At 37.9% G+C, this 51,497-nt stretch carries 52 protein-coding genes and 1 riboswitch; of the genes, 33 read left to right on the forward strand and 19 right to left on the reverse strand.

From position 1 onward, the window contains the following. Positions 1-85: 85 nt before the first annotated feature. Positions 86-724 (reverse strand): AAA family ATPase, encoded by a 639-nt coding sequence (locus Q0Y84_RS05105; protein WP_297951460.1) that lies wholly within the window; start codon positions 722-724, stop codon positions 86-88. Here Q0Y84_RS05105 and Q0Y84_RS05110 point away from each other — a divergent pair. The 3 genes from Q0Y84_RS05110 to Q0Y84_RS05120 all read left to right on the forward strand — a co-directional run bounded on the left by Q0Y84_RS05110 (position 702) and on the right by Q0Y84_RS05120 (position 2,936). Beyond that, positions 702-1,340: an IS30 family transposase gene (locus tag Q0Y84_RS05110; protein WP_297951461.1), complete on the forward strand. Its 639-nt coding sequence runs from the start codon at positions 702-704 to the stop codon at positions 1,338-1,340. The genes Q0Y84_RS05105 and Q0Y84_RS05110 overlap by 23 nt on opposite strands. A gap of 101 nt (positions 1,341-1,441) precedes the next feature. After that, positions 1,442-1,777 (forward strand): hypothetical protein, encoded by a 336-nt coding sequence (locus Q0Y84_RS05115; RefSeq protein ID WP_297951462.1) that lies wholly within the window; start codon positions 1,442-1,444, stop codon positions 1,775-1,777. Then, on the forward strand, positions 1,749-2,936 hold the full coding sequence (locus Q0Y84_RS05120; RefSeq protein WP_297951463.1) for a CPBP family intramembrane glutamic endopeptidase: 1,188 nt from the start codon (positions 1,749-1,751) through the stop codon (positions 2,934-2,936). Before Q0Y84_RS05115 ends, Q0Y84_RS05120 begins: the two co-directional genes overlap by 29 nt. Before the next feature lie 27 nt (positions 2,937-2,963). Here Q0Y84_RS05120 and Q0Y84_RS05125 read toward each other — a convergent pair whose 3' ends face one another. After that, entirely contained in the window at positions 2,964-3,689 is a 726-nt protein-coding gene (locus Q0Y84_RS05125) for a MerR family transcriptional regulator (protein ID WP_297951464.1), read from the reverse strand. Between the two features lie 184 nt (positions 3,690-3,873). Between Q0Y84_RS05125 and Q0Y84_RS05130 the strand changes: the two genes are divergently transcribed. After that, positions 3,874-5,184 (forward strand): NCS2 family permease, encoded by a 1,311-nt coding sequence (locus Q0Y84_RS05130; RefSeq protein WP_297951465.1) that lies wholly within the window; start codon positions 3,874-3,876, stop codon positions 5,182-5,184. Positions 5,185-5,322: 138 nt separating this feature from the next. On the opposite strand, the gene Q0Y84_RS05135 is transcribed toward Q0Y84_RS05130, so the two are convergent. Beyond that, entirely contained in the window at positions 5,323-6,096 is a 774-nt protein-coding gene (locus tag Q0Y84_RS05135; protein ID WP_297951466.1) for an HAD family hydrolase, read from the reverse strand. 116 nt (positions 6,097-6,212) lie between these two features. Then, positions 6,213-6,310: riboswitch (purine riboswitch) on the forward strand. A 94-nt stretch (positions 6,311-6,404) separates the two neighbouring features. Between Q0Y84_RS05135 and Q0Y84_RS05140 the strand changes: the two genes are divergently transcribed. The 8 genes from Q0Y84_RS05140 to Q0Y84_RS05175 all read left to right on the forward strand — a co-directional run bounded on the left by Q0Y84_RS05140 (position 6,405) and on the right by Q0Y84_RS05175 (position 12,454). Continuing rightward, on the forward strand, positions 6,405-7,709 hold the full coding sequence (locus tag Q0Y84_RS05140; protein ID WP_297951467.1) for an NCS2 family permease: 1,305 nt from the start codon (positions 6,405-6,407) through the stop codon (positions 7,707-7,709). A gap of 99 nt (positions 7,710-7,808) precedes the next feature. Continuing rightward, a complete protein-coding gene (locus Q0Y84_RS05145; RefSeq protein WP_297951468.1) occupies positions 7,809-8,063 on the forward strand; it encodes a hypothetical protein in 255 nt (84 codons plus the stop codon). Between the two features lie 142 nt (positions 8,064-8,205). Beyond that, a complete protein-coding gene (locus Q0Y84_RS05150) occupies positions 8,206-8,562 on the forward strand; it encodes a helix-turn-helix transcriptional regulator (RefSeq protein ID WP_297951469.1) in 357 nt (118 codons plus the stop codon). Positions 8,563-8,572: 10 nt separating this feature from the next. Continuing rightward, on the forward strand, positions 8,573-9,301 hold the full coding sequence (locus Q0Y84_RS05155) for a DUF4097 family beta strand repeat-containing protein (protein WP_297951471.1): 729 nt from the start codon (positions 8,573-8,575) through the stop codon (positions 9,299-9,301). Positions 9,302-9,409: 108 nt separating this feature from the next. After that, positions 9,410-9,850, forward strand: a complete 441-nt coding sequence (locus Q0Y84_RS05160) for a CopY/TcrY family copper transport repressor (protein ID WP_297951472.1) — start codon at positions 9,410-9,412, stop codon at positions 9,848-9,850. 11 nt (positions 9,851-9,861) lie between these two features. Next, a complete protein-coding gene (locus Q0Y84_RS05165) occupies positions 9,862-10,239 on the forward strand; it encodes a cupredoxin domain-containing protein (protein WP_297951473.1) in 378 nt (125 codons plus the stop codon). After that, positions 10,239-10,526 carry a cupredoxin domain-containing protein gene (locus Q0Y84_RS05170; RefSeq protein ID WP_297951474.1) on the forward strand — a complete coding sequence of 96 codons (288 nt, stop codon included), beginning with the start codon at positions 10,239-10,241 and terminating at the stop codon, positions 10,524-10,526. Before Q0Y84_RS05165 ends, Q0Y84_RS05170 begins: the two co-directional genes overlap by 1 nt. Continuing rightward, positions 10,526-12,454: a copper-translocating P-type ATPase gene (locus Q0Y84_RS05175; RefSeq protein WP_297951511.1), complete on the forward strand. Its 1,929-nt coding sequence runs from the start codon at positions 10,526-10,528 to the stop codon at positions 12,452-12,454. Before Q0Y84_RS05170 ends, Q0Y84_RS05175 begins: the two co-directional genes overlap by 1 nt. Positions 12,455-12,457: 3 nt before the next feature. Here the strand turns inward: Q0Y84_RS05175 and Q0Y84_RS05180 are convergent, their stop codons facing one another. Continuing rightward, a complete protein-coding gene (locus tag Q0Y84_RS05180) occupies positions 12,458-13,102 on the reverse strand; it encodes a Crp/Fnr family transcriptional regulator (RefSeq protein WP_297951475.1) in 645 nt (214 codons plus the stop codon). Positions 13,103-13,203: 101 nt separating this feature from the next. On the opposite strand from Q0Y84_RS05180, the gene Q0Y84_RS05185 reads away from it, so the two are divergent. Both Q0Y84_RS05185 and Q0Y84_RS05190 read left to right on the forward strand, forming a co-directional pair. Next, entirely contained in the window at positions 13,204-13,758 is a 555-nt protein-coding gene (locus Q0Y84_RS05185; protein WP_297951476.1) for a hypothetical protein, read from the forward strand. 141 nt (positions 13,759-13,899) lie between these two features. Next, the gene (locus tag Q0Y84_RS05190) at positions 13,900-15,276 is read left to right on the forward strand and encodes an MFS transporter (protein ID WP_297951478.1); all 1,377 of its coding nucleotides are present in this window, start codon (positions 13,900-13,902) and stop codon (positions 15,274-15,276) included. Positions 15,277-15,320: 44 nt separating this feature from the next. Here Q0Y84_RS05190 and Q0Y84_RS05195 read toward each other — a convergent pair whose 3' ends face one another. The 5 genes from Q0Y84_RS05195 to Q0Y84_RS05215 all read right to left on the reverse strand — a co-directional run bounded on the left by Q0Y84_RS05195 (position 15,321) and on the right by Q0Y84_RS05215 (position 19,326). Then, positions 15,321-15,470 (reverse strand): SPJ_0845 family protein, encoded by a 150-nt coding sequence (locus Q0Y84_RS05195; protein WP_003549428.1) that lies wholly within the window; start codon positions 15,468-15,470, stop codon positions 15,321-15,323. Between the two features lie 60 nt (positions 15,471-15,530). Continuing rightward, a complete protein-coding gene (locus Q0Y84_RS05200; RefSeq protein ID WP_297951479.1) occupies positions 15,531-16,640 on the reverse strand; it encodes a hypothetical protein in 1,110 nt (369 codons plus the stop codon). A gap of 133 nt (positions 16,641-16,773) precedes the next feature. Then, entirely contained in the window at positions 16,774-17,925 is a 1,152-nt protein-coding gene (locus Q0Y84_RS05205) for an SLAP domain-containing protein (RefSeq protein WP_297951480.1), read from the reverse strand. 118 nt (positions 17,926-18,043) lie between these two features. Beyond that, positions 18,044-18,979: a helveticin J family class III bacteriocin gene (locus Q0Y84_RS05210; protein ID WP_005720754.1), complete on the reverse strand. Its 936-nt coding sequence runs from the start codon at positions 18,977-18,979 to the stop codon at positions 18,044-18,046. Between the two features lie 29 nt (positions 18,980-19,008). After that, positions 19,009-19,326, reverse strand: coding sequence for a hypothetical protein (locus tag Q0Y84_RS05215; protein ID WP_005723626.1), 318 nt, complete (start codon positions 19,324-19,326; stop codon positions 19,009-19,011). 313 nt (positions 19,327-19,639) lie between these two features. Here Q0Y84_RS05215 and Q0Y84_RS05220 point away from each other — a divergent pair, with 313 nt between their 5' ends. Both Q0Y84_RS05220 and Q0Y84_RS05225 read left to right on the forward strand, forming a co-directional pair. Beyond that, on the forward strand, positions 19,640-20,011 hold the full coding sequence (locus Q0Y84_RS05220) for a helix-turn-helix transcriptional regulator (protein ID WP_005721887.1): 372 nt from the start codon (positions 19,640-19,642) through the stop codon (positions 20,009-20,011). After that, positions 19,989-20,414, forward strand: coding sequence for an ImmA/IrrE family metallo-endopeptidase (locus tag Q0Y84_RS05225; RefSeq protein WP_005720757.1), 426 nt, complete (start codon positions 19,989-19,991; stop codon positions 20,412-20,414). The genes Q0Y84_RS05220 and Q0Y84_RS05225 overlap by 23 nt, the downstream gene beginning before the upstream one ends. Positions 20,415-20,523: 109 nt before the next feature. Here Q0Y84_RS05225 and Q0Y84_RS05230 read toward each other — a convergent pair whose 3' ends face one another. The 9 genes from Q0Y84_RS05230 to rpmH all read right to left on the reverse strand — a co-directional run bounded on the left by Q0Y84_RS05230 (position 20,524) and on the right by rpmH (position 31,701). Then, positions 20,524-22,083, reverse strand: coding sequence for a ClC family H(+)/Cl(-) exchange transporter (locus tag Q0Y84_RS05230; RefSeq protein WP_297951484.1), 1,560 nt, complete (start codon positions 22,081-22,083; stop codon positions 20,524-20,526). 100 nt (positions 22,084-22,183) lie between these two features. Beyond that, positions 22,184-23,587, reverse strand: a complete 1,404-nt coding sequence (gene gndA / locus Q0Y84_RS05235) for an NADP-dependent phosphogluconate dehydrogenase (RefSeq protein WP_297951485.1) — start codon at positions 23,585-23,587, stop codon at positions 22,184-22,186. A gap of 171 nt (positions 23,588-23,758) precedes the next feature. Continuing rightward, positions 23,759-24,472 (reverse strand): hypothetical protein, encoded by a 714-nt coding sequence (locus Q0Y84_RS05240; RefSeq protein ID WP_297951486.1) that lies wholly within the window; start codon positions 24,470-24,472, stop codon positions 23,759-23,761. A 213-nt stretch (positions 24,473-24,685) separates the two neighbouring features. After that, entirely contained in the window at positions 24,686-26,494 is a 1,809-nt protein-coding gene (spxB, locus tag Q0Y84_RS05245) for a pyruvate oxidase (RefSeq protein ID WP_297951488.1), read from the reverse strand. Positions 26,495-26,860: 366 nt separating this feature from the next. Next, positions 26,861-28,759, reverse strand: coding sequence for a tRNA uridine-5-carboxymethylaminomethyl(34) synthesis enzyme MnmG (mnmG, locus tag Q0Y84_RS05250; protein ID WP_297951489.1), 1,899 nt, complete (start codon positions 28,757-28,759; stop codon positions 26,861-26,863). Positions 28,760-28,767: 8 nt separating this feature from the next. Further along, positions 28,768-30,153, reverse strand: a complete 1,386-nt coding sequence (gene mnmE, locus Q0Y84_RS05255) for a tRNA uridine-5-carboxymethylaminomethyl(34) synthesis GTPase MnmE (protein WP_297951490.1) — start codon at positions 30,151-30,153, stop codon at positions 28,768-28,770. Positions 30,154-30,263: 110 nt separating this feature from the next. After that, complete coding sequence (locus Q0Y84_RS05260) at positions 30,264-31,160, reverse strand: membrane protein insertase YidC (protein ID WP_297951491.1); 897 nt, start codon at positions 31,158-31,160, stop codon at positions 30,264-30,266. Further along, positions 31,141-31,509 carry a ribonuclease P protein component gene (gene rnpA, locus Q0Y84_RS05265; RefSeq protein WP_297951492.1) on the reverse strand — a complete coding sequence of 123 codons (369 nt, stop codon included), beginning with the start codon at positions 31,507-31,509 and terminating at the stop codon, positions 31,141-31,143. The genes Q0Y84_RS05260 and rnpA overlap by 20 nt, the downstream gene beginning before the upstream one ends. Positions 31,510-31,560: 51 nt before the next feature. After that, positions 31,561-31,701 carry a 50S ribosomal protein L34 gene (gene rpmH, locus Q0Y84_RS05270; RefSeq protein ID WP_003549412.1) on the reverse strand — a complete coding sequence of 47 codons (141 nt, stop codon included), beginning with the start codon at positions 31,699-31,701 and terminating at the stop codon, positions 31,561-31,563. Between the two features lie 478 nt (positions 31,702-32,179). Between rpmH and dnaA the strand changes: the two genes are divergently transcribed. The 17 genes from dnaA to Q0Y84_RS05355 all read left to right on the forward strand — a co-directional run bounded on the left by dnaA (position 32,180) and on the right by Q0Y84_RS05355 (position 50,079). Next, entirely contained in the window at positions 32,180-33,547 is a 1,368-nt protein-coding gene (gene dnaA / locus Q0Y84_RS05275) for a chromosomal replication initiator protein DnaA (protein ID WP_297951493.1), read from the forward strand. Between the two features lie 174 nt (positions 33,548-33,721). Continuing rightward, positions 33,722-34,852, forward strand: coding sequence for a DNA polymerase III subunit beta (gene dnaN / locus Q0Y84_RS05280; RefSeq protein WP_297951495.1), 1,131 nt, complete (start codon positions 33,722-33,724; stop codon positions 34,850-34,852). Positions 34,853-35,074: 222 nt separating this feature from the next. Further along, on the forward strand, positions 35,075-35,290 hold the full coding sequence (yaaA, locus tag Q0Y84_RS05285; RefSeq protein WP_297951496.1) for a S4 domain-containing protein YaaA: 216 nt from the start codon (positions 35,075-35,077) through the stop codon (positions 35,288-35,290). An 8-nt stretch (positions 35,291-35,298) separates the two neighbouring features. After that, the gene (gene recF / locus Q0Y84_RS05290; RefSeq protein ID WP_297951498.1) at positions 35,299-36,426 is read left to right on the forward strand and encodes a DNA replication/repair protein RecF; all 1,128 of its coding nucleotides are present in this window, start codon (positions 35,299-35,301) and stop codon (positions 36,424-36,426) included. Then, positions 36,427-38,391 carry a DNA topoisomerase (ATP-hydrolyzing) subunit B gene (gene gyrB, locus Q0Y84_RS05295; RefSeq protein WP_297951499.1) on the forward strand — a complete coding sequence of 655 codons (1,965 nt, stop codon included), beginning with the start codon at positions 36,427-36,429 and terminating at the stop codon, positions 38,389-38,391. It begins immediately after the preceding gene. Between the two features lie 10 nt (positions 38,392-38,401). After that, positions 38,402-40,882 (forward strand): DNA gyrase subunit A, encoded by a 2,481-nt coding sequence (gyrA, locus tag Q0Y84_RS05300; RefSeq protein ID WP_297951500.1) that lies wholly within the window; start codon positions 38,402-38,404, stop codon positions 40,880-40,882. A 216-nt stretch (positions 40,883-41,098) separates the two neighbouring features. Next, entirely contained in the window at positions 41,099-41,395 is a 297-nt protein-coding gene (gene rpsF, locus Q0Y84_RS05305; protein WP_297951501.1) for a 30S ribosomal protein S6, read from the forward strand. 47 nt (positions 41,396-41,442) lie between these two features. Continuing rightward, positions 41,443-41,961 (forward strand): single-stranded DNA-binding protein, encoded by a 519-nt coding sequence (ssb, locus tag Q0Y84_RS05310; RefSeq protein ID WP_297951502.1) that lies wholly within the window; start codon positions 41,443-41,445, stop codon positions 41,959-41,961. 27 nt (positions 41,962-41,988) lie between these two features. Next, positions 41,989-42,225: a 30S ribosomal protein S18 gene (rpsR, locus tag Q0Y84_RS05315; RefSeq protein WP_003549366.1), complete on the forward strand. Its 237-nt coding sequence runs from the start codon at positions 41,989-41,991 to the stop codon at positions 42,223-42,225. Positions 42,226-42,387: 162 nt separating this feature from the next. Beyond that, on the forward strand, positions 42,388-44,409 hold the full coding sequence (locus Q0Y84_RS05320) for a DHH family phosphoesterase (RefSeq protein ID WP_297951503.1): 2,022 nt from the start codon (positions 42,388-42,390) through the stop codon (positions 44,407-44,409). Positions 44,410-44,420: 11 nt separating this feature from the next. Further along, positions 44,421-44,876 carry a 50S ribosomal protein L9 gene (rplI, locus tag Q0Y84_RS05325; RefSeq protein WP_151495353.1) on the forward strand — a complete coding sequence of 152 codons (456 nt, stop codon included), beginning with the start codon at positions 44,421-44,423 and terminating at the stop codon, positions 44,874-44,876. Positions 44,877-44,895: 19 nt separating this feature from the next. After that, the gene (dnaB, locus tag Q0Y84_RS05330) at positions 44,896-46,287 is read left to right on the forward strand and encodes a replicative DNA helicase (RefSeq protein ID WP_297951504.1); all 1,392 of its coding nucleotides are present in this window, start codon (positions 44,896-44,898) and stop codon (positions 46,285-46,287) included. A gap of 179 nt (positions 46,288-46,466) precedes the next feature. Beyond that, positions 46,467-47,402: a phosphate/phosphite/phosphonate ABC transporter substrate-binding protein gene (locus tag Q0Y84_RS05335; RefSeq protein WP_297951505.1), complete on the forward strand. Its 936-nt coding sequence runs from the start codon at positions 46,467-46,469 to the stop codon at positions 47,400-47,402. A 102-nt stretch (positions 47,403-47,504) separates the two neighbouring features. After that, the gene (locus Q0Y84_RS05340; RefSeq protein WP_297951506.1) at positions 47,505-48,434 is read left to right on the forward strand and encodes a DegV family protein; all 930 of its coding nucleotides are present in this window, start codon (positions 47,505-47,507) and stop codon (positions 48,432-48,434) included. 119 nt (positions 48,435-48,553) lie between these two features. Next, on the forward strand, positions 48,554-49,432 hold the full coding sequence (locus Q0Y84_RS05345; RefSeq protein WP_297951507.1) for an ROK family protein: 879 nt from the start codon (positions 48,554-48,556) through the stop codon (positions 49,430-49,432). A 147-nt stretch (positions 49,433-49,579) separates the two neighbouring features. After that, on the forward strand, positions 49,580-49,771 hold the full coding sequence (locus Q0Y84_RS05350; RefSeq protein ID WP_297951508.1) for a CsbD family protein: 192 nt from the start codon (positions 49,580-49,582) through the stop codon (positions 49,769-49,771). A 50-nt stretch (positions 49,772-49,821) separates the two neighbouring features. Continuing rightward, positions 49,822-50,079: a GlsB/YeaQ/YmgE family stress response membrane protein gene (locus Q0Y84_RS05355; protein WP_297951509.1), complete on the forward strand. Its 258-nt coding sequence runs from the start codon at positions 49,822-49,824 to the stop codon at positions 50,077-50,079. Between the two features lie 51 nt (positions 50,080-50,130). On the opposite strand, the gene Q0Y84_RS05360 is transcribed toward Q0Y84_RS05355, so the two are convergent. Further along, positions 50,131-51,360: a DUF2974 domain-containing protein gene (locus Q0Y84_RS05360; protein WP_297951510.1), complete on the reverse strand. Its 1,230-nt coding sequence runs from the start codon at positions 51,358-51,360 to the stop codon at positions 50,131-50,133. Positions 51,361-51,497 lie beyond the last annotated feature (137 nt).

A 51,497-nucleotide genomic window follows, 5' to 3' on the forward strand; every position in this document is an offset into this window, starting at 1 on the left:
ACGATCAAAACTCACTTAAGAATTTTGATCGTCCTATTATTATGGTCTAGGAGCTAGTTTTTTCCCAGACACTTTTTCGTATGCTTTATTTTTGCAATAAAAAATCAATAATATTCTGATGAATAATTCCATTCCGACTCATGTCAAATTTATCCATTGAAAGGACATACTTGGGATAATTATCTGCAATGCCATCATATGCAACAAATTCGCGGTCTATTGTTGCTTGACTACCAAGAATATAAGTTACTTGATAATAACGCTTGTCACTGCCCTTTTGTGCAACAAAATCAATTTCTTTCTTATCATTTAAACCAACAGAAACCTTAATTTCACCATAACGACCAGCAATTTCAGTAGCTAGTTCACCAGACAACAGTTGAGAATTTGACCCAGTTAAATAAGTATCGCAATCATAACTAGCACGTAAGGAATTTATCGTCTTCTCCCAAAAAGCTACCTTTTGAATCTCATCAAGAAAAAGATAAGCTTTGCCCTCAATTTGCTCGATTCGTTTTACAAGCTCTTGATTTAGCTTCCTATAATCTACCAACGTTTCATATTGCAAATTTTCAAAATTTATATAAATAAAATTGGCCGCCGATTGTAAAATTAACTTGAACACTTTGTAGAAAATAAAAGTCCATTTGGACCTGTTTGATAGAATGTTAATAACCACAAAAACATCTATGGAGGTCAAAATGGACTCACTACATTTTATCATGGACAAACGCAAAAAAGGAACTCATTTATCGCTCGAAGAATGGGTCATTATTCAAACTCGTTTAAAAGATCATTGCTCTTTACGCTCCATTGCACGAGAAATTGGCCGCTCTCCTAGTACAATTCACTATGAGATTAAGCGAGGAACCGTTAAGCTGTATCACGGCAATATCAAACGTTATAAAGCCCAGCAAGGTCAAAGCGTTTATCAAAACCAGCGTCAGCACTGTGGTCGCAAATCTGACTTTCTCAAAAAGCACAAATTTATTGATTACGTTCAACGGCACTTCTTTGAAGATGACTGGTCACTTGATGTCTGCAGTAATCGCTGCACTGCTGTGGGTGAATTTGCAGATCTATCTCAGCTGGAAGATATTTCCAAAACCTTGGTTTATTATGCTCATCCATATACTTCTTGTGATAAAGGAACTGTAGAGAGACATAATGGGCTTATTCGCAGATTCATTCCTAAAGGCGACTATATCCATAACTATTCTCTCCAACAAATCATTAACATTGAAACTTGGTGTAATTCCTTGCCAAGAAAGATATTGGCTTATCATACACCAGATGAAATCTTTGAAAGAGAACTGGATCAAATCTATCAAACAGCTTAACCAAAAGTGTTCAATTTATTATTGCAATTTGCGATTTACTTATTGACTTTAAATGCAAAGGTTACTAAAATTATAAAAAAATAAGAAAGAGATGAAACATTATGAAGTGCAAAAAAATCTTAGGTTTAGCTATTGTAGCAACATTAGGACTAGAACTACTAGCTACAGCTTCTGAAACTACTTTAGCAGATACTACATCAATTAATAGTCAACAATTCTCTGGTATTCAATATAATGTGATGACAGCAGTATCCTCCGTGCTTCCTACAGATCCTATTGTAGGTGCCCCAGGTTCACCCCAAACCAGTTTGACCATTTCTATTCACCGGGATACATTAGTAATGGTTCTCCTTCTCACCATTTTCATCACTCTAAAAGAAAGCCAAGAAAGGGGCATAGACATTAAAAATGCCATCAAAAATGAAGATAATATTTAATCTACAATTAATATTAAATATTATCTTTTTTATTTATCTAATATTAGGAAAATCCTATACTACAATTAATTACATTATATTTACTATTGCTCTATTAATTTTAATTGCTTCGCTATTTAATCCTAAAATAAAAATAGTCAAATTAAGTTATAATTTCTTAGAAATTGCTACCTTGCCTTTTATTTTTAGATACTTAGCAATTAAGTTTATTCAATATTTGGGTTCGCTAAATATAATTTCATTGTCTTTAATAGGCTGCCTTAGTTGTCTTGTTAGCTTCTTTATCAATTTTCCTTTGGCAATGCTAAATTACAAAAAGATTGATAATTGGTTCTTAAGATTAATTTCTGTTCAGGCTTTAATGATTAGTTATGAACTACTAGCTTTCCCATTAGTAGGAAACAACATAATTGATGCTTTATTGAGTTATAGGATAGTAGATATAATTTCATTCTTTATTTTAGCCATTTTGATATTAAAAGAATGGAAAATAAATTTCAAGTGGAATTTGACTATAGCTCATATGAATATAGCTCAAGCGTTGCTTGTACTACTTTTACTTATCTTTTCAATTTGGCTCATAGGCTTTAATCAGTTTGGCAACATGGGATCGACCTTAAGTGAGGCTTTTTTTAATTGGAAAGATATTATTCAAACTAGTTTAAATATTAATACTACTACAGTTTTAAAAGCAATTACTCCCAGCTTCATGGAAGAAATAGAGCGTTTTTTCAATATCTCAATACTGCTCTTGGCTACTTACAAGATGAAGTATAAAAGATGGATAGCAACGTTAGGCAGTGCATTTATTTTTAGTGTCGGACATTGGCCTAATTTATTAAATCACATATCTCTTAATGATTTGAGCACGCAAATAATCACCACTTTTAGTATGGGCTGTCTATTCGCTGTTATTTATTTATGTACTGGTAAATTATGGCTAATAATTGCAATTCACTTTTTAAATGACCTCATTGGTTTTTCCATTACTAATACTTCTGCTTACTCATTAAGAATGGGTATACTATCTAACTATTGTAACGGTATGCTTACAAATATACTGATTTTTGTTTTACCACTCCTAGCAAGTATTTTACTTCTTTCATTTAAGGAAACCAGGCAATTGATTAATAATAATATACAAAAAGCAATTGATTAAGCTAATACTTTCATTCCCCAGGAAATATTACCGCCCTACTTCCAAACAATAGGATTTTTCATGACAATTAGGGCAACGCAGTCTTCTCATCTTTGGCGTATGTGCCGCAAACATGAACGTTCTAAACGATGGAACAAAAGTATGACCACAATGCGGACAGACATACGCTACCGCCTTGTAATAGCTTTGACTTAGCTTAAATGCACCAAATACAACAACGAGTAACATTATTCCAGCTGAAGCAATTACACCAATATCATTTCCCCGCTTGCCAAAATAGAAAGCTAAAATAATTCCTATAATCTCAATTGCATCTAACAATAAACCATAAGCCAGCATTCTTTTTCTGAGCTTCTTTAAAATAGTCTCATTAGTCATCATCTTCGTAAGGTCAGTTAATTCTAAATTACTTTGTTTGGTTAGTATTTTTTGCAAATCATGAAGTTGCTTTTGTTGCACCTGAAACTTTTCTATTTCTTCATTATTACTCTGCAATTGCGCATTCACCAATAAAGCCAACGATTCTTGCGCATGGTCAGCCTGCAATAATGTTTTTATCTTAGCTAGAGAAAAGCCTAATTCTTTTAGATAAATAATTACCTGTAATTGCTGCACTTGATTCTCGTTATAAAAGCGATAACCATTTTCCGCCTTAATTGGTTTAAGTAATCCTTTTTGATCATAAAAACGTAATGTGCGCGTACTTACTTGCAACTTTTTAGCAACTTCACCGATTCCATTTTTTTCTGACATTACTTTTCACCTACTTTCTAATTTAAATATACGGGTTTACGCAAGGTAAAGGTCAAGATTTTTGATAAATAAAACGGATTCAGCACAAAATTCGAATAAATTTGTTAATTTTTTATTGAAATAATTAACTATTTAGCTATAATTTTAAGTGAATGTTCATATTATACGAGTTCTGGAGGACTAAATGAATTCTATCAGCAAGTTTTTTCATCTAAAAGAGAACAATACCTCTTTTAAAACAGAATTATTGGCTGGTCTCACTACTTTTGTAAGTATGTCATACATTCTGTTCGTTAACCCCAACGTCTTAGGTGCCAGCGGTATGGATAAAGGTGCTCTATTCACCGTTACTGCATTGTCGGCTGCCTTCACCTGTATCGTGATGGGGCTTATCGCTAACTACCCAATTGCTTCCGCACCAACTTTGGGCTTAAACGCCTTCTTTACCTACACTGTTTGTCTTGGTATGAAGGTTAAGTGGCAAACTGCTTTAGCAGCTGTTTTCGTTGCATCAATTCTATTCATTTTGTTAACTGTCTTTAAGGTACGTGAAATGATCATTGATGCCATCCCTGCCGATATTAAATATGCTATTTCCGCAGGTATCGGCTTATTCATCGCCTTTATCGGTTTGCAAGGTGGTAAGTTGATTCAAAATAGTGATTCTACCTTAGTTACTATTGGTAGTCTCAACAACCCTACTGTTTGGATCACTATCTTTGGCTTAATCATTACTATTTTCTTAATGATTGCCAGAGTTCCAGGTGCCATCTTCATCGGAATGATCGCCGCTGCTGTTTTTGGCATAGTGATTGGTCAAATTCCCATGCCTAAAGGCGTTATCTCTTCAGTTCCAAGCATTGCTCCAACTTTTGGACAAGCAGTATTCCATATTGGCGATATTAATACCGTTCAAATGTGGATCGTTGTCTTTACATTCTTGCTAGTTACTTTCTTCGATACTACTGGAACTTTAATTGGTTTGGTTCAACAAGCAGGTCTGATGAAGGACAACAAGATGCCACGTGCTGGTGAAGCTCTAGCAGCTGATTCCAGTGGTATGTTGGTCGGTTCTGTTCTTGGTACCTCACCTGTCGGTGCCTTTGTTGAATCAAGTGCCGGGATCGCTGTTGGTGGGCGTACCGGTTTAACCGCCGTCTGGGTAGGAATTTTCTTCCTGATCTCCACTATCTTCAGTCCCATCTTGAGCGTCTTTACTACCCAAGTTACCGCTCCAGCCCTAATCATTGTTGGGGTATTGATGGCTGAAAACTTAGCCCATGTTCACTGGACTGATCTTGAAATTGCTATTCCTTGTTTCCTCATTGCATTGGGGATGCCCCTTACTTATTCAATTTCAGATGGCCTTGGCTGGGGTTTGATTGTCTACCCTGTATCAATGATCGCAGCCAAGCGTTTAAAGGAAATAACGCCAATGATGTGGATCTTGTTCATTGTCTTTGTCGTTTACTTCGTTGTTTTAAATGTAAAATAATTCTATCTTATAAACCCTATCTTACTTTTACATTAATAGATACCCCCCATCTAACCAAGTAGCATAGTCTACTTGGTTTTTTCATTATGATGAAAATAGTGATTACTAAAAAAAGGACCGGCATTAATCAATCCTTCTTTAGATTAAATTGTGTTCCTTGCAATAAGTATAAATGCCATCCTCTTGCACACTGCCGCAAATATCATCAGCGATTTTCTTCACATTGTCCGTAGCGTTACCCATCGCAATGCCGCAGCCAACCGTTTTTAGCATTTCAATATCATTACCGCCATCACCAAAGGCGATTGCCTTGCTAGCAGGAATTTGGTAATAATCTAGCATTCTTTTAATCGCTACACCTTTACTGCCACTTGCTGGAATAATATCTACCGCCCTGTCCCACCAAGCAGTAATCTTAGCGTCATCAACATTTTGCATAAGTGCATCATAATCGCTCTTACGACAGCTGACCATCATTTGATAAACAGTTTGCTTCTCCACGATCTGATCAAAGTCTTCAGCAATAGCTGGAATGGTACCACCAAAAGCAAAGTATTCCTTTAGGTCTTCATCCATTCCATTAGCAGCTATCCGATCTTTGGTGGCAACAGCTACTGGCCGATTAATTTTCTTAGCATTTTTAACAACTAATTCCATATCCTGCTTTTTTAATGGGGTGTTCAAAATCGTTTCTTTTTCATTGAAACAATATGAGCCGTTGAAAGTTATCAATGCATCAAATTTTACATCTAACTTGGATATTTGCTTGGGTGAGCGACCAGATGAAATACAAATCATTGTGCCATTCTCTTTCAGTCTCTTTAGCGTTTCGATAATTTTAGAAGAAATTGGCTTACCTTTTTCAACTAAAGTTCCATCTACATCAAAAAAAGCTATTTTTATTTTATTCATCAGTTTTTCCTCTTATATAACTTTCTACCTACAACTATTATAATTCAGTTTCACATTTCCTAGGAAATGTATCTCTTTTACCTTCACCTCATTGCGTTAAAAATCAAACTCTGCTAGAATACGACTAAAGTTATATCTATATATCGTCGAAATAAGGTCGACAGTTTCTACCCTGAACCAGAAATTCAGGACTATAGGTAATTGAGGTCATAAATTTGTAAGGCAGCTTTTACCATACTATAGTTGTGGTAGGAGTTGTCTTTTTGTTTTCTCAAAACATTATTTCTACATGAGGAGGAAAAAAGAGTTTGTTGAATAAAGTCTTTCATTTACAGGATGCTCATACCACTGTGAAGCGCGAGTTAATCGCTGCATTAACCACGTTTGTCAGTCTCTCCTACATCCTATTTGTTAACCCGAATATTTTAAACGCAGCTGGCATCCCTAAAGGTGCTGCCTTTACCGTAACTGCTCTAGCTACGGCAATTGGTTGTTTCTTGATGGGATTCATCGCTAACTATCCCATTGCCCTAGCACCAACCTTAGGTAGTGGTGCCTTTTTCGCTTATAACGTATGTGTCGGAATGCATATTTCTTGGGAAACCGCTCTGGCTGCAGTATTAGTTGCTTCTATTTTATTCATCTTAATTACTGTATTTAAGCTACGTGAATTAGTAGTCAACGCGATTCCTCAAGACATGAAATATGCAATTTCTGCCGGAATTGGTTTGTTCATTGCGTTTATCGGGTTAAAAAATGGGCAATTGATCGTCAACAGTGATTCAACCTTAGTTACCTTAGGTAAATTCAGCAATCCTGCAGTTTGGATTACTTTGTTTGGCTTAATTTTAACTGTTGTTTTAATGGCGATGAATGTCCCTGGCTCTATCTTTATTGGGATGATCGTTACTGCTATCTTTGGTATGCTGATTGGACAAATTCCATTGCCTCATGGCATCATTTCTGGTGCGCCAAGTATTGCACCAACTTTTGGCCAAGCTGTTTTCCACATTAAAGACATCAACACTGCTCAACTTTGGATGGTTGTTTTAACCTTCCTCTTGGTTACTTTCTTCGATACTGCTGGTACTTTAATCGGAATGACAGAACAAGCCGGCATGGTTGATAAAGATGGTAAAATTCCGCGGATTGGTCGTGCCTTTTTGGCCGATTCTACCGCGATGGTTGAAGGTGCAGTCTTTGGTACTGCTCCACTCGGTACTTCTGTTGAGTCAAGTGCTGGGATTGCCATGGGCGGTCGGACTGGTTTAACTGCAATTTTTGTGGGGATTTTCTTCATTATCAGTATGATTTTCAGTCCACTTTTGCAAGTTATCCCAACTACCGTTACTGCTCCTACTTTGATTATTGTTGGTGTTTTGATGGCCAGCAACTTGAAGAAAATCGATTGGGAGAAGTTTGAAATTGCTTTTCCAGCCTTTCTTACTGTAGTAGGAATGCCATTGACTTACTCAATTTCAGACGGCTTAGCATTAGGCTTGATCGCTTACCCAATTACGATGATTGCTTCTAAGCGCTACAAAGAAGTAACGCCAATGATGTACATCTTATTTGTGGTATTTGTTATATTCTTCTTGGTAACGAATTTATAAAGAATAAAATGTCGGCTAACATTTATTGCTTAGCCGACATTTTTCGTTATCATGACCATATCAAGTTTCACATGAAACGATATTATTGGAGTGAGTAAAATGAACTTAAACAAGAAAGCACTTTGGATTATCGGCACCCTACTTACCTCTGCTGTTGCAGGAAGTTTCTTTTATTTGAATATTCACAATAATTCTGCAACTACTTTTGCAGTAATTCTAGCTGGGATAGCTCTATATTTTCTTTTTGAAACTGGCCAGCTTTATCAAAAGATCTGGATTAAAGTTTTAGTATATCTAATTGATGCCATCTGGATCATGATTATATTGCTAACAATTAGTCTGTTAATTCACTAAATTCGATAATTTTTTACATAAAATAATTCAAGTTGACAAAAAGCAAACACCATTTGACAAGATTCTGCTAATATTTGCTCGACATTTTTAGCGAAAAAAGCCAATATTAAGTTATGAATTTTCAAATGAGGAGTAAAAATGAATGATAGATATTCAAGCAATTGGTCAACGCATCAAAAACTATCGCGAAAATGCTAAATTAACTCAAGATAATCTTGCACAAAAGTTAAATGTTTCTCGCCAATCAGTTTCTAAATGGGAAAAAGGCGGTTCTTTACCAGATATTGATCGTTTAGTAACCATGAGTGAATTATTTGATATCTCTCTAGATAATTTGATCTTAGGTAAAGATAAAAATGTTCAAAAAGTCGTTCTAGAAAAATCGCCCTCTACCCATCTTAATTTTTGGGATTTTTTAGCAAAATATTGGTGGATTATCCTTATTCTTTTACCATTAATCGGTGATGCTATTTCTGAAATTATTGAAGCTTTTTCATAGGAGTAAAAAAATGAAAAGACAAATCTTTTTAATTACCTTATTATTCACAATATTAGTTAGTTTATCTGGCTGTCAATTTATCCCACACCATTACACTAATATTGGACCTACAATCAAGAAAAACATGACTCAACAAAACTTCGATGAAATTGATGCCGATGTAAGTTTATTAAATTTCAATTTACAGGCAAGCAATCATCCTAAAGTCATTTATCATGGTGGTACAAAAATAAAGCCCCTAGTTAAAGTTAAAAATGGCAAATTAATTATTCGTGATCATCATCATGTTTTAATTAATATTAACAACAACGAAAATAACTATTTGACTATCTATCTACCTAAAAAGCAATTGACTAAAATCAAAATCAACACTGATGATGGTGATATTAGTTGTTATGGTCAAGTAAAGGCCAAAAATTTGATCCTTAATAGTGATGATGGTGATATCAATGCTGATTCCTTTAATGTAACAAACGGCTCAATCGATTCTGACGATGGAGATATTCAAATCCAGAAATTGCATTCAATTTCTGGATTCAAAGCCATATCTGATGATGGCGATATTTCAATCAAAAATTGTAATGCTCCAGGCGTAAATTTGAGCTCCGGCGATGGGGATGTTACCTATCGTCATCACAATTATAACGATGATGATGGTGGCTCTTACCAACAAAATTTACATAGTAAGAATGTCTTAATTGCAAATAGCGATGATGGCGACATTAAAGTAAATAATTAAATCTTAAAATTGAGAAACATGCGCAAAAGCATGCTTTTTTATCGCATCAAAGTTTACAAATGTAGATTTTAAGTGTATAGTTACATTTGTAAACAAAAGGAGGAAAAGATGGTTACTCTTCAAGAAAAAGAAAGTACAATTTCCGATAGTGAGTGGGAAGTTATGCGGATTATTTGGACCCTTGAACCTGTTAGTTCAACTAAAATAATTCAAGAACTGCAAGCTAAAAAAGAATGGTCAGGATCTACCATTAAGACGCTGTTACGCCGCTTAGTTAACAAAAATTTACTTGCTACTTCTAAAGAGGGTCGACGTTTTATTTATTCTGCTAAAATCAATCAGACTCAAGTAATGACAGAGGCAGCACAAGAATTATTGAATCGCATGTGCGATATGCATAAAGGTGAAGTTTTACTACAATTGCTTGCTAACTCGCCTATTTCCAAAAGTGATTTAGCTAAAATAAAACAAAAAATTAACGAGAAAGAAAAAAGTGCTCCTGAACATGTTCCTTGCAATTGTCTGTCAGGGAAAAAGCACTTTTGCTAGGAGAATTAAAAATGAGTATTTCAAAAATTATCATTCTTATTGTTGCCATTGCCTTAATCGGCTTCATTCTTTGGTGGTTTTTCGGCAAACACGAAGAAGCCGTTGGTACTGCCAATGTTGATCAAGGCGTTCAAGAGGTAAATATTGTGGTTAACGGAGGCTATTCCCCAGCTACGGTTGTCCTTAAGCAAGGTGTTCCTGCTAAAGTCAACTTTGACATGCAAGATTCAACTGCCTGTTTATCACACGTTGTCTTTGAACAACTTGGCGTAAATAAAGATTTAACTAAACAAAAAATTACTACAATTGAAATTCCAACTGACAAAAAAGGCACTTATAACTTCGCTTGCGGGATGGATATGTTTCATGGGAAGATTGAGGTCAAATAATGAGTATTTTTTCAAAAAATCAAACTAAAAAAGTTGTCGTTAACGCAGAAAATCATGGTTACAAGCCAGAAGTAGTTACCTTCAAGCAAGGTAAGCCGGCTCAACTTAAATTTATTCCATCAGATAATATGGGCTGTATGAATGAAGTTGTTTCTAAAGATTTAGATTTTGACCAAAAACTTGATGGTCAAAAAGAAGTAACGATTAATATTCCAACTGATAGGCCTGGTACTTACAATTATGCCTGCGGGATGGATATGTTTCATGGAAAGATCGTGGTTAAATGATGAAACTTTCTAATATTCAACGCTTCTGGATTTCCTTTATACTCTCAATCCCAATGCTCATTCAGATGATTGCCATGCCATTTCACTGGATGATGCCTGGATATAATTGGATTGCTTTTGTTACAACAACAATTATCATGGCGATCTCAGCTGCACCATACTGGAAGAGTGCCTGGGGAGCCTTTAAGCATCATAACGCCAACATGAACACTCTAGTTGCAGTTGGTACGTCTGTGGCCTACTTCTACAGCATTTATGCCATGTTCACCAGCCGCGAAGTTTACTTTGAAAGTGCCGCTTATGTAACGATCTTCGTTTTACTTGGCGACGCAATGGAAGAAAAAATGCATAATAACGCTTCTAACGCCTTAGCTAAGCTAGTTGACTTACAAGCCAAAGCCGCCGAAGTATTGCGTAACGGTGAATTCGTTAAGGTTCCCCTTGACCAAGTTAAACCTGGTGATACGATTCGCGTAAAACCTGGTGAAAAGATTCCAGTTGATGGCGTTATTCTCGACGGTTCAACCACCATTGATGAATCAATGGTTACTGGTGAAAGTATGCCAGTCACTAAGAAAAAAGGCGATAATGTAGTTGGCTCAACTATTAATACTAATGGTACTTTTACTTTTAAGGCTACCAAGGTTGGTAGTGATACAATGCTCGCCCAAATTGTTGATTTGGTTAAAAAAGCACAGACTAGTCACGCTCCAATTCAAAATTTAACTGATAAGATCTCTAATATCTTTGTCCCAGCTGTTTTAATCATTGCGATTATTACTTTCATTGTTTGGTATGTCTTCTTAGGAGCCAGCCTAGTTAGTGCAATCCTGTTTGCAGTATCTGTCGTTGTAATTGCTTGTCCATGTGCATTAGGTCTAGCTACCCCTACTGCATTAATGGTTGGTACAGCACGTAGTGCCAAGATGGGTGTTTTGATTAAAAATGGTGAAGTACTTCAAGAAGTCAGTGACATTAATACCGTTGTTTTCGACAAAACTGGTACGATTACTGTTGGTAAACCGCAAGTTACTAATGTTGTAGGTGATAAAAACAAAGTTTTAGCTATTGCAGCTAGCTTAGAAGAAAACTCTGAACACCCCTTAGCAACTGCTGTAGTTAAAGCAGCAAAAGAAGCCAATATTACAATTGAACCGATTAAAAATTTTGCGGCTATTGAGGGCCGCGGTGTTAAGGCTAACTATAATGATCAAGAAGCTTTTGTTGGTAGTGATAAGTTGCTTACTGATATAAATATTTCCCAGGAAATGAAGAGTCAGGCAGTTCAACTACAAAAAGAAGCTAAAACTGTAGTTTATGTTGGCCTAGGTAGTGACATCATTGGATTGATTGCAATTCAAGATGTACCTAAAGCAAGTTCTAAGCAAGCAATTGCAGAACTGAAAGAGCATGGCTTAAAGACCGTCATGCTTACAGGTGATAACCAAAATGTTGCCGAAGCAATTGGGCGCGAAGTTGGTATTGATCAAGTTATAGCAGGCGTTTTGCCAACCGAAAAAGCTGCTGAGATTAAGAAATTGCAGGATGAAGGCAATAAAGTAGCATTTGTTGGTGACGGGATTAATGACGCACCTGCATTGTCTACAGCTGATGTCGGAATCGCTATGGGATCAGGTACTGATATTGCAATTGAATCTGGCGGTATCGTCCTTGTTCAAAACGACTTAATGGGTGTTGTCAGAGCACTAGAAATATCTAAGAAGACGTTCAATCGAATCAAATTAAACCTCTTCTGGGCTTTGATTTACAACACGGTTGGCATTCCAATTGCTGCGGGTTTATTCATGGCTTTTGGCGTGCAGCTTAGTCCTGAACTTGCAGGCTTAGCTATGGCGTTTTCTTCTGTTTCAGTTGTCACTAGTTCACTTTTGTTAAACAAAACAAAAATAGCTGGTACAGCAGCTTAAGCTTTAAAGTAAGATAATTCTTCGACCGGATATTTTGATCCGGTTTTCTTTTTGCAATTTTTTTAATTTTCGGCTTAATGTTTCAGGAGTAATCCCTAAATACGAAGCCAAGTCTTTCTTTTTTAACTTTAATTCAATTACATTGCTTCCTTGTTTCTTAGATAAGTCTTTCAAATAAGCCACTATTCGCTCTTGTGCATTCATTGAATTACGTCGAATAGAATTAGTCTCAATTATGACCAACTGCTCACCAAAGCTGTTAAGCAAATTTAAGGCCAAATCTGGTGTTCTTTTTAATAATTTTTGAAAATCCTGTCGCTCAATGGAACATACATAGGTATCTTGCAATGCTTCAATAAAATTTTCTTGGATATTATCTCGAAATAGATTCTGTTGGCCGTCAGCATCTCCTTTGTTTAAAATACCCAATACAGTCTCCTTGCCATCTTCATTGATGCTATAAATCTTAGCACTGCCTTGATCTAAGAAAATCATCCCATCCTTGCCATCGCCTGGTTGGCGAATAATACTGCCTTTAGGGAAATATTCTTGATGCGTTGAAATTGGCACCAATTTTTCAATCATTTTTACTGGAAGATTATTAAAAATTGTTGCCTTACTAATACATGCTACTGGTGAATGTGTCATTAAAAAGTCTCCCATTTCTTGACTTAAATCAAGTAATTTTTCTAACATCCTACTATAATGAAGATGACAATACAAGTAGAGTAGAAAGGAAGGTTTTATTTATGACTAAGTATATTGCACATATTACACCTTTAAATGCTGACAAGATCGGTACCAAAGCTCACGGTACCGCTACTTTTGAAGAAAATGGTGACAACTTACATATTCACGTTGAGATGTTTGACACTCCAGCCAATATTGAACACTGGGAACATTTTCATGGCTTCGCTGACGGTAAAAAAGCTCATGTACCAACTTCAGCTCAAGACGTTAACCATGATGGTTTCATCGACCTACCAGAAACCGAACCAGTCTCCGGCACAACAATGGTGCCGTTAGACGACGCACCACAAGATATGAACATTCCACACGACGGCTATCCTGTTGCAGATGCTAATGGCCATTATGAATACGATATCGATGTCCCACTTGACAAACTTCAAACTAAGTTTGCAGATGCCTTTGGTAGCCGTGATTTACGATTAGACAAGCGCGTAGTTTACGTTCACGGTGTGCCTGCAAGTCTTGAATTGCCTGCAAGTGTTGCTGGTGATGTAATGAGTTACGATGCTCATACAACTCTACCAATTGCTGCTGGTGAGATTGAAAAAGCCTAAAATAAGCAATTGTACGAAAAGAGGGTCTGTAATTACGGACTCTTTTTTGCATATTTGCTTATTTTTTGATAGCATGGGTATGGATTATGTAAAGTATTTATCAAAGGAGATGTATTTTAAGCAAGCTTTGATCTTGCTCTTATGGAAAATAACCAGCAAACTATTCAAGAAGAAAAACGTAAAAGATTTATTAAAACTAAAAAGAATTATAAGCGTGCACCACTGATGTCCGTTCACTTAAGAGTGATGGTAGCCGTTGTCTTAGGCCAAATCGCCTGCGGTTACTCTTTAGGAATTAGTGGTACCGCCCTTTCTAACGCAGCTAAATATATTCAAATTAGCGATCTTTGGACTGGATTAATCGGAGCTGGTGCCCTCATTGGCCTAGCTGGCAGTCTCTTGATCGGCCGCCTCTCTGATAAAATCGGCCGCCGCAAGTTACTAATGTGGAATATGTATATTTTAGCTGCTTTTTCATTACTTCACTTAGTGACAGCTAGCCTTGTTTTAACCTTCCTGATCCGCATCGGGATTGGACTAATGATCGCTGTTGACTACACCGTCGGAAACGCCCTATTAACTGAATGGCTGCCTAAGGGTGAAGACAGCAAGCGCCAGAGTCATTTATTGATCTATTGGACAATCGGATTTATTCTATCCTACTTGACTGGTAGTTTTATTACTAGCTTTGGTAATTATACTTGGCAAATAATCTTGGCAACTGGCGCAATTCCTGCATTAATTGCGGCTATTTTTAGAAGCCTTTTCCCACTACCTGCTTCACCAAGCTGGCTAGCAAGCAAAGGAAAAGTTAAGAGTGCCAATAAGATTATTCGCAAGCATATGGGACACAAATGGTGCTTACCAGCACATTTCATGAAGCGCGATAAAAAGAAAACGCCTAAAAATATTTCCTGGGCAATATTATTTTCCAAACAATATTTGCGGCATACCTTAGTCGGTGGGATTTTCTATGCTTGCCAAGCTTTCTCATTCTTTGGCATCAGTATTTTCTTGCCACTCTTGCTGCAAAGCATGAATATCATCAGTGGAAATGTCTCTGGAATTATCTATAACGGCGGAATGTTTATCGGTGTATTAATTGGGACCTGGATTTTTAATAAAGTTAGCCGTCGCTTTTACCTGATCAGCAACTTCTTAGTTTCTGGCGTATTAATCGGGATTTTGGCAATTGTACCTAATTTGAATTCCATGCTTAAGTTGGGAATCTTTACTTTATTTGCCATCATTTTATCCGCCGGTTTAATTTTAGATTATCCTTACCCAACTGAATTGTTTGATCTCAAGGTGCGAGCAACCGGCGTAGGTACTTGTATCACAATTAGCCGGATTGGGGCTGCAGCAGGGACCTTCTTATTGCCGGTTTTAACAAATGTTGGTGGTGCTAGCTTGGCAATGCTAGTCTGTGCCATTGTCTTGCTCTTTGCCTTTGTGGTCTGCCTCATCTGGGCACCTGAGACCTCACCCCAATTTATAAAAAATAAAGAAAATAACTAAATTATCATATTAAAAAGACAGATTGCGCATGCAACCTGTCTTTTTTACTTATCTTTTTTCTTTTTATCTTTAGAATCCTTGTTCAACAATTCTTCTGGATCCTTATGCTTAGGTGTCTTCTTTGGATCTGGTACAGTCGCAAAGCGATCAAGCATCTTCTGTAAGTTATTAGGGTTGTCAAAAGTTAATCCCATAAAACATCTTCCTTTCGTTTCTTTAATTATATTAGAAATTTCTGGTTACTGACAATAAATTTACTCTTCATTATCAAAAAATTGTTGCATCTTTCTCATTTCTGAACCAGCTAAATCAACGCTAATTAAATCATTATACTCATGATCACTAACGTCACCTAGACCATATTCAGTTAAAATTTTTAATTGAAAACCGTCTTCTGAACGATCTTCAATTAAGCCTAAACGATCGGGATAATGATAAATTGCATCACTGATTTTTATAACGCGATTTTCTGGCCAATTCTCGATTATTTCTGCTGGTGATTTAATCTCATCTCGCAATTTAACTGAACGTTCTAGCTTGTCTGGATCAAAAATACCATTGTGCTTTTGCCATTGAACCAAAAAATTAAAGAAGGCCAAACGTTCTGAATCTTCAGTAATATGCGTTATATGACTCCTAGCAATCACTGCAATTGATTCAACCTGCCCTAACTCATTGATGCTCTCCAATACCAGATTATCATCGTCATACTTGAGTACTTTACCAATAGCAAAACTACCATATTGATCATCAAAGGTATAATCAAAATAAATTTCAACCAGATCCAAGTCGTTAGTGAATTCTTGCTTCTGTGATTGCCGCAGATACTGAGTAAACAAGCGATTATCAATGGCATTTGTATCAACACAAACAATATCATCGAGTGGTATAACGGTAGCGTAATGTTCAAGCGTTAATTCATTGCGTTCCAAAATACGTACTTCATGTTGATCAAGTTGAGTAATTAAGCCAGTGTAAGTAGCACCTGTATTCACCTCAAAAGTTGTAAAGGGTTGCGCGTCAGCTACGTTAATCAGTAAATCATGCAGATTAGTAAAATCCCAGGCTAACACTGTCTTATTTAATTGCTCTAAGTTAAATGAATCCTTAACTTGGGTAATCATATAATAGCGTAGATTAGGCGTATCGTCTTCAATCTTAGCTACTTGATCTTCTTTAATAAAGACTATTCCACCTAAATTACCGCCTTGATCGACTGATTCAAAGGTAATCCAGCCATGATGTTGCGTGATAATGCGGCCAATATAGTAAGAATTTGCATCAACTACCGTAATACTTGCATCCCCATCTAAGTTATATTTTTCTTGATCAGCCTTAAGCGTGATTTGTACAAGTTTATTCAATTTTTCGCCCCCTCTTTTTTCTTCCGTGAATTTAATTGTCGCCTAATCATTATTTTTCTGCAAGAAAAAAGAAGATGGTTTAGCCATCTTCTAATATTGAGTTAATTCTGTAGAATTTTGGAGCTAACGAATATTACTTCTTTTTTGCAGCTGCCTCAGCTTCTGCTGCTGTGTTTGAAGGGGTTAATGTCAAACCTATATTAACAAATTTAACATCACTAGCTTTAACATAGGCATCATTACCGACTTCAATTTGATCAACGTTACCTGTAGCATAGAACTTAGTACCAACTAAATGGTAGAATAATTCTGCCTTGTTTTCACTTGGTACCCAAATGTATATGAGTTTATCTACTTTCAGATTTCCACCTTGTTTTACAATTTTTGCGCCATTGTGGTTTTGCATAGTACCGTCAGCATTATACACATCAGTATCCTTGACAAATTTGATATAGCCATAATGTTCGTGATCATAATCATGCTTTACTAATTTTTTATCGGCAGTTACATCAATAGCTAAAAGCCAATTGTCTGTACCTTTTATTCTATACATTCCAGCTTGTGCTGCAGTTGATGGAAAATGATCAGCAAACGGAGTAACTTCTAGTTTATCTACAATAAACTTCGTACCAGCTTTGAGATTCTTTTTGATTGCTTTACCTTGATTATCATAAATATTTACACCGTAAGCATTTTTTACGGTAACAGTTGCTTCCTCGGCATTAGTATTAGTAGCGTTGTTTGATTCATTGCTGGTTAAATTTGATGCAGTATTAGTACTAATAACTGGGCCTAAATTATATGATCTAATATATTGCTTACGTGGCCCACCTACTCTAAAGTAACGTTTACCGTTTTTAAATTTATATGATCCACCATATGTAGTTACGGTTTCACCTTTATAAAATTTCCATTTCTTACTGTTGGCAGTCATACCATAAGGTGTCCTTTGAGTAGAAGTCCGGTATATATAAGCATTATGAGTAATCTTTCGGGTTACACCATCAATATTAGTTACTTTGATATATTCATCTTTATCTGTAACTTTGTAATATTGATCTCCATTTATAGTTACTGGTTTTGGATCTACATGAACACTACCATAAACGTAATATTTATGACCGGTACTATTTCCATCTTTATCATAAGCTAATGCGTTGTGCATAATAGTCTTGGTTATTGAAGAATCTGCTTGTACTGTATGAGCGCTAGTTGTAGTACTCAGGATAGGTGCCGTTCCCATTAAAGCTACTACAGAAATTAACATGATTTTATTTTTTCTCATTATTAACCACCCTTTGAAAATCTCTATACTTCAATTATCTTACTTTGTATAAACTTAGACAACAAAAATAGCATCAAATCATATTGATTTGATGCTATTAAGGCTAAAATTTACAAATTTAGTCCCAAGCTAATTCATAAACCTTATTTGAAACAGTTTTATTTTTACCGTTAACATTAGCATGGTATGCAACAGTTAAGTAACCGTGATTTTCATCAATAATTTGGATACTTTCAACTTCACTATGTTCACCTGAAATATCTAATCCACCAAATGCACTTAAGTTTACATTTTCCCATTGAGATTGATCATTACGTGCATAAAACGGAATTTTTACAATTTCCTTGTGATAGTATGACCATGAACCATTACTTAAACTTGGTGATTTTTGACTAGTAATATAAATATTACCAGAATTATCAAGATCATAACCTTGTACAGAGTTTAAAACAGATCCATACAAACCATATACTGTAAAACTAGTTTCACATTGATAATTTCCCATATTTACGAAACCATTATTTCCAGCCTCATCTAATGCATTATTAATGACATTTAGGTCATAAATTGAAAAGTGGCCTGTTCCATTATTCTCAATAGTAGCAATTAAAAGCATACTATAATCTGGTGAAACTGCTACTTCAGCGCGTTCCATTTCATCACCAGAGCATTGATCTTCAGGATTACCTGCGCGGTTCAAGTATGCTAAACGTGGGAATTCAGTATTTGATGAAGCATATGATTTGTATCTAATATCTGCTCGAGCAATTTGAGAAGCCCATTTATTCTTGTTTTTAGTACCAACGAACCATTTACCAGATCTACCTGAATATTCCCAAGTTTGGGTGTGTCCAGCTGCTGCACCTACTAAAGTAAGCACAGGGGTTGTCACGTTGCCACGGAAGCCACGCAATACATGTGTTTCTGTCTGGTTATTTCTTAACTGTAAACCATAAACATACTTTGATCCTACATTACCTTTTTGAACTACAGCTCTGTAACCTGTATTCATATCGAATCTATCTAAAATTCTAATATTTGTTGCATCTAACATAATAAAACCTCCGAAAAATTAAAAAACTACTACTTATCCTGAGTTTGCTCATTCATCTGTTTAGCCACTTCCGCAAAGATGTCCTGCACTTCTTGCCTGTTCAGCTTGAAGCCTTTTGCTTCAAGGCTGTTCACTACTGCGTTGCCAACACGGTTAATCTTCTGTTCGTCAGAAAGATTTTCTTTGTCGTATAAGCGTACATAGCTTTTCATTAAGCTATCTGCAGTATTGCGGAATTGCTCTAAGCGTTTATTCTTGAAATGAACTCTGCTCAAGATGCCAATACCTACTACGCTAATTACCCATAACGCCAGAGTAATCAGCTCAACGTAATCATGAATATCCATAATTGAATGAATCACCTCTCTTTTGATCAAACGATCCAAGGGGGCTAACGAATGTCCATTGGACTTCACCTCTGTTTGATAATGTTCAACAAGACACTAATACACTTGATTTATATTAGTTTTTAGACTAATATAAATGTATAAGAAATAACCGAAAGCTGGTAAATGTTCCGCCAAGAATTTTATTAACTTAGGTTGTTTTCTTTTTCATATCTCGTTGACAATATTTACTATAAGTTAATTAACTAATTATGTCAATAAAAAAAGCTAAAAAACTATTATTTTTCGAACAAGTATTCCTGAAAGGCTTGGTATGATTGAGTTAGAGCGCACAAAAGAATTAGCAAAAAAATACAAAATGAATCTCCGTGAAGTAAATGACAAGGCAGGTTTAGGTAGAAATTCCATCTATAATTGGAAGAATCAAAGACCAGGAATTGATGCACTTAATGCAGTCGCAGATGTACTACATACGTCAGCCGATTATTTAAGTGGTAAGACAAACAATCCTAGCCCGTCACCTAAAGGTGATGAAACTGGTGGTATTTCTATTGATGGTGAAGTACCATATTTCTATCATGGCTACACTATTCCAGAAGACTACCTGAACATAGTTCGTCAACTTATGGAACGTGATATCAAAAAAGGACTTATTAAACGACATGACAACAGCAGATCAGAATAAACAAGAACTCATAGACTGGTTATTAGCCTATGCTAAAAAACGTGATATTATGGTTGAATTAGTTGAAGTAAATCCAACTTACCCATCCATTTCTTTAAAGAACTATAGATTCGCTGTCATTAATACTAATTGGCATCATCAAGAAGAAGTACCATTTTCAATAGGTCATGAGATTGGTCACATTATGCTGACTAATGGTGAAGTAGATTCTCGTCAATATATCACTTTTACAGAACAGAATTCCGAAGAAAGTCCAGCAGACATCTTTTCAATAAAGCTAATCTATAATTACTCCTGCAAAATGGGTGATTGCTTCGAAGATCCAGGTTTATTTATGCAAGCATACGGGATACCAAATCGAGTAGCTGATGCAACTAAAGAGATATTTAAGCGAGCAGCTTAACCATCAACTTCTATATTGATTTGATTACTAAAAGTTTTAGCATTAGTTTTTACACTACTTAAAATCCAATTAAACAAAAAATCGCTACTCAATTGAGTAACGATTTTTTCTATCCATCCAGTTCAACGCCTTGCAAGTCCTTCATCTTGCTATAAACCGCGCCACGTTGACTTGAATCAAACTCCAGAATAAGCATATCTCCGCCGCGAATTACCGTTTGACCATTTGGTATGATCTCATCCCCATCACGGTGAATTGTTCTTACCCTAGTATCAACTGGCCATTGAACCTCAGAAATGGTTTTATCAACCAGTCTACTGCTCTCATAGACCGGCAGAGCCATTGTATCAGCCTGACCAGTATAGTTAGCCTTGTGGTCACTACTCTTGTCCATAGCGGCTGCGAGCAAGCCATAAATTGGTTTCCCGCCAAGCAGTTCATCAACTAACAAAGCAATAAAAGCAACTACAGCTAGCGGCATTAAGTGAAGTAAGGATCCGACCATTTCGGTAATCAAGATAATTGCCGTAAACGGGGCCCGAATAATTGCCGCAAAATAACCAGCCATTGAGAAAATAACCAAGTTAACCACCAAGCGTTGCGGCATTAATCCCAGTTGCACCATTAACAAGCCATAAGTAGCACCAATTAAGGCACCCATCGTTAAAATTGGCAAAAAGATCCCACTAGGCAGACCAGAGTCATAGGCTACAATTGAAAAGACAATTCTCATCACATAATAGAAAGCAAGTAACCCAACAATGCCCCAGCCTGTTTTAGTAATCATCTTTGGCAAAGACAGGATCAAGCGATTACCTGGACCAGTAATTAAAGGCCAGAAATAAGCAATTGGAATTAAGATTGCCAGAGGAATAAGTCCATACAACCATCGAGGCAAAAAGGTGATTTTAGCATAGACCTTCTTTAAACTGAATAAACCAACTTTATATAAATGACCTAATAAGCCTAATAGAATTCCCAAGACAAGCAAATGCCAGTATAACGGGAGTGGAAATGAATAGTTATATTGAATTGCTAAGGCGTGATGAATACCAAATAAGTTTGAAACGACAAAGTTTGAGGCGATTGCGCCAGCTAAGGCATTCATCCAAACTAATGGTGAAAAGTTATGAAATACTTCTTCAAGAACAAATAAAGCACCACTTAAAGGAGCGCCAAAAGCGGCAGACAAACCGCTGGAAGCACCAGTAGCCAGAAGTACTCTAGTCTTCAATTTGTTTTGCTTGCAGCCTTGGGCTACACCTTGCCCAATTGTTGAGCCTAATTGCAATGATGGTCCTTCTGGTCCTAAAAAAAGTCCGGTACCAATTACCAAAATACCACCGATTAATTTCCGCCACAGAATCGGAAACCATTGCAAAGATAATTTCCCCTGCAATTGCAGTTTTACTTCTGGAATACCAGAACCACCCACATGTGGGTATTGCTTAACAAAGTATCCAGCAATTACTGCTACTGCAATAAAGCCAATGATAATTGCAATAAACCATAATGGATTTTGATGCGCTAATTGAAATAAATACAGCCAAAATCCTGATGTCTTCTCAATTCCAAATCTGAATATGCCAACTACCACTCCGGTACAGATACCTACTAGTAAAGCTTGTAACAAGAGTTTAATGTTGGTTTTATTTGCCTCGTCTTTCATTTTTTCTCCCTTACAAAAAAACGTGTCAAAGACCATTTTACACTAAAAAAGCCAGCTAGATTGTTCTAACTGACTTTTTTTTCGTTTCACATGAAACTATTTATTTTTCTTCATACCATTCAGTGTGGAAGACGCCTTCACGATCATTTCTCAAGTAAGTATGAGCACCGAAGTAGTCACGTTGACCTTGAATCATGTTAGCTGGCAAGTTTGGATTAAAAATTGATTCCAACCAGTTAAGAGCTGCACTCAAAGTTGGGGTTGGAACACCGCACTTAGTAGCAAATTCAACTGACTTGCGTAATGCTGGCAAGTTTTCTTCCATCAACTTACGGAAGTAATCATCTTGGAACAAGTTCATGAGCTTATCGTTCTTGTCGTAGGCATTTTCAATATCCTTTAACATTGCGGAACGAATGATACAACCTGCTTCCCAATCTTGAGCGATTGACTTGTATCTAAGGTCCCAATCATAAGCTTCTGCAGCCATAGTTAATTGTTGGAAACCTTGAGCATATGCGACAGCTTGGGCTAATTGCAATGATTTTTCAAACACGTCAACCATATCATCAGGAATTTCACCCTTGTATTCAAACTTGGTTGGCTTAATGCCTTTTTCGATAGCAAGATGCGCTTGCTTACTCATGAAACGAGCCATAACTGCTTCAGCGATTACCGTTACAGGTGCACCAAGGGCAACACCATCTTCAAGCATCCAGTTACCAGTACCCTTGTAAGAAGCAACATTCAAAATGTGGTCAATCACGTGATCTGGAGTTAAATCATCTTTTTGAGCCAAAACCTTTGAAGTAATTTCACTAAGATATGCTTCTACCTTGCCATGGTTCCACTTATCAAAGATTTCTGACATTTCGTCATCGCTCTTGTGGGCAACATCACGGAGCAAGTTGTAAACTTCTGAGAATTCTTGCATAATTCCGTATTCGATACCGTTATGTACCATCTTGACATAGTGACCAGCACCTTCAGGCCCCATGTAGTAGACACATGGCTTGCCTTCAGTATTCTTAGCGGCGATTGCTTCAAGAATTGGAGCAACTTCCTTATAAGCTGGTTCATCACCACCGGGCATCAAAGCAGGACCATTCAAGGCACCCTCTTCACCACCGGAAACACCCATTCCGATGAAGTGAATGCCATGCTTTTCCATTTCGTGGAAACGGCGGTTAGTGTCGTGGTAATTTGAATTACCACCATCAATTAAAATATCGCCTTTATCCAAAAGTGGCAGCAATTTTTGTAAAGTTTGATCCACTGGATCGCCCGCCATAATTTGAATCAAAATCTTGCGTGGCTTTTCAAGTGAATTTACAAATTCTTCCCAAGTGTAGCAAGGCTTTAATTTATCATCTTCGTATTTTGCGAAAGCATCAACTTCTGGCTTATCAATTGAGAAACCCGAAACGGAAAAGCCGTGGTTTCTAACATTCAAAGCAAGGTTTTTGCCCATAACAGACAAACCAATAACGCCGAATTGTTGCATGTTTAATAATTCCTCCATTAATCAAAATTCATCAAGTATTATTATACGTTCATGCACGCAAAAAAGCGAAGCCAAAAGGCTCCGCTTTTCAATTTCGCTTAATAATCTTTTTGTTATTGGGTAAAAATGTTTCACACTAGCTTTAGACTTATTTCCTAGGAAATATTGTTTCTATTGATCAATTCCCCAGAGCAAGATATTAAAGGCTAATGGTAATGTTAGCTTGGTAATATACCCTTCCTTTTTGGCTTGCTTTAAAGATGCTAGAACAAATTTACGTTGTTGACTCTTTAGCTTTTCGGCTGCTTTAACAGCTAAATTAAAGTCATGCTTATTTTTTCTAATTCTAGTAGCTCTAGCTTTTTTAGAAATCTTTTGCCATTTATAAATTGGCACCTGAGCAGCAGCTCTCTTGCTTATTCTATTAAGTGGTTTAACAACTCCTTGAAGTGCTTTACTCTTAAAAGCATAATATTGCATACCAGGATTAGTAGTCCAGGTGCTATATTGGTTGTCTTTAGAAGTAATTAAATACATCAACGCACCGTTATGATGTTTAGCATATGCAATTTTTACCACTTTGAATTTAACATTCTTCACCTTTTTAGGACTGATAGTATTTCCACTTCTAAATTCAGAGTCATTTAGCATTTTTTGATAACTATCTTTGCCCACAGAAATAGGTTGGGAATCGGAATTTACAGTGACAATGTAGCCCCACTTACTCAGCTGGGGAGCATTTTTGATTGTTATAGCTTTATCAAACTTAGCTACTGCAGTTAAATTGCTGTTGTCTGCAGCGTTGGCAGTGACAGATGATGCTGAAAATAATGCTGCAAGTGATGCAGTAGCAAGTAAACTAATTAGAACGTTTTTAGATTTCATAATTTAGCCTCTTTTTACACATAGTGCTTATTGGCTAATAAGCATTAATTCATATCCAACACTGTCTATTATAAGCATCTGTATTTTATTTACTAGCTAACAGACTATTCTATATTTAAAATCATATACAAAATGAGGCTATTCCCCAGAAAATATCAATCCCAACAAAAAAAGCGGGACAAGCGTCTCGCTTCTTCATATTACTCAACCAAATTAGTGTTGTGAAGCACCCGAAACTGTATCAGGAGCAGTATCTTCTTCAGGTTTTGATTCTTCATGTTGAGATGCACCGGTTGCAGCATCAGCTTCAACGCCGTACTTTTCTGCAAAGTAACTGAATGGCTTCAAAGCTTCAGCTTGATACTTCTTAACGAAGGCTGGATCGTCAAGAGTATTCAATTCAGTTGAGTAAGGCATTTCATGGGTGTACTTAATGTCGATTAACATTGGGCCATCCATCTTCTTGAATTCGTCAACGGCTTCTTCGAATTCCTTCTTGGTGCGGACAACAACACCCTTAACGTTCATACCTTCGGCAACCTTTGACCAGTCGTTGTCAGGAATGATAACACCTGATAATGGTTGGTGAGATTCATCTTCTTGTTCTGCTTCAATGTAACCTAATGTTTCGTTAGTGAATACAATGTTCAAAACATGCATGTTGTAACGAGCCATTGTGAGGAGTTCTTGGTTCATCATGGCAAAGCCACCATCACCAGATAATTGCCATACTTCACGGTCTGGGTAAACAGTTGCGGCAGCAAGAGCTGCTGGAGCACCATAGCCCATAGTTGCGAGAAGGCCTGAAGTAGTCCACTTTTGATCATCGTGCAAGTTCAAAAGACGGCATGAGTCAACGTTAACGTTACCTACATCAATAGCAAAGATTGCATTGTCGTCAGCCTTCTTGTTAATAACATCCCAGATTGGTTCAGGACGAACTGGCATTTCATCTGAGTCCTTAAAGCTTGCATGCCATGCATCCCAGTTTTCACGGTCTGCAATAGCTGCCTTGTAAAGCGGTGATTCATTACGTTCCTCACCAGCATCAATGATTGCTTTCAAAGCCTTCTTAGCATCTGCAAGCATTGAAACATCAGTTGAGTGACGCTTACCAAACTTAGATGAGTCAATATCAATTTGAATAACCTTAGCATTCTTAGGGAACCATAAGATTGAGAATGGTGAGTTGTTACCTACCCAAACAACTAAGTCAGTTGCAGTTTGAACTTCTTGAGCTGCCTTAGGCCCGATACGACCAATTGTACCAATATATGCTGGGAATTTATCGTCAACTACACCCTTGCCTAAGTATGATGACATAATTGGAGTCTTGAACTTTTCAGCAAATTCCTTAACTTCTTCGCCAGCATCCCTAGCACCTAAACCAACGTACATGGTTGGGTTCTTAGCTTCCTTCAAAAGCTTAACAGCTTCTTCAACTGAAGCCTTAGTTGGTGCTGGGTAGTTTGCTGCTGGATGAGCATCCTTGTTTACACGGAAGTTGTCATCAATCTTTTGCCAACCGTAGTCCTTAGGAATAATGATGATTGCAGGACCTTTTCTTTCGTAGGCTTGACGAATAGCTTCATCAGTTAAAATTGGAATTTGTTCAGCAGTCTTAGCTTGACGGCACCAAACACTAGCGTTCAAAAACCACTTGTCTTCGTCAAATGCTTGGAAGAAGTCGATATCTTGACGACTAGTTGGAACGTTAGCAACAATTGCTACCATTGGAGTCTTGTCAAACTTAGCATCATACAAACCGTTGAATAAGTGAGCGGAACCAGGACCAGCTGAGCCGAAACATACACCCACCTTACCAGTTAATTTGTATTCAGCTGAAGCTGCTAAAGCGCCAGCTTCTTCGTGACGTACTTCGATAAATTTCATCTTATCTCTAAAGTCATAGATAGCGTTCATACTTGAGTCGAATGAACCACCTGGGAAACCGTAAATATGATCAATTCCCCAATCATAAATAACTTTAAGCATTGCATCAGAACCATTAATTTTTGTCATATAAGTGCATCTCCTTAACTTTCGTTCTTTCATAATGTATTAAAACACTTTTTTTCACATTTTCAAGCCTTAAGCTTTGCCGTTATTATGCGCATGCAAACGCTTTTGTAATAAGAATCATTTCACAAAGTATAATAAGATTCGGCTTATGCAAAGTTGAATGATAGCGCTTTATATTGTGATTTTATGAACATTATTATACTAAATCCAGTTCATTTTATATATATTTGATAACACTTATAGTAAAAAATTAAGAAAATTTTTTGCATTTTATTTATATTCTATATTATTTAGGTATATGTTATTTTATATTTTTGCATATGAAAATAGCGCAAGATCCTATTCCTACGCCATTTTCAAACTATTCTACTTTTTCACTCTAGAGTAACGTCCATTTTGAATATAAACACTCAAAATTGCCAAATCAGCTGGGTTAACACCTGAAATTCGCTCTGCTTGAGCCAAAGTTTCCGGACGAATCTTTTCGAATTTTTGTCTTGCTTCTGTAGCTAGACCCTCAATCTGATCATAATCAATATCAGCTGGAATCTTCTTAGCTTCTTGTCGCTTTAGGCGAGCAATGCGAGTTTCTTCTTTTTTAATGTAACCAGCATACTTGATGCCAATTTCAACCTGCTCTTTAACGTAGCGGTCACCAGGAATGACTTCACCAGTTAGGCGCTCAATATCTTCAATCGTAACATTAGGACGACGCAAAAAGACATCAGCCTTAACGCCTGCTTTCATCGGCTCTTGACCAATGCTTTGCAAGAATCCTTGCACCTCTTCAGTTAAATGAACTGTAATTTCATGCAAACGCGTCTTTGCATCCCCAATCGCCTGCTTCTTTTCCTCAAATTTTGCATAACGATCATCAGAAATTAAGCCCAAATCATGACCATATTCAGTCAAACGCAAATCTGCGTTATCGTTACGTAAAATTAAGCGATATTCTGCCCGACTCGTTAATAAACGATATGGTTCATTCGTCCCTTTAGTTACCAAGTCATCAATTAAAACGCCGATATAAGCATCATTACGTCCTAAGGTAAAGCCTGGCTTATTTTGCGCCGACAAGGCCGCATTAATCCCGGCAATCAATCCTTGACCAGCTGCTTCTTCATAGCCTGATGTTCCATTCATCTGACCAGCAGTAAATAAATGCTTAACGTTCTTCGTTTCCAAGGTATGCTTCAATTGCCATGGTTCAACCACATCATATTCAATTGCGTAACCCGGACGCATCATTTCTGCATTTTCCAGTCCAGCAACAGAGTGAATCATCTTCAATTGAATTTCTTCTGGCATTGAAGTTGAAAAATCACCTACATAAACTTCCTTAGTGGTTTGACCTTCTGGTTCAAGAAAAATCTGGTGACGATCTTTATCTGCAAAACGAACAACCTTATCCTCAATTGAAGGACAATAACGTGGGCCTACACCCTTGATAATCCCTGAAAACATTGGCGCACGATCAAGATTATTTCTAATTATCGTATGCGTTGTCGGATTAGTGTAAGTCATCCAGCAAGAAATTTGCTTCTGGAGATAATCATCATCCTTGCTTTCATATGAAAAATGACGTGGTGTTTTGTCGCCAGGTTCTTCCTCAGTCTTAGAATAGTCAATTGTATTACCGTTAACACGTGGAGGTGTACCAGTCTTAAAACGGCGAAGCTTAAAGCCTAGCTTTTCCAAATTTTCTGACAATTTAATTGAAGGCGTAGTGTTATTAGGACCTGATGAATAAGTCAATTCACCGATAATAATCTTGCCACGAGCCGCAGTACCTGTGGTCAAAACCACGCTTTTAGCATGATATTTGGCACCAGTATTAGTGATTACGCCCTTGCAGACGCCATCTTCAACTACCAATTCATCCACAATCGCCTGGCGTAAAGTTAAGTTAGGCGTATTTTCAATTGTATCCTTCATGTGCTCATGATATTGCCACTTATCAGCTTGAGCACGCAAGGCACGCACAGCAGGACCTTTACCCGTATTTAACATCCGCATCTGAATATAGGTAGCGTCAATATTTTTCCCCATTTGACCACCCAAAGCATCAATTTCGCGGACAACTGTCCCCTTAGCAGGGCCACCAACAGATGGATTACATGGCATAAAAGCTACCATATCTAGACCAATTGTAACTAGCAAGGTCTTTTGTCCCATATGAGCACTAGCCAAAGCAGCTTCACAGCCAGCATGACCAGCACCAACGACAATTACATCATACTCATTTGAATCATACGTTTTAACCATTTTCTATCCTACTTTCCTAAACAGAACTGACTGAATAACTGCGTAATTAACTCGTCTGGTGCACTTTCACCAGTAATTTCACCTAAAGTATCCCAAGCACCAGTAAAGTCAATCTGAGCAATATCAACTGGAATCCCATCTTCAACTGCTTGAATTACATCTTCTAATTCTTTCTTTGCTTTATGTAAAAGTGAAGCTTGTCGCTGATTAGTGACCATAATTTGATCATTAGAATTTTCAATCCCAGCACAGAAAAGCTTATTGATCAACTCTTCAAGTGCATCTAGGTTTTGTTCCTTCAAAATTGAAGTTGAAATAACATCACTAGCAGTTAGCTTTTGCATCTCATCTACTGTTATTTTTTGACCCAAATCAACCTTATTCAAGATCACGATCCGCTTCTTATCTTTGGTTGCTTCAATCAATGCTTGATCTTCAGCTGTCAAAGCTTGACTGGCATCAATTAACAATAAAACCAAATCTGCTCGTTCTAGAGCCTTTTTTGATCTTTCCACACCGATTTTTTCCACTTTATCTTCAGTGTGATGAATACCCGCAGTATCAATCAACTCTAACGGTACGCCTTTTACAGACACATATTCTTCAAGCGTATCACGCGTGGTCCCTGCTACATCCGTAACAATCGCTTTATCACTCTGAGTCAAGTAATTCAATAGCGAGGATTTACCCACATTTGGCCGCCCAACAATTGCTGTAGCCAAGCCATTACGCAGAATTTTACCTTCTTGAGCTGTCTTCAGCAACTGGTCAATTTTCTTAATTACTGACTTAGAAGTATCCACCATTTGCTTAGCAGTAATGGTATCGGCATCATATTCTGGATAGTCAATATTAACTTCAACATTAGCCAAAGTATCTAAAATTTCCTGCCGCATTGCTTGAATCTTATGTAACAAACCGCCAGCTAATTGACCTAACGCAACTTGACGTGCCTTGTCAGTTTTAGCCCGAACGATATCCATCACACTCTCAGCTTGGGTCAAATCAATTCGTCCATTTACAAACGCACGCTTGGTAAATTCACCAGGATCTGCCATGCGCGCACCGTGGCTTAACAATACTTGCAAAATATGATTAGTGACCACGATTCCGCCATGACAGTTGATTTCTACAATATCTTCACGTGTAAAAGTTTTAGGTGCTCGCAGCACTGTCACCATTGCTTCATCAATCGTTTTTCCAGTATCCGGATCAATAATATGACCATAATGAATCGTATGTGTAGGTACCTTACTTAAGTCCTTGCCCTTAAAAACTTCATTAGCGATCTTGATTGCATCCTCGCCTGACATTCTTACGATTGAAATTCCACCTTCACCTATTGGAGTTGAAATTGCCGCAATAGTATCGAACTCTGTTAAAGTTTGAGCCATATTTCTTTCCTTTTCTCAATAAAAAAAGTGCATTATACCACCACGAATAAACATGATGGATAAAGCACTTTGACTACTTTATCTAAAAATCATTTTAGATTAATATTCTTTTATTTCATTTTGCGTCCTAAACGCTTGTAAGTTCTTCTCAGTTTACGTTTGCGTTCACGCTCAGCCTCAGCCTTCGCTTCTTGCTCTCTTCTATATTTAATAGGATTTTGCAAGATAAAAGTTTGAACTACCTGGAATAAGTTGGAAATTACCCAGTAAAGTGTAATAGCTGACTGGAAGTTCAAAGCCATTACACCAACCATGATAGACATTCCGTACATCATCACTTTCGTCATTCCATTTTGCGCTGATTTTGGCGTTGATAATTGACTGATATAGGTCGATAAGAACGTAAAAATCATTGCCAAAATAGGCATGATATAGTATGGATCTGGCTTGCTTAAATCCATCCACAAGAAGCGACCAGTTTGCAACTGCGGTGTCCGTAAAATTGCACCATACAGCGCATACATAACTGGCAACTGGATTAGAACAGGCAAACATCCAGTATAAGGATTTACGCCTGCTTCTTTATAAAGCTTGCTAGTTTCTTGTTGTAATAATGTTCTTGATTCAGTGTCACGTCCTGGATATTTTTTACGCAACTCATCAATTTGTGGCTGAATGCTCTGCATCTTAGTAGTGCTTCGAATTGAAATAGCATTCAAAGGTAGCAAGATGACACGAACAATAATGGTAAAGATAATAATTGCCCAACCATAACTGTTCCCCATCAACTTAGCTAACCACAAAATGAAAGCTGACATATAGTAAACGATCCAACGATCCCACCAATTACCACTTGTATGTGAAATTGGTGCTACTTGACCGTTTGCGCCTGTAGTAGCACAGCCTGTTAATACTAAAGCAAGCATAGCTACTGCCAAGACAGCAAGAAGACGTTTGACATTTCTCTTCGTCAGAATGTCCTTCAATCTATTTTTCCTCAACTTCATCTGGCATTTCTTCAATAATATGGGCTAATGATAATGCGTGAAGCAAGTTTTTACGCACTTGATCCATATTAAAATCACGAGCATAAGGCCGCGTAATGACTAAAAAATCAACATGCGAATCAATTTGCAATTTTTCTTCATCAATCACGGCCCGAATATAACGCTTGAGTCGATTACGCGCAACTGCAGTGTGGCCAACCTTCTTGCCAACAGAAATTCCTACACGAAAATGTTTGTTTTCTGTTTTTTCTACCTTATAGATAACAAAAGCTCGGTTAGCGACTGAGTCGCCAGATTCGAAAACTTGCTGGAAATCTTTTTCAGATTTTACTCGATAAGACTTTCTCAAAACGTTTCATTCCACTCTAGTAGACTAAAAAAACCACTGGGATTCAGTGGTTTAAGCAGATAAGACTTTTCTACCCTTTGCACGGCGTCTTGCTAAAACCTTACGGCCATTTGATGTGCTCATACGCTTCATAAAACCGTGAACACGTGAACGGTGACGCTTCTTAGGTTGGTAAGTTCTCTTAGTTGTCATATTTAAACTGCACCTCCATAAATTTCTGTGCCAATTGCACAATTTCTTATTAAGGATAGCACGAAAAGCCGTAAAAACCAAGTGTTTTAAGAAAAAAAGCACAGATAAACTTGCAGTTAATAATTAAAAATTCTTTGCTTTTTGTGTGGATAAAAAATAAAATGATTTTTCCACATGCAAATTCCACAAAACAATTCCCAGACTTATCCACAAATCACAAGCTGTTAAGAAATAAATTCACACCATGTGGATAACACATCTAGCATTTTGCCTTAGGTGTTGCTAGAATGGATATCACAATTCACAGTATCACTGTGCATAAATCAATACTTTTGTCTTTACCATGTCAAAATGTGCATATCGATATAAAAGTTATCAACAACTTGTGAGTACTGTTAATTTCTTTTTCACCTGTGGAAAACTAATTTAGTTAATGGTAAAATAAATTTGCTTTTTACTAACTGGGAGGGAATGTACATTGTTCGACATTGACAAATTTTGGGAACATTTTAATGACGAGATGCGCGCTCGTTTTAATGAAGTTGCCTACAATGCTTGGTTTAAAAATACCAAACCTATTTCATATGATAAAAAGACACACGAACTAAAAATCTTGGTTCAAAATCCTGTTTCTAAAGGCTATTGGGAAAAAAATCTATCCTCTCAATTAATTCAATCTGCTTACGGCTATGCCGGTATCGAAATCTTACCTGTATTTAAAATATCTGAAGATGCGGATATTACAGAAAGAATTGTCACACCTACAACTCCTCGTGATCTGCCGACACGTCAGCCAAAACTGCCAGAAAAAGAATTTACCAAAGATCTAAAATTAAATGAAAAATATACTTTCGATAATTTTGTTCAAGGTGAAGGTAACAAATTAGCAGCTGGTGCAGCACTGGCCGTAGCCGATAGTCCAGGTAGTTTTTATAATCCTTTATTTATCTTTGGTGGAGTTGGCTTAGGTAAAACGCACTTAATGCAAGCAATTGGGCATCAAATGCTAGCAGAAAGACCTAACGCAAAAGTAGTCTATATACAGAGCGAAACTTTTGTTAATGATTTTATCAACTCAATCAAAAACAAAACGCAGGACAAGTTCCGCGAAAAATACAGAACTTGTGACCTACTTTTAGTTGATGATATCCAATTCTTTGCAAAAAAAGAGGGGATTCAGGAGGAATTCTTCCATACTTTTGAAACACTTTATAACGATCAAAAACAAATCGTGATGACCAGTGATCGTCTGCCTACAGAAATTCCGGATCTGTCGGAGCGTTTAGTTTCTCGATTTACATGGGGCTTACAAGTTGAAATTACACCACCAGATCTTGAAACTAGAATCGCCATTTTACGCCGCAAAGCTGAAGCAGAAGGATTAACAATTGATGATAGTACTTTAGACTATATTGCATCTCAAGTAGATACTAACATTAGAGAACTTGAAGGAGCTTTGGTTAAAGTTCAAGCTTACGCGACAATTGAAAAAGCAGATATTGATACTGATCTTGCCCGTGAAGCACTAGTAGACCTGAAATTAGTTCAAAAGAATCGTGGATTGCAAATTTCTAAAATACAGGAAGTTGTCGCTAATTATTTCCAAACTTCAACTGCTGAATTAAAAGGTAAAAAGCGTGTACGGCAGATTGTTGTTCCTAGACAAATAGCGATGTATCTTTCTCGTGAGTTAACAGATGCTAGTTTGCCAAAAATCGGTCAGGAATTTGGCGGTAAAGATCATACCACTGTCATGCATGCTTATGATAAAATCGACAAGCAGATGAAAGTTGATTCTGATATCAAAACTGCTATCTTTGACTTGAAGCAAATTTTAGAACACTAAAAGTTATCCACTGTGGAAAAGTGAACAAGTTTTACACAAGTTTTTAACCGCAACAAGTCCGGTATTTTAGGCTTCTTATGAGTTATCAACAGAACTCACAGGCCCTACTACTACTATTTAATATATAATTACTAATAAAGATAAAAAATATACCAACTCTTAGGAGGAGAAAACATGAAGTTTACTATTAACCGTAATTTGTTTATCGAAAACCTCAACAATGTTATGCGGGCCATTTCATCAAGAGCTACTATTCCTATTCTTAGCGGTATTAAGTTGAACTTAACTGACGATCAACTTACTTTAACCGGTAGTGATACAGATATCTCAATTGAAATTCAAATTCCTGTTAATGATGACTTAAACGTTGAATCTACAGGTTCTATTGTTTTGCCAGCAAGGTTCTTTAGTGAAATTGTTAAAAAGTTGCCTGGTAAAGACTTTTCATTTGAAGTAAAAGAAGGACTTCAAACTCAAATCGTATCTGAAAATAGTGAATTTACTATTAACGGGTTGGATGCTAACAATTATCCACGTTTACCCGAAATTCCAGATGCGGCATCATTTACTATTTCAGGCAAGACTTTTAGAGAAATCATTAATGAAACCCAATTTGCTACGTCAAATGATCAAACTAGAGCAATTTTAACTGGGGTTCGTTTCTTCTTTAATCCAGATAAGATTAAAGCTGTTGCTACCGATTCACATCGTTTATCACAAAGAACCATTGCTTTAGAAAACGGACCTCAAGCTGAAACTGATTTAATTATTCCTGGTAAAAGTTTACAAGAATTAGCCAGAATTATTGGAGAAGCTGATCCAGAAGTTAAAGTTTGTCCAGGCGATAATCAAGCCTTATTCGTGATTGGCAACTTATCATTCTACTCACGCTTATTAGATGGCAATTATCCTGACACTGATCGTTTAATTCCAACTGAAAAGACAACCAGTGTTGAATTTGATATTCCTGAATTATCTAGTGCACTTGAACGAGCTAGTTTATTAACACATGCTGGTCGCAACAATGTAGTTACATTAACTTTAGATGTGGAAAACCAAACTGCTAAATTATCAGGTAAGTCTGCAGAAATTGGTAATGTAGAAGAAGATGTTAGCTTCCGAAATCTTGAAGGAAATAATTTAGAAATTTCATTTAACCCTGATTACATGCGCGATGCGTTAAGAGCATCAATAACAGATTCAGTAGTTATGAGTTTTACTAAACCACTGCGTCCATTTATTATTAATCCTGATAAGGATGATATCGAATTTGTTCAGTTAATCACCCCGGTTAGAACATACTAATTCAAATACACAATATTTAGGTCTTAAAAAGCTGCTGTTAAAGCGGCTTTTTATTTTGCTTTTGGATCAAATCGCAAAATATTAGCGCACATTTATTTTTTTACTGACTTAGTGTGATTAGGTTATTTACAAAAAAAGCGCTGAAAAGGCTTATAAGGCCGGTTTAGTTTGTTATTTGAGCTGAAAACTAATATAATTAGATAGGTAAAAAGAGTATTGAAGGTGAGCATTATTAAGTATTTTACAGTTAATGGCGACTATATTACTTTAGGACAATTCCTGAAGGAAGAAAGCATTATTTCATCAGGTGGGCAGGCAAAGTTTTATCTTGAAGATAATCCAGTAACTTTAAATGGTGAACTTGAGAATCGACGAGGTAAGAAATTGCATATTGGTGATCACTTGGTAGTTGATGGCCAAGAATATGAATTTCGGTAGGAAAGTTAATGTATCTTGATCATTTTAGTGTGCAAAACTTTCGTAATTTGAAAAAACTTGACGTGGATTTTGATCCAAACGTCAATATTTTTATTGGCAAAAATGCTCAAGGCAAGACCAATCTGTTAGAAGCAATTTACTTTTTAGCACTAACGCGTTCGCATAGAACCAATAGTGATAAAGATTTAATCGGCTTCGGTGGCGAATATACTAATTTATTGGGACATGTGCATAAAAGTCAAGTTAATCTTGATTTGCGCGTTTTAATCACCAAAAAAGGGAAAAAAGTGTGGATTAATCGGGTTGAACAAGCTAAGCTGTCCAAATATGTTGGTCAATTGAACGCAATTTTATTTTCGCCAGAAGATTTAAAACTAATCAAAGGTGCTCCTGCCTTGCGGCGCAGGTTTATGGATCAAGAATTTGGTCAAATAAATGCGGAATATTTATATTTTGCCAGCAAATATCGTCAAGTTTTAATTCAAAAGAATAACTATCTGAAGCAGTTGGCTAAAGGAAAGGCGAAAGATCAAGTCTTTTTAGATGTCCTTTCAGATCAATTAGCTGGAATTGCGGCCGAAGTTGTATTTCGGCGGTTTAAATTTTTGAGATATCTTAGCCACTATGCTAGTGATGCTTATGCTCATATTAGCTTAGGCAGTGAGCAGCTTTCAATTGCTTACCATCCATCGGTGGCTGATATTCAAGCTGATGATAGTACAGAAGAGATTTATCAAAAGATTTTAGCTAGTTTTGCACGGAATAAGGCAACTGAAATTCGCAAGGGAATGACTACTGCTGGTCCTCATCGTGATGATATTGAGTTTAAACTCGATGGTCAAAGTGCTCATGTTTATGCTTCACAAGGGCAGCAGCGTTCGATTGCGTTAAGTGTCAAGCTGGCAGAAATTCAATTAGTGCATCAACTGACAGATGAATACCCTTTGCTTTTACTAGATGACGTAATGAGCGAGTTAGATCATGGTCGTCAAAGTGCTTTGCTTAATTATATTCACGGAAAAACACAAACCTTCATCACGACAACTGACTTAGAGGGTATTTCTTGGGAAATAATTAAAAAGCCACGTGTGTATCACATTCAATCAGGCAAAATTAGTTTGGAGAAGGAGAATTAAATGGCTGATAATTCAAAAGAAAATCTTGAAAAGGTCAAAAAATATGAAAAAGAGGCCGACAAGTATAATGCCAGTCAAATTCAGGTTCTTGGTGGCCTAGAAGCTGTACGTAAGCGGCCAGGGATGTATATCGGTTCGACTAGTTCTCAGGGATTGCACCACTTAGTGTGGGAAATTATTGACAACAGTATCGATGAACGACTTGCTGGTTTTGCAACCAAGATTGAAGTTACCATCAATGAAGATGGTAGTGTGACTGTGCAAGACGATGGTCGTGGTATTCCAGTAGATATTCAAGAAAAAACTGGTCGTCCAGCATTAGAGACTGTATTTACTGTACTTCACGCCGGTGGCAAATTCGGCGGTGGCGGATACAAGGTATCTGGTGGTTTGCACGGGGTTGGTGCCTCAGTTGTTAACGCCTTATCTACCAAGTTGGACGTTACCGTTATGCGTGATGGTAAGAAGTACTTTATTGACTTCGATCACGGCCGCGTCAAGGATGAAATGAAGCAAATTGGCACAGTTCCACTTGATGAACATGGGACGATTGTTCACTTTTACCCAGATCCAGATATCTTTACCGAAACTACGGTTTTTGATGATAAGGTTTTAAAGAACAGAATTCGTGAATTAGCCTTTTTGAACAAAGGATTAACTTTAACCTTTACTGATAAACGAAAAGATACTGCTGAAACAGATGTGTATAAGTTTGAAGGTGGGATCAAGGAATACGTTGCCTTTTTGAACAAGGGACAAGAAGTATTATTTGATGACCCAATTTATGTTGAAAGCACATATAACGGTATCGATGTTGAAGTCGCTTTGCAATATACAAATGGCTATAAGACAACATTAATGACCTTTGCCAACAACATCCACACCTATGAAGGCGGGATGCACGAAGCTGGCTTTAAGACTGCTTTGACTCGGGTAGTTAATGATTATGCACATAAGGCTAAAATCTTGAAGGACAAAGATGACAACCTTTCAGGTGAAGACATTCGTGAAGGGATGACTGCCATTGTTTCAGTTAAGCACCCTAATCCACAGTTTGAAGGTCAGACCAAAACTAAGCTTGGTAACTCAGATGCTAGAACTGCAGTGGATAAGTCCTTCTCTGAAACTTTCAGTCGTTTCTTGATGGAAAATCCTTCAGTTGGACGCAAGATTGTAGAAAAGGGACAACTGGCAGAACGTGCTCGTACTGCTGCTAAGCGTGCCCGGGAAGTTACTCGTAAAAAGTCTGGTTTGGAAATTGCTAACTTGCCAGGTAAACTTGCTGACAATACTAGTAACGACCCAAGTATTTCAGAATTATTTATCGTTGAGGGTAACTCAGCCGGTGGTTCTGCTAAGCAAGGCCGTTCTCGTTTAACGCAAGCTATTTTGCCAATTCGTGGGAAGATCTTGAATGTTGAAAAAGCTTCAATGGACCGAATTTTGGCTAACCAAGAAATTAGATCATTATTCACAGCTTTAGGCACAGGTTTTGGCGCTGACTTTGATGTGTCAAAAGCACGCTATCACAAGTTGATTATCATGACTGATGCCGATGTCGATGGGGCTCACATTAGAACGCTATTATTGACCTTGTTCTATAACTACATGCGGCCAATGATTGACAAGGGCTATGTTTATATTGCTAAACCACCTCTATACCAAGTTCGTCAAGGTAAAGTGGTTAAGTATCTTGATACTGATGAAGAATTGCATGACTATTTAGGTAGCTTGCAACCAAGTCCTAAGCCAATTGTGCAACGTTACAAGGGGTTAGGTGAAATGGACCCAGAACAATTGTGGGAAACTACCATGAATCCAGAAAATAGACGACTAGATCGGGTAAGTCCTGAATATGCTAAAGATGCTGATGAAGTCTTTGAACTTTTGATGGGGAATGAAGTTTCACCAAGACGTGACTTTATTCAAAAGAACGCTAAATATGTTGAAAACTTGGATGCGTAGGAGGATTTAGATGGACGATAATCAAACTCAAGATCATAGAATTCAAAACGTCGATCTAACTAGCATGATGCGTAGTTCCTTCTTGGATTACGCGATGTCAGTTATTGTTGCACGTGCTTTGCCTGATGTGCGTGATGGATTAAAGCCAGTGCAGCGGCGTATCCTTTACGGAATGAGCGAATTAGGTGTTACGCCTGATAAGCCATACAAAAAGAGTGCCAGAATTGTTGGGGAAGTTATGGGTAAGTTTCACCCTCATGGTGACTCCTCAATTTATCTGGCCATGGCCCACATGGCACAAGACTTCTCATACCGCTACATGTTGGTTGACGGACACGGTAACTTCGGTTCCGTCGATGGGGATGAACCAGCCGCAATGCGTTACACCGAAGCGAGAATGAGTAAAATCGCTGTTGAAATGTTGCGTGATATCAACAAGAACACGATCGATTGGCAAAGAAACTATGATGATACTGAAAATGAACCAGTAGTTTTGCCAGCTAGAATCCCTAACTTGCTAGTTAACGGCGCAAACGGGATTGCTGTTGGAATGACCACTAACATTCCACCACATAACTTGACTGAAGTGATTAGTGGTTTGCACATGTTGATGAAAAATCCTGATGCAACAACCAAGGAATTAATGAAAGTTATCCCTGGTCCTGATTTTCCAACTGGCGGAATCATTATGGGCCGTGGCGGTATTTACCGTGCTTATGAAAGTGGTAAAGGCAACATTGTTGTTCGCGCCAAAACTAATATTGAAACCGAAAAGAGTGGTCGTGAACGGATTATCGTCAGTGAAATTCCATACATGGTTAATAAGGCTGAGTTAGTAAAGAAGATTGCGGACTTAGCTCGTGAAAAAATCATTGATGGGATTACTGGCGTGCGGGACGAATCCGACCAGACAGGGATGCGGATTACTATTGATATCCGCCGTGATGCTAGTGCCAGTGTTGTTTTGAATAATTTATTCAAGCAAACGCAAATGCAAGCTAACTTTGGGATGAATATGGTGGCCATCGTTGATGGTGCCCCACACTTCTTGACCCTAAAGCAGATGTTGCAATACTACTTGGACCACCAAGAAGATGTTGTAACGCGCAGAACTAAGTTCGAATTGGCTAAGGCTGAAGCTAGAGCACATATCCTAGAAGGATTGCGCATTGCGCTAGACAATATTGATGAAATTGTCCACATTATCCGCAGTAGTCAATCTAGTGACATTGCCAAGGCTACTTTAATTAGTCGCTTCGGGTTAGACGATAAGCAATCACAAGCTATCTTGGACATGAGGTTGGTTCGTTTGACTGGCTTGGAACGTGACAAGGTTGAAGCTGAATACAAGGAATTGCAAGCTAAGATTGCTGATTACAAAGATATTTTGGCTAAGCCTGAACGAATTGATCAAATTATTTATGACGAATTGCTTGATATTCAAAAGCGTTTTGGCGATAAGCGAAGAACTGAAATCGGTGCTAGTGAAGTAGTCTCAATTGAAGATGAGGACTTGATTGAAAAGCAAAATATTTTATTGACGGTTACTCATAACGGCTACATCAAGAGAATGCCAATTCAAGAATTCAAGACGCAAAACCGTGGTGGTAAAGGCATCAAGGGCATGGGCGTTCAAGATGGCGACTTTATTGAACACTTGATTTACTCAAGTACCCACGATCTGCTCTTGTTCTTTACTAATGCTGGTAAGGTTTACTCCAAGAAAGCCTATGAGATTCCTGAATACGGCCGCGCAGCTAAAGGATTGCCAGTAGTCAACTTATTGCAATTGGAAAAGGGCGAAAAGGTCCAAACTGTAATTAATATTCCAGAAGGTGCTGACGATAATTACTTATTCTTTGTTACTAAGATGGGAACTGTTAAGCGTACACACGTTAGCGAATTTTCTAATATTAGAAACAGTGGTTTAATTGCCTTAACTTTGAAAGATGGCGATGAATTAAGCAATGTTTTGACTACTGATGGTAAGCAAAACATCTTAATCGGGACTCACTTAGGCTACGCTGTTACCTTCAATGAAGGCGATGTTCGGGCAATGGGTCGATCTGCTGCCGGTGTTCGCGGAATTAACCTGCGTGAGCATGACTATGTTGTTGGTTCAGGTATTTTAGGTGCTGATGACCAAGTCTTGGTAATTTCTGAAAAGGGTTATGGTAAACGGACTCCAGCTTCAGAGTATCCAGTTAAAGGCCGTGGCGGTAAAGGTATTAAGACTGCCAATATTACTGAGAAGAATGGTCCATTAGCTGGTGTAACAATCATTAACTCAAATAATGATGTGATGGTAATTACTACTGACGGAATTATGATTCGGTTTAGAATTGATGATGTTTCGCAAACTGGCCGTAGCACCATGGGTGTTCGCTTGATTAAAGTTAGCGATGATAGTCAGGTTGCAAGTTTAACCGTTGTTCCAACTGAGGAAGAACAAGATCAAACTGGTGACGATGACGACTCAAAAAATGAATAATTAATTAAAAAAACAAAAAATTTGAACTTTTAAAAAAATTATCAAACTTTTTTGCGTAATAAATAATGAGCAGTAAAAAATCTGCTAGGATCACGTGAAAACAGTTTGGTAATTTTTTGTTTATATGCTAAAATTAGAAATTGCGAGTAATATTCCATTACTCCTTGTTCTTGATTTTAGCAAGAACCATATAGTCCAGAAGGAGGTGCAATAGTCATGGCAACTACAAAGTACGAAGTAACTTACATCATCAAGCCAGATGTTGACGAAGACAACAAGAAGGCTCTTGTAGAAAACTACGATAAGGTTATCGCTGATAATGGTGGTACTATGGTAGAATCCAAAGACTGGGGCAAGCGTCGTTTCGCATATGAAATTGATAAGTATCGTGAAGGTACTTACCACATTATGACTTTCACTGCTGACAACGCTGACGCAGTTAACGAATTTAGCCGTTTGTCAAAGATTGACAACATGGTTTTACGTTCAATGACCGTTAAGTTAGACAAGTAATTTTGAGTTTATTATCCATTATGTAATTTAGGAAAGGGGACATAAGTATGATTAATCGAGTTGTACTTGTTGGCCGTTTAACACGTGATCCTGAATTGCGTACTACTGGGAGCGGAATCTCGGTTGCTACGTTTACTCTTGCTGTTGACCGTCAATTTACAAATAGCCAAGGTGAGAGAGGCGCGGATTTCGTCAGCTGTGTAATTTGGAGAAAGTCAGCAGAAAACTTCTGTAACTTTACTTCAAAGGGTTCATTAGTTGGAATTGATGGCCGAATCCAAACCAGAAGTTATGATAATAAAGATGGGCAAAGGGTATATGTAACTGAAGTTGTTGTTGATAACTTCTCATTGCTCGAATCACGTAAGGATCGTGAAGCCCGCGGTCAAAATGGTGGTTATACACCAAATAGTGGGAATGCTGGCAGTCAACCTGCTAATAATTTCCCAATTAATGGTGGATCACAAGGTAATTCACAGACTAATAACAATCAAAACAATTCACAGGATCCATTTAATGGTTCGGGTGATACGATTGATATCTCTGATGACGATCTACCATTTTAAACTAAATTAAAGAAAGGATTCTAGAACATGGCTCAACAAAGAAGAGGCGGCCGTCGTCGTCGTAAGGTTGACTACATCGCAGCTAACCACATCGACTACGTTGACTACAAGGATGTCGATCTGTTGAAACGTTTTATCTCAGAAAGAGGTAAGATTTTACCACGTCGTGTTACTGGCACTAGTGCTAAGAACCAACGTAAGGTAGCTAATGCAATTAAGAGAGCTCGTATCATGGGCTTGTTACCATTCGTTGCTGAAGACTAATTTAGATCGAAATAAATCAAAAGGACAGAACGCAAAGTTCTGTCCTTTTTTCGTGTAATAATTAAAAAATTCTCTCTTCGTATTGTACCTACTGTTTTCAATCACGAGCCGGAATAAGGTATAATTAACACTGATATACTATATCTATTAGAAAGGATCTTCATGAAAGATTTTTTACGTAAGCTAGAGTTGCCTGAATTTATTAAGGATTCACGGCTGACAGCTTCTATAATCATTGCACTTTCTCTTTCATTATTGGGAAGCATTATTGCGATGATTATGAATCCATTGTTTGGATTGGCAATGCTTTTAGTCTTTATTTTGACCGTTGCCTTTGCCATCTATGGGACCTATATTTTAGCGGGTAATGCAAATAGCTTTGCAGTTAATTTGTCTTATCGGATAAAGCGTAGTGAACAAGAAGCAATGATTAAGATGCCGTTGGGAATTTTGCTTTATGATTCGGATCACCAAATTCAGTGGGTTAACCCATATCTACAATTATATTTAAAGAGTACAGATTTGGTGGGGCACACAATTGAATCAGTTGACCCTGATCTGAATAAGCTACTTAATGAAGCAATTGAGGCAAAAACATCAGAAAATCATCTGGTTAATTGGGACGGCCACCGGTTTGAAATGGTGGTCCAAAATAATTTAGGCGTAATATATTTATTGGATATTACGCGCTATGCCAAAATTGAAGATAAATATAAAGCCGAACGATTGGCGATTGGTCAAATTTTCATCGATAATTATGATGAGCTAAGTGAGGCAATGCATGATCAAGAATTGACCAGCATGAGTTCATATGTGCAAAATACATTGAGTGATTATGCGAAAAAGTTTAACGCATATTTAAAACGGATTGATGAAGACCATTTCTTGATTTTGATTCATATGCAAGAATTAGCTGAGATGGAGAAGGACAAGTTCTCTGTTTTAGATAAGGTGCGTCAAGAAACAAGTAGAAACAATACGCCACTTACTTTATCTATGGGGGTTGCTTTTGGAAGCGATTCTTTGTCCGAAATTGCCAACCAGGCTCAATCTAACTTGGATTTAGCCCTAGGCCGAGGTGGAGACCAGGTTGTCTTACGTCAACCTGGTAAAGATGCCCGCTTTTATGGCGGTAAGTCTAATCCGATGGAAAAGCGGACTAGAGTTAGAGCAAGAATGGTTTCACAAGCAATTAGTGAACTATTTAAAGATGCCGATCAAGTTTTTGTTGTTGGTCATCAACGTCCTGACATGGACTCAGTCGGTAGTGGGATTGGTGTAGTAAAATTAGCTCGTCTTCACGGAGTTAAAGCTAATTTTGTTTTAGATACTAATAAGACAAACTATGATGTTGGTCGCTTGGTCACCTTAATGCAACAGAAAAATCAGGATAAGGATATCTTTATTAACCCTGATGTAGCTTTAGCTCAAGTTACTGACAAGTCAATGTTGGTAATGGTTGATCATTCGAAATATTCAATTACCTACACACGAGCACTTTATGATCGTTTGAAGAATCGAATCATCGTCATTGATCACCATAGACGAGGCGAGGAGTTCCCTGAAAATCCAATGTTAACCTATGTTGAGCCATATGCTTCTTCAGCCTGTGAATTGGTCACTGAGATGATTGAATATCAGCAGCCAGCTAACGGTAAGCGAGTTTTGACCGATATTGAAGCTACAGCGATGTTAGCCGGAATCGTAGTTGATTCTAAGGAATTCTCACTCAGAACCGGGACTAGAACCTTTGATGCGGCTAGTTACTTACGTTCAATCGGGGCTGATTCAGCAGTTGTAAGCATGCTCTTGAAAGAGGACATTGATAGTTTCCTCGAACGGACGCATTTAGTAGCGACATTGAAGATGGTGAAGCCGCATATGGCTGTCTTATGTGGACCTGATGATAAGATTATAGATCCGATTATTACAGCGCAGGCGGCTGATACTGCCCTTGATTTGGAAAATGTAGGTGCTAGTTTTGCAATTACGCGGCGCAGTGATAATACGATTGGTATTTCAGCTAGATCAATGGGTAAGATCAACGTTCAAATTATTATGGAAAAATTGGGCGGTGGTGGACATCTTTCTAATGCGGCAACACAGATTAAAGATGTTACTATTGAAGAAGCAAAACAAAAATTGCTTGATGCAATTGATGAATATGAAAAAGAAAATGATTAGGGAGGACAAATATGAAAGTTATTTTTACTCAAGACGTTAGAGGTCGTGGCAAGCGCGGACAAGTTAAGAATGTGCCAGATGGTTATGCTCAAAACTACCTGATTAAGCGCGGTTTAGCTAAAGAAGCTACTAAGGGTAATATGAACACCCTTAAGCGTGTCGAAGCTAACGAAAAGGCTGCTTATGAAGCTGAAAAGGCTGAAGCAGAAAAGATCAAGGCTGAACTTGAAAAAGACGATACTGTCGTTAACTTCAAGTCTAAGGCTGGTACTGATTCACGTTTGTTTGGCTCAATTTCAAGCAAGAAGATCGTGGAAGGCCTTGAAAAGCAATACGGGATCAAGGTTGATAAGCGTAAGTTAAACTTGCCTGAACCAATCAAGACTTTGGGTTATACTAATGTTCACGCTAAGCTGTTTAAGGGCGTAGAAGCTACTATTCGCGTTCATGTCACTGAACAAGACTAATTAAAAGTGGTTGTGCTTGATGGATAATATCGTTTCTCAACAAATTCCGCATGATCGCGATGCCGAAAAGGCAGTTTTGGGTGCGATTTTTATCGATCCTGAAGCAATCGCGGATGCTAGTGCAGTAGTTCAGCCTGTCGATTTTTATGAGCGGGCAAATCAAATTGTGTTTCAAGCAATGCTTGATTTGTCTGATCGCGGGGATGCAATTGATCCCCTAACTTTGCAGGATGAACTAAATAAACGAAATCAATTAGAAGATATTGGTGGTATCGGCTATGTTTCTGATTTAGCGATGGCCACGCCAACGGCAGCGCATGTTACCTATTATGCCAAAATCGTGCATAGGAAGGCGCTGCTTCGTCGTTTGATCTCTGCCAGTCAGAAGATTATCTCTAATGCAATTGACGGCTCAGACGACGTGACCGACATTCTAGACGACGCTGAAAGTGAAATCATGAATGTCTCGTCAGAAAATAATACAGGTGGCTTTAGAGCGATTAAGGAAATTGTTAATTCGGCGATTAATGATATTAACAATATCCCAGATGACGGGAATATGGTCACTGGTTTGCCAACCGGTTTTGCGGAATTGGACAAGATGACCACCGGTTTTCACGATGATGAATTAATCATTGTCGCTGCTCGTCCTGGTGTAGGTAAAACTTCCTTTGCCTTAAATATCGCGCAAAATGTGGGTCTGCATACGGATAAAAGCGTTGCGATGTTCTCACTTGAAATGAGTGGGGAGCAGTTGGTTCAAAGAATGCTGGCTTCTGAAGGCTTAATTAATTCGCAGCACTTAAGAACTGGTCAGCTTGATGAAGAAGAATGGCGTAAATTAGTAGTGGCTTCGGGGTCACTAGCTAACGCCCAGATTTTCATTGATGATACGCCGGGGATTAAGATGAGCGAGATTCGGGCCAAATCACGGCGTTTAGCTAAGGAAAAAGGTAATCTTGGCTTGATTGTGATCGACTACTTGCAGTTGATTGAAGGACCACGTAGTGAGTCACGGCAACAAGAAGTTTCAGCTATTTCACGACAATTAAAAAAGCTAGCTAAGGAGCTTCACATACCTGTTATTGCCCTTTCGCAGCTATCACGGTCAGTTGAGCAGAGACAGGATAAACGGCCTGTACTGTCCGATATTCGTGAATCTGGATCAATTGAGCAAGATGCCGACATTGTTTCTTTCTTATATCGGGATGATTATTATCGCGATGAGCCTGAAGATGGCGAAAGTAGTGGCAGTCAAGATGAAGTTGGCGCAGAAGACGATAACGGTGAAGTAGAAGTCATTATTGAAAAGAACCGTTCTGGTAGTCGGGGGACAGTTAAATTAATGTTCTCTAAGCCGTTTAACCGGTTTTCAAATTTGGATTATGCACATGATCCTAATGGCAATTAAGATTAATCAAAAGCACTCAATGAGTGCCTTTTTTTGTACTTAAATAAAACACGAATAATATTTACATAGCATTGTGTTATAGTTTATATTTTATATTGAAAGTGCACTTAATATTTGTTATAACTAATATTGAAAAGATCGAATTACGAATATACTACTCATGGAGGAATAGCGAGTTTATGAAGTTTAAGAAAATTTTGCTTGGTGCGTGTGCAGTTTTAGCAGCCGTTTCACTAGCTGCCTGCTCAAATAGTAAGAAGAGTTCATCTGCATCGAGTGAGCCAAAGGAATTGAACGTTGAATTTGTGCCAAGTACTCAAGCAAATAAGATGGAAGCTAAGGCAAAGCCATTAGGCACGCTTTTGCAAAAACAATTGCACATTCCAGTTCATGTAGCCGTTTCTACTGACTATAGTGGTCTGGTTGAAGCAATGTCATCTAAGAAAGTTGACGTTGGTTTTATGCCGCCATATTCCTATATATTAGCTCATAAACGTGGTATTGCTGATGTTTTATTACAAGCTGAACGTTATGGCTATGACGAACCATCCAGTAAGATGAATCATACCTTAATGCATAAGTATCGTGGTATGATCGTGGTTAAGAAGGGTTCAAAGATCAAATCCTGGAAAGACTTAAAGGGTAAAAAGATTGCGATTGGCGATCCTAGTTCTTCATCGGGTTATGTTTATCCAATTGCCGAACTTTACAAAAAGGGCTTGAACGTAAACAAGGACTGCAAATTAGTTAATGTTAAGGGTGACGATCAAGAAGTGTTATCTGTTTTAAATGGTGATGTTGATGCCGCATTCGTCTTCTCAGATGCACGTAATATTGCTGCTAAGGACGACAAGAAAGCAATGACCGATGTTGTACCAATCTACTTTACCAAGTGGATTCCAAACGATACTATTGCGGTTAGAAAAGATATGCCTGAGAAGTTTAGAACTAAATTGGCTAAGGCATTCAAGAATATTGCTAAGTCTAAAAAGGGTAAGCAAATTATTGAAAGCATTTATAACCACTATGGTTATGTTGATGCTAAGGATTCCGACTTCGATGGCTTGCGTCAATATCAAAAGATTGTGAACAAGGCTACCGGCGGTAATAATTAAGATTAAACAAAAGCACTCATTAAGTGCTTTTTTTGTATTCATGCTAAGATCAGTTAAAATAAATAAAACACCAAAAGCAAAAATGAAAAGAGAAGAAAAAATATGAAAATTGCTGTTTTAACTGATAGCTCAGCTTATTTGACTAAGGAGCAACAAGAAAAATATCAGATTGATGTTTTGCCGATCCCAATTATTTGGGGTAAAAAGGTCTATCATGACTTGATCGATATTGGTTATGAAGAGTTTTATCAAAAATTGAGTGTCGAAAAGGAATTGCCGACTACTTCACAGCCGTCAATTGGCGATTTAAAACAAAAGCTGGATAAATACGTCGCAAATGGTTATACGGATGTCATTGTGATCACTCTTTCTAGTGGAATTTCTAGCTACTTTTCAACTGTGCAAAGTATTGCCGAGGAAGAAGATCGGATTAAAGTGCATCCGTTTGATAGCAAAATTACCTGCGCTGGTGAAGCTGATTATGCGATGCTTGCAGGTCGCTTAGTACAGACTGGAGCTGGCGTTGATTTAATTATGCATGATCTTAAGGACTTGCAAAAAACGATGGATGTGCGCTTTATGGTGGACGATTTGAGCCATTTGAAACGAACAGGTCGTTTGTCTAACGCTGCTAGCTTTGTCGGAACCTTGTTTAAGATTAAGCCAATCCTGTCGATGGATGTGCAAGCAGAAGGTCATATCTCTGCGATCGCTAAGGAACGCCAGACTAAGCGGGCATATAAACATATTCAAACTGATTTTGATAATTTAACTAAAAATATGCCATATCCAATTCAGGCGACGGTTTTTGATTCGCTAGATCCTGAGCAAAAACAAGCTTGGCTTGATGATTACCGGGCTAAATTTCCTAAATATCAATTTGATACCAGCATTATTGGGCCGGTAGTTGGCGTGCATGTTGGCCAAGGAACAATGGCCGTAATCTGGTGCCGGGATTTAAATACTTATTTTGATGGAAAGGGTCAGCCAATCAAGGGAATTAATTCAAAAGAAGTAGTTGATCCAACGTAGGTAAAGAAAAATAGTTACATACGAATGAAAGCCTTTACACATAGAGGCTTTTTTCTTTATAATATTAGCAGCACGAAAACTTTTTGGAGAAAAACTTACATACAGAAAAGGATGAGAATATGGCAGAAAAGAAATATGTTGGTAGTATCGAAGCCGGTGGTACTAAATTTATCGTCGCTGTTCAAGATGTTGAAACAGGTAAGGAAGTAGCGCGTGATCGTATTCCTACCACTACTAACAAGGAGACTTTACAAAAAACAGCGGAATTTTTCAAAAAGCATCCTGTTGATGCATTAGGAATTGGTACTTTTGGTCCAATTGATATCAATCCTAACTCTCGTACTTATGGCTACATTTTGGACACGCCTAAGCCAGGTTGGTCAGGTACAGATGTGAAGGGCTTCTTTGAAAGAGAATTAGGTATTCCGGTTGCCATGACGACTGATGTTAATGCATCATGTTATGGTGAATATGTTGCCCGCGGCCGCGATGATTCTAAGAGTTACTTCTACGCAACGGTTGGTACTGGTGTTGGCGCTGGAATTGTACAAGCAGGTAAGTTGCTAGGCCTTAATAATCACCCAGAAATGGGCCACATGTTGGTTCGTCGTTATCCTGGTGATGATTATGAAGGTCACTGTCCATTCCATAATGATGCCTGTGTTGAAGGCATGGCTGCTGGTCCTAGTCTTGAAGGCAGAACTGGAATCCCAGGTGAAAAGTTGTCACGTGATAACAAGGTCTTCACTTATTCCGCATATTACATTGCCCAAATGCTCTTCAATGTTTACATGGCTGCTCGTCCCGATGTAATGATTGTCGGCGGTTCAGTTTTAAATGAAAATGATTTGGTTAAGGTTAGAAAGTTCTTTGATGAATTTAACAACAATTACGTTGCCACACCAGATTTGAACGAATTGATTGTGCGTCCAGCTGTGGCTCACAACGGTTCTGCAACGCTTGGCGATTTTGAATTGGCTAAGAATTTGCTCAAATAAAAAAGCATAGATAAATTGAATAAGCAATAAAAAGGCTCAACTCGTTAAGAAAGACGTAAGGCGAGCCTTTTCTGACGTAATTTGACCTAAATGCGCGTAATATTAACTCTAGAAACGTAACCGGTTTATTAAGAAAGGAGCCCAACTATGAACAAATCAGATAGTGGCTTAAAAGACAAAGTTATCGGTAAAGTGAAAGAAGTCGAAGGTAAAATTACCGGCGATAAATTACGCGAAGTCCAAGGAAAAGCTCAACAAGCCAAGGGCAAAGTTAAGGACAAAGCCAAAAAATTAAAGGATGATCTGGAAAAAGACCATCAAATAGACGAAGATTGTTAAAGATTCAGGTCGACTAGCAATAGCTAAACAGAAAGCAAATAGGTGATCCTATGTTATCATGGATCTGGGTTTTAATCGTTGGCGCTATAATAGGTCTAATAGCTGGTTTCATAACCGGCAAGGGTGGATCAATGGGATTTCTAGCTAATTTAATAGCAGGGCTGGTTGGTTCAACTTTAGGCCAAGCAATCTTTGGTTCGTGGGGGCCGCAAATGGCTGGGATGGCAATCGTACCATCAATATTGGGAGCCGTCATCTTGGTACTAGTGGTTTTCTTTGTACTAGGGATGCTTAGAAGAACTGAATAAAATTGAATAGAAAAAGACATGCTTAGCATGTCTTTTTTGTTTCATGTAGAACTATTTTAATTTCTGGTGTTCGTTTTCTTTTTCAGCTAAAAAGCGTTGCTTAACTTCTTCTGGTAATAGACTAGGAACAGTTTTATCATAAAATTCAAAGAAAATTGGTGCTTTATTAGAGTCATTGCTCTTCGGATATAAGGCAAAGTCATTTTCGTTGAACGGTAAACTGATGTTGCCACGTAAGGCATTGATTACTTCACCAAACATGTGCAATACATAATGGCGTGTTTCAGGTTCTAATGACATGATTACCCGGCTAAAGCGAACCGTTCCTAATAATTTGTTAGCCGTAATCTGGAACACATCGGTAATGTTCAATTCATCAAAAGCTTGAAAGAGGGCATCCCAGAGTTCGCCGCGTTGTTTTTCAGGGATGCTGTGATTGAAATCGATGAGCGAGTGGCGCAATGAGCGGGCACCTGAAGTTAAACTCTCAGCTAAAACAAAACTGTCACGCCCCACGGCCCAGCGGCGAGGATCATGTTGTTGGACCATTGGCGCTGTACTTTTAATGATTAAAACGCGCTCAGGGTGGTCAAGCATGGTGCCGATGATTGAGGCTTCAGGTAAATAGGTCTTCATTTTATACATGCTGCGAGTAAAACCAGGAGAGTTCCAGACCTGGCGGAAAAAGCCGGGTCCATCAAAGCTAAAGGCTTTGATAATGCGGTCTTGCAATTTGGGCTCGGCTACGCTTAAAGCATATTCAGCGTAATTGCCGCCCTTAGAATGCCCTGCTAAATATATTTTGTCATGGGGAAAGGCGGCAGCCATTTCTTTGAGGTAATTGGCAGCGACGTCTTGGCCATAAACTTTGGGCATGTAGTTCATATTCATGTCTTCGTTCCAGCCGATGATTGAGCTGTCGGTTCCGCGGTAAACGATGATAATTGTATTATCGGTTAAGCGAAAAGTAGCCGCGGTAAATTGAAGTGGATAAGGATCTTTTTCTAGCCGGTTGGTCCAGTTAAGGATTTTGATATCGCCTAGACGAGGTGATTTAGGTAAAAGAAGAACTTGATCGCCAGCTAAATCTTTCATTTGAACTTGAAATGAAGGAAGAACGCGTAATTTTTCTGCGACTTCACTTAAGGTATGTCCCTTAGCAGATTTGTCGACGGGTAAGTAGATGATTGAGGCGAAGAGGGATGCGTCCACGCTATTAAAAGGCCGTTCTTTAAAAGAAAGATCTCCCCGCCAACGTAAATAATCAAGTGTTCCAGCCATAATCTCATCCTTTCATTAATTAGGCAATATTACTATTTTACTAAATTGTCGCGCCAAAATAAAAAGTGTCTGGGAAAAAACTAACTCCTGGACCATAAAAAAGAACGATGATTTCCATCTGGATTTCATCGTTCTTT

It is taken from the genome of uncultured Lactobacillus sp., from assembly GCF_947367125.1.
GTDB lineage: Bacteria > Bacillota > Bacilli > Lactobacillales > Lactobacillaceae > Lactobacillus.

Excerpts from the sequence above, each read along its gene's own strand:
- Q0Y84_RS05105 (WP_297951460.1), bottom strand. The coding sequence starts at position 724 with ATGATAAAATGTAGTGAGTCCATTTTGACCTCCATAGATGTTTTTGTG.
- Q0Y84_RS05345 (WP_297951507.1), top strand. The coding sequence starts at position 48,554 with ATGGCAGAAAAGAAATATGTTGGTAGTATCGAAGCCGGTGGTACTAAA.
- Q0Y84_RS05335 (WP_297951505.1), top strand. The coding sequence starts at position 46,467 with ATGAAGTTTAAGAAAATTTTGCTTGGTGCGTGTGCAGTTTTAGCAGCC.
- Q0Y84_RS05195 (WP_003549428.1), bottom strand. The coding sequence starts at position 15,470 with ATGGGATTAACTTTTGACAACCCTAATAACTTACAGAAGATGCTTGAT.
- Q0Y84_RS05205 (WP_297951480.1), bottom strand. The coding sequence starts at position 17,925 with ATGAGAAAAAATAAAATCATGTTAATTTCTGTAGTAGCTTTAATGGGA.
- gyrA (WP_297951500.1), top strand. The coding sequence starts at position 38,402 with ATGGACGATAATCAAACTCAAGATCATAGAATTCAAAACGTCGATCTA.
- Q0Y84_RS05230 (WP_297951484.1), bottom strand. The coding sequence starts at position 22,083 with ATGAAAGACGAGGCAAATAAAACCAACATTAAACTCTTGTTACAAGCT.
- Q0Y84_RS05120 (WP_297951463.1), top strand. The coding sequence starts at position 1,749 with ATGCCATCAAAAATGAAGATAATATTTAATCTACAATTAATATTAAAT.
- Q0Y84_RS05180 (WP_297951475.1), bottom strand. The coding sequence starts at position 13,102 with ATGACACATTCACCAGTAGCATGTATTAGTAAGGCAACAATTTTTAAT.
- Q0Y84_RS05125 (WP_297951464.1), bottom strand. The coding sequence starts at position 3,689 with ATGTCAGAAAAAAATGGAATCGGTGAAGTTGCTAAAAAGTTGCAAGTA.
- Q0Y84_RS05145 (WP_297951468.1), top strand. The coding sequence starts at position 7,809 with ATGAACTTAAACAAGAAAGCACTTTGGATTATCGGCACCCTACTTACC.
- rpsR (WP_003549366.1), top strand. The coding sequence starts at position 41,989 with ATGGCTCAACAAAGAAGAGGCGGCCGTCGTCGTCGTAAGGTTGACTAC.
- Q0Y84_RS05225 (WP_005720757.1), top strand. The coding sequence starts at position 19,989 with ATGACAACAGCAGATCAGAATAAACAAGAACTCATAGACTGGTTATTA.
- rpsF (WP_297951501.1), top strand. The coding sequence starts at position 41,099 with ATGGCAACTACAAAGTACGAAGTAACTTACATCATCAAGCCAGATGTT.
- Q0Y84_RS05210 (WP_005720754.1), bottom strand. The coding sequence starts at position 18,979 with ATGTTAGATGCAACAAATATTAGAATTTTAGATAGATTCGATATGAAT.
- Q0Y84_RS05215 (WP_005723626.1), bottom strand. The coding sequence starts at position 19,326 with ATGGATATTCATGATTACGTTGAGCTGATTACTCTGGCGTTATGGGTA.
- recF (WP_297951498.1), top strand. The coding sequence starts at position 35,299 with ATGTATCTTGATCATTTTAGTGTGCAAAACTTTCGTAATTTGAAAAAA.
- dnaN (WP_297951495.1), top strand. The coding sequence starts at position 33,722 with ATGAAGTTTACTATTAACCGTAATTTGTTTATCGAAAACCTCAACAAT.
- Q0Y84_RS05130 (WP_297951465.1), top strand. The coding sequence starts at position 3,874 with ATGAATTCTATCAGCAAGTTTTTTCATCTAAAAGAGAACAATACCTCT.
- Q0Y84_RS05185 (WP_297951476.1), top strand. The coding sequence starts at position 13,204 with ATGACTAAGTATATTGCACATATTACACCTTTAAATGCTGACAAGATC.
- Q0Y84_RS05155 (WP_297951471.1), top strand. The coding sequence starts at position 8,573 with ATGAAAAGACAAATCTTTTTAATTACCTTATTATTCACAATATTAGTT.
- Q0Y84_RS05260 (WP_297951491.1), bottom strand. The coding sequence starts at position 31,160 with ATGAAGTTGAGGAAAAATAGATTGAAGGACATTCTGACGAAGAGAAAT.
- Q0Y84_RS05110 (WP_297951461.1), top strand. The coding sequence starts at position 702 with ATGGACTCACTACATTTTATCATGGACAAACGCAAAAAAGGAACTCAT.
- mnmE (WP_297951490.1), bottom strand. The coding sequence starts at position 30,153 with ATGGCTCAAACTTTAACAGAGTTCGATACTATTGCGGCAATTTCAACT.
- Q0Y84_RS05240 (WP_297951486.1), bottom strand. The coding sequence starts at position 24,472 with ATGAAATCTAAAAACGTTCTAATTAGTTTACTTGCTACTGCATCACTT.
- Q0Y84_RS05220 (WP_005721887.1), top strand. The coding sequence starts at position 19,640 with ATGATTGAGTTAGAGCGCACAAAAGAATTAGCAAAAAAATACAAAATG.
- spxB (WP_297951488.1), bottom strand. The coding sequence starts at position 26,494 with ATGACAAAAATTAATGGTTCTGATGCAATGCTTAAAGTTATTTATGAT.
- Q0Y84_RS05150 (WP_297951469.1), top strand. The coding sequence starts at position 8,206 with ATGATAGATATTCAAGCAATTGGTCAACGCATCAAAAACTATCGCGAA.
- rpmH (WP_003549412.1), bottom strand. The coding sequence starts at position 31,701 with ATGACAACTAAGAGAACTTACCAACCTAAGAAGCGTCACCGTTCACGT.
- rplI (WP_151495353.1), top strand. The coding sequence starts at position 44,421 with ATGAAAGTTATTTTTACTCAAGACGTTAGAGGTCGTGGCAAGCGCGGA.
- Q0Y84_RS05190 (WP_297951478.1), top strand. The coding sequence starts at position 13,900 with ATGGAAAATAACCAGCAAACTATTCAAGAAGAAAAACGTAAAAGATTT.
- ssb (WP_297951502.1), top strand. The coding sequence starts at position 41,443 with ATGATTAATCGAGTTGTACTTGTTGGCCGTTTAACACGTGATCCTGAA.
- Q0Y84_RS05170 (WP_297951474.1), top strand. The coding sequence starts at position 10,239 with ATGAGTATTTTTTCAAAAAATCAAACTAAAAAAGTTGTCGTTAACGCA.
- Q0Y84_RS05355 (WP_297951509.1), top strand. The coding sequence starts at position 49,822 with ATGTTATCATGGATCTGGGTTTTAATCGTTGGCGCTATAATAGGTCTA.
- Q0Y84_RS05350 (WP_297951508.1), top strand. The coding sequence starts at position 49,580 with ATGAACAAATCAGATAGTGGCTTAAAAGACAAAGTTATCGGTAAAGTG.
- Q0Y84_RS05165 (WP_297951473.1), top strand. The coding sequence starts at position 9,862 with ATGAGTATTTCAAAAATTATCATTCTTATTGTTGCCATTGCCTTAATC.
- gndA (WP_297951485.1), bottom strand. The coding sequence starts at position 23,587 with ATGCAACAATTCGGCGTTATTGGTTTGTCTGTTATGGGCAAAAACCTT.
- Q0Y84_RS05160 (WP_297951472.1), top strand. The coding sequence starts at position 9,410 with ATGGTTACTCTTCAAGAAAAAGAAAGTACAATTTCCGATAGTGAGTGG.
- mnmG (WP_297951489.1), bottom strand. The coding sequence starts at position 28,759 with ATGGTTAAAACGTATGATTCAAATGAGTATGATGTAATTGTCGTTGGT.
- Q0Y84_RS05320 (WP_297951503.1), top strand. The coding sequence starts at position 42,388 with ATGAAAGATTTTTTACGTAAGCTAGAGTTGCCTGAATTTATTAAGGAT.
- Q0Y84_RS05175 (WP_297951511.1), top strand. The coding sequence starts at position 10,526 with ATGAAACTTTCTAATATTCAACGCTTCTGGATTTCCTTTATACTCTCA.
- Q0Y84_RS05340 (WP_297951506.1), top strand. The coding sequence starts at position 47,505 with ATGAAAATTGCTGTTTTAACTGATAGCTCAGCTTATTTGACTAAGGAG.
- dnaB (WP_297951504.1), top strand. The coding sequence starts at position 44,896 with ATGGATAATATCGTTTCTCAACAAATTCCGCATGATCGCGATGCCGAA.
- gyrB (WP_297951499.1), top strand. The coding sequence starts at position 36,427 with ATGGCTGATAATTCAAAAGAAAATCTTGAAAAGGTCAAAAAATATGAA.
- Q0Y84_RS05115 (WP_297951462.1), top strand. The coding sequence starts at position 1,442 with ATGAAGTGCAAAAAAATCTTAGGTTTAGCTATTGTAGCAACATTAGGA.
- Q0Y84_RS05135 (WP_297951466.1), bottom strand. The coding sequence starts at position 6,096 with ATGAATAAAATAAAAATAGCTTTTTTTGATGTAGATGGAACTTTAGTT.
- Q0Y84_RS05360 (WP_297951510.1), bottom strand. The coding sequence starts at position 51,360 with ATGGCTGGAACACTTGATTATTTACGTTGGCGGGGAGATCTTTCTTTT.